At 69.8% G+C, this 56,513-nt stretch carries 56 protein-coding genes (1 of these 56 only partly in view); 8 read left to right on the top strand and 48 right to left on the bottom strand.

All coding sequences use genetic code 11. The features are described 5' to 3' along the window. The 34 genes from hisF to AB4Z18_RS07395 all read right to left on the bottom strand — a co-directional run. On the bottom strand, positions 1-543 hold the 5' portion of the coding sequence (gene hisF, locus AB4Z18_RS07560; protein WP_441782068.1) for an imidazole glycerol phosphate synthase subunit HisF. Its footprint begins 222 nt before the window's first position; only the first 543 of its 765 coding nucleotides appear in the window; the start codon lies at positions 541-543; its stop codon lies off the left edge, out of view. Next, positions 543-1,382: an ATP phosphoribosyltransferase gene (hisG, locus tag AB4Z18_RS07555; RefSeq protein ID WP_441782067.1), complete on the bottom strand. Its 840-nt coding sequence runs from the start codon at positions 1,380-1,382 to the stop codon at positions 543-545. The genes hisF and hisG overlap by 1 nt, the downstream gene beginning before the upstream one ends. Before the next feature lie 48 nt (positions 1,383-1,430). After that, entirely contained in the window at positions 1,431-1,694 is a 264-nt protein-coding gene (locus tag AB4Z18_RS07550) for a phosphoribosyl-ATP diphosphatase (RefSeq protein ID WP_441782066.1), read from the bottom strand. Positions 1,695-1,716: 22 nt separating this feature from the next. After that, complete coding sequence (gene rpe, locus AB4Z18_RS07545) at positions 1,717-2,409, bottom strand: ribulose-phosphate 3-epimerase (RefSeq protein ID WP_441782065.1); 693 nt, start codon at positions 2,407-2,409, stop codon at positions 1,717-1,719. A 9-nt stretch (positions 2,410-2,418) separates the two neighbouring features. Then, positions 2,419-3,777: an RsmB/NOP family class I SAM-dependent RNA methyltransferase gene (locus tag AB4Z18_RS07540; RefSeq protein WP_441782994.1), complete on the bottom strand. Its 1,359-nt coding sequence runs from the start codon at positions 3,775-3,777 to the stop codon at positions 2,419-2,421. 98 nt (positions 3,778-3,875) lie between these two features. Beyond that, the gene (gene fmt, locus AB4Z18_RS07535) at positions 3,876-4,811 is read right to left on the bottom strand and encodes a methionyl-tRNA formyltransferase (protein ID WP_441782064.1); all 936 of its coding nucleotides are present in this window, start codon (positions 4,809-4,811) and stop codon (positions 3,876-3,878) included. Positions 4,812-4,874: 63 nt separating this feature from the next. Then, positions 4,875-7,004: a primosomal protein N' gene (locus AB4Z18_RS07530; RefSeq protein WP_441782063.1), complete on the bottom strand. Its 2,130-nt coding sequence runs from the start codon at positions 7,002-7,004 to the stop codon at positions 4,875-4,877. 2 nt (positions 7,005-7,006) lie between these two features. Continuing rightward, positions 7,007-8,200, bottom strand: a complete 1,194-nt coding sequence (gene metK / locus AB4Z18_RS07525) for a methionine adenosyltransferase (RefSeq protein WP_441782062.1) — start codon at positions 8,198-8,200, stop codon at positions 7,007-7,009. A 91-nt stretch (positions 8,201-8,291) separates the two neighbouring features. Then, positions 8,292-9,596 carry a bifunctional phosphopantothenoylcysteine decarboxylase/phosphopantothenate synthase gene (locus AB4Z18_RS07520; protein ID WP_441782993.1) on the bottom strand — a complete coding sequence of 435 codons (1,305 nt, stop codon included), beginning with the start codon at positions 9,594-9,596 and terminating at the stop codon, positions 8,292-8,294. A 98-nt stretch (positions 9,597-9,694) separates the two neighbouring features. Beyond that, positions 9,695-9,958, bottom strand: a complete 264-nt coding sequence (rpoZ, locus tag AB4Z18_RS07515) for a DNA-directed RNA polymerase subunit omega (protein ID WP_441782061.1) — start codon at positions 9,956-9,958, stop codon at positions 9,695-9,697. A 106-nt stretch (positions 9,959-10,064) separates the two neighbouring features. Next, complete coding sequence (gene gmk, locus AB4Z18_RS07510) at positions 10,065-11,012, bottom strand: guanylate kinase (RefSeq protein ID WP_441782060.1); 948 nt, start codon at positions 11,010-11,012, stop codon at positions 10,065-10,067. Further along, positions 11,005-11,964 carry an orotidine-5'-phosphate decarboxylase gene (gene pyrF, locus AB4Z18_RS07505; protein WP_441782059.1) on the bottom strand — a complete coding sequence of 320 codons (960 nt, stop codon included), beginning with the start codon at positions 11,962-11,964 and terminating at the stop codon, positions 11,005-11,007. The genes gmk and pyrF overlap by 8 nt, the downstream gene beginning before the upstream one ends. After that, positions 11,961-15,248, bottom strand: coding sequence for a carbamoyl-phosphate synthase large subunit (carB, locus tag AB4Z18_RS07500; RefSeq protein WP_441782058.1), 3,288 nt, complete (start codon positions 15,246-15,248; stop codon positions 11,961-11,963). Before carB ends, pyrF begins: the two co-directional genes overlap by 4 nt. Then, positions 15,248-16,462, bottom strand: a complete 1,215-nt coding sequence (gene carA, locus AB4Z18_RS07495) for a glutamine-hydrolyzing carbamoyl-phosphate synthase small subunit (RefSeq protein ID WP_441782057.1) — start codon at positions 16,460-16,462, stop codon at positions 15,248-15,250. The genes carB and carA overlap by 1 nt, the downstream gene beginning before the upstream one ends. After that, positions 16,422-16,964 carry a PH-like domain-containing protein gene (locus tag AB4Z18_RS07490; protein ID WP_441782056.1) on the bottom strand — a complete coding sequence of 181 codons (543 nt, stop codon included), beginning with the start codon at positions 16,962-16,964 and terminating at the stop codon, positions 16,422-16,424. Before AB4Z18_RS07490 ends, carA begins: the two co-directional genes overlap by 41 nt. Further along, complete coding sequence (locus AB4Z18_RS07485) at positions 16,957-18,297, bottom strand: dihydroorotase (protein ID WP_441782992.1); 1,341 nt, start codon at positions 18,295-18,297, stop codon at positions 16,957-16,959. Before AB4Z18_RS07485 ends, AB4Z18_RS07490 begins: the two co-directional genes overlap by 8 nt. Positions 18,298-18,302: 5 nt before the next feature. Further along, complete coding sequence (locus AB4Z18_RS07480; protein WP_441782055.1) at positions 18,303-19,277, bottom strand: aspartate carbamoyltransferase catalytic subunit; 975 nt, start codon at positions 19,275-19,277, stop codon at positions 18,303-18,305. Beyond that, the gene (pyrR, locus tag AB4Z18_RS07475; protein WP_441782054.1) at positions 19,274-19,831 is read right to left on the bottom strand and encodes a bifunctional pyr operon transcriptional regulator/uracil phosphoribosyltransferase PyrR; all 558 of its coding nucleotides are present in this window, start codon (positions 19,829-19,831) and stop codon (positions 19,274-19,276) included. The genes AB4Z18_RS07480 and pyrR overlap by 4 nt, the downstream gene beginning before the upstream one ends. A 248-nt stretch (positions 19,832-20,079) precedes the next feature. After that, on the bottom strand, positions 20,080-20,793 hold the full coding sequence (locus AB4Z18_RS07470; protein ID WP_441782053.1) for a DsbA family protein: 714 nt from the start codon (positions 20,791-20,793) through the stop codon (positions 20,080-20,082). Next, positions 20,790-21,206 (bottom strand): transcription antitermination factor NusB, encoded by a 417-nt coding sequence (nusB, locus tag AB4Z18_RS07465; RefSeq protein WP_441782052.1) that lies wholly within the window; start codon positions 21,204-21,206, stop codon positions 20,790-20,792. Before nusB ends, AB4Z18_RS07470 begins: the two co-directional genes overlap by 4 nt. Next, a complete protein-coding gene (efp, locus tag AB4Z18_RS07460) occupies positions 21,207-21,767 on the bottom strand; it encodes an elongation factor P (protein ID WP_441782051.1) in 561 nt (186 codons plus the stop codon). Positions 21,768-21,870: 103 nt separating this feature from the next. Further along, a complete protein-coding gene (locus tag AB4Z18_RS07455) occupies positions 21,871-22,308 on the bottom strand; it encodes a type II 3-dehydroquinate dehydratase (protein WP_441782050.1) in 438 nt (145 codons plus the stop codon). Between the two features lies 1 nt (position 22,309). Further along, a complete protein-coding gene (locus AB4Z18_RS07450; protein ID WP_441782049.1) occupies positions 22,310-22,693 on the bottom strand; it encodes a hypothetical protein in 384 nt (127 codons plus the stop codon). Further along, complete coding sequence (gene aroB, locus AB4Z18_RS07445) at positions 22,690-23,769, bottom strand: 3-dehydroquinate synthase (RefSeq protein ID WP_441782048.1); 1,080 nt, start codon at positions 23,767-23,769, stop codon at positions 22,690-22,692. The genes AB4Z18_RS07450 and aroB overlap by 4 nt, the downstream gene beginning before the upstream one ends. After that, complete coding sequence (locus tag AB4Z18_RS07440; protein ID WP_441782991.1) at positions 23,766-24,278, bottom strand: shikimate kinase; 513 nt, start codon at positions 24,276-24,278, stop codon at positions 23,766-23,768. The genes aroB and AB4Z18_RS07440 overlap by 4 nt, the downstream gene beginning before the upstream one ends. After that, entirely contained in the window at positions 24,275-25,483 is a 1,209-nt protein-coding gene (gene aroC, locus AB4Z18_RS07435) for a chorismate synthase (RefSeq protein WP_441782047.1), read from the bottom strand. Before aroC ends, AB4Z18_RS07440 begins: the two co-directional genes overlap by 4 nt. A 53-nt stretch (positions 25,484-25,536) precedes the next feature. After that, on the bottom strand, positions 25,537-26,718 hold the full coding sequence (locus tag AB4Z18_RS07430; RefSeq protein WP_441782046.1) for a shikimate dehydrogenase: 1,182 nt from the start codon (positions 26,716-26,718) through the stop codon (positions 25,537-25,539). Continuing rightward, positions 26,711-28,405, bottom strand: a complete 1,695-nt coding sequence (mltG, locus tag AB4Z18_RS07425) for an endolytic transglycosylase MltG (RefSeq protein ID WP_441782045.1) — start codon at positions 28,403-28,405, stop codon at positions 26,711-26,713. Before mltG ends, AB4Z18_RS07430 begins: the two co-directional genes overlap by 8 nt. Before the next feature lies 1 nt (position 28,406). Beyond that, the gene (gene ruvX, locus AB4Z18_RS07420) at positions 28,407-28,874 is read right to left on the bottom strand and encodes a Holliday junction resolvase RuvX (RefSeq protein ID WP_441782044.1); all 468 of its coding nucleotides are present in this window, start codon (positions 28,872-28,874) and stop codon (positions 28,407-28,409) included. A gap of 6 nt (positions 28,875-28,880) precedes the next feature. Further along, on the bottom strand, positions 28,881-31,538 hold the full coding sequence (alaS, locus tag AB4Z18_RS07415; RefSeq protein ID WP_441782043.1) for an alanine--tRNA ligase: 2,658 nt from the start codon (positions 31,536-31,538) through the stop codon (positions 28,881-28,883). 45 nt (positions 31,539-31,583) lie between these two features. Further along, a complete protein-coding gene (locus AB4Z18_RS07410; protein WP_441782042.1) occupies positions 31,584-31,775 on the bottom strand; it encodes a YtxH domain-containing protein in 192 nt (63 codons plus the stop codon). A gap of 78 nt (positions 31,776-31,853) precedes the next feature. Then, positions 31,854-32,246 (bottom strand): DUF948 domain-containing protein, encoded by a 393-nt coding sequence (locus tag AB4Z18_RS07405; RefSeq protein ID WP_441782041.1) that lies wholly within the window; start codon positions 32,244-32,246, stop codon positions 31,854-31,856. A gap of 121 nt (positions 32,247-32,367) precedes the next feature. Continuing rightward, on the bottom strand, positions 32,368-32,991 hold the full coding sequence (rpsD, locus tag AB4Z18_RS07400; RefSeq protein WP_441782040.1) for a 30S ribosomal protein S4: 624 nt from the start codon (positions 32,989-32,991) through the stop codon (positions 32,368-32,370). A 185-nt stretch (positions 32,992-33,176) separates the two neighbouring features. Then, the gene (locus tag AB4Z18_RS07395) at positions 33,177-34,517 is read right to left on the bottom strand and encodes a replication-associated recombination protein A (protein ID WP_441782039.1); all 1,341 of its coding nucleotides are present in this window, start codon (positions 34,515-34,517) and stop codon (positions 33,177-33,179) included. Between the two features lie 141 nt (positions 34,518-34,658). Here AB4Z18_RS07395 and AB4Z18_RS07390 point away from each other — a divergent pair, with 141 nt between their 5' ends. From AB4Z18_RS07390 to AB4Z18_RS07380, 3 genes are all read left to right on the top strand, one after another. Then, complete coding sequence (locus AB4Z18_RS07390) at positions 34,659-35,438, top strand: peptidylprolyl isomerase (RefSeq protein ID WP_441782038.1); 780 nt, start codon at positions 34,659-34,661, stop codon at positions 35,436-35,438. Positions 35,439-35,516: 78 nt separating this feature from the next. After that, positions 35,517-36,746 (top strand): DUF349 domain-containing protein, encoded by a 1,230-nt coding sequence (locus AB4Z18_RS07385; RefSeq protein ID WP_441782037.1) that lies wholly within the window; start codon positions 35,517-35,519, stop codon positions 36,744-36,746. Positions 36,747-36,856: 110 nt separating this feature from the next. After that, positions 36,857-37,432, top strand: coding sequence for a type IV toxin-antitoxin system AbiEi family antitoxin (locus tag AB4Z18_RS07380; protein ID WP_441782036.1), 576 nt, complete (start codon positions 36,857-36,859; stop codon positions 37,430-37,432). Here AB4Z18_RS07380 and AB4Z18_RS07375 read toward each other — a convergent pair. The 12 genes from AB4Z18_RS07375 to pdxS form a co-directional block, all read right to left on the bottom strand. Then, complete coding sequence (locus AB4Z18_RS07375; protein ID WP_441782035.1) at positions 37,419-39,665, bottom strand: RelA/SpoT family protein; 2,247 nt, start codon at positions 39,663-39,665, stop codon at positions 37,419-37,421. The genes AB4Z18_RS07380 and AB4Z18_RS07375 overlap by 14 nt on opposite strands. Before the next feature lie 69 nt (positions 39,666-39,734). Next, a complete protein-coding gene (locus AB4Z18_RS07370) occupies positions 39,735-40,103 on the bottom strand; it encodes a rhodanese-like domain-containing protein (RefSeq protein ID WP_441782034.1) in 369 nt (122 codons plus the stop codon). 9 nt (positions 40,104-40,112) lie between these two features. After that, entirely contained in the window at positions 40,113-41,132 is a 1,020-nt protein-coding gene (gene secF / locus AB4Z18_RS07365) for a protein translocase subunit SecF (protein ID WP_441782033.1), read from the bottom strand. Then, positions 41,132-42,862, bottom strand: coding sequence for a protein translocase subunit SecD (secD, locus tag AB4Z18_RS07360; protein ID WP_441782032.1), 1,731 nt, complete (start codon positions 42,860-42,862; stop codon positions 41,132-41,134). The genes secF and secD overlap by 1 nt, the downstream gene beginning before the upstream one ends. 63 nt (positions 42,863-42,925) lie before the next feature. After that, complete coding sequence (gene yajC, locus AB4Z18_RS07355) at positions 42,926-43,348, bottom strand: preprotein translocase subunit YajC (protein ID WP_441782031.1); 423 nt, start codon at positions 43,346-43,348, stop codon at positions 42,926-42,928. Between the two features lie 57 nt (positions 43,349-43,405). Next, positions 43,406-44,446, bottom strand: a complete 1,041-nt coding sequence (gene ruvB, locus AB4Z18_RS07350) for a Holliday junction branch migration DNA helicase RuvB (protein ID WP_441782030.1) — start codon at positions 44,444-44,446, stop codon at positions 43,406-43,408. Further along, on the bottom strand, positions 44,443-45,078 hold the full coding sequence (ruvA, locus tag AB4Z18_RS07345; protein WP_441782029.1) for a Holliday junction branch migration protein RuvA: 636 nt from the start codon (positions 45,076-45,078) through the stop codon (positions 44,443-44,445). Before ruvA ends, ruvB begins: the two co-directional genes overlap by 4 nt. Further along, positions 45,075-45,662, bottom strand: coding sequence for a crossover junction endodeoxyribonuclease RuvC (gene ruvC, locus AB4Z18_RS07340; protein WP_441782990.1), 588 nt, complete (start codon positions 45,660-45,662; stop codon positions 45,075-45,077). The genes ruvA and ruvC overlap by 4 nt, the downstream gene beginning before the upstream one ends. A gap of 27 nt (positions 45,663-45,689) precedes the next feature. Next, positions 45,690-46,454 carry a YebC/PmpR family DNA-binding transcriptional regulator gene (locus AB4Z18_RS07335; RefSeq protein ID WP_441782028.1) on the bottom strand — a complete coding sequence of 255 codons (765 nt, stop codon included), beginning with the start codon at positions 46,452-46,454 and terminating at the stop codon, positions 45,690-45,692. A gap of 119 nt (positions 46,455-46,573) precedes the next feature. Beyond that, positions 46,574-48,223, bottom strand: a complete 1,650-nt coding sequence (locus tag AB4Z18_RS07330) for an FAD-dependent oxidoreductase (RefSeq protein WP_441782027.1) — start codon at positions 48,221-48,223, stop codon at positions 46,574-46,576. A gap of 88 nt (positions 48,224-48,311) precedes the next feature. Next, entirely contained in the window at positions 48,312-48,947 is a 636-nt protein-coding gene (pdxT, locus tag AB4Z18_RS07325; RefSeq protein ID WP_441782026.1) for a pyridoxal 5'-phosphate synthase glutaminase subunit PdxT, read from the bottom strand. Between the two features lie 15 nt (positions 48,948-48,962). Continuing rightward, the gene (pdxS, locus tag AB4Z18_RS07320; RefSeq protein WP_441782025.1) at positions 48,963-49,865 is read right to left on the bottom strand and encodes a pyridoxal 5'-phosphate synthase lyase subunit PdxS; all 903 of its coding nucleotides are present in this window, start codon (positions 49,863-49,865) and stop codon (positions 48,963-48,965) included. 103 nt (positions 49,866-49,968) lie between these two features. Between pdxS and AB4Z18_RS07315 the strand changes: the two genes are divergently transcribed. Continuing rightward, a complete protein-coding gene (locus AB4Z18_RS07315; protein ID WP_441782024.1) occupies positions 49,969-51,276 on the top strand; it encodes an aminotransferase class I/II-fold pyridoxal phosphate-dependent enzyme in 1,308 nt (435 codons plus the stop codon). A 28-nt stretch (positions 51,277-51,304) separates the two neighbouring features. Continuing rightward, on the top strand, positions 51,305-52,156 hold the full coding sequence (pdxY, locus tag AB4Z18_RS07310) for a pyridoxal kinase PdxY (RefSeq protein ID WP_441782023.1): 852 nt from the start codon (positions 51,305-51,307) through the stop codon (positions 52,154-52,156). A gap of 9 nt (positions 52,157-52,165) precedes the next feature. On the opposite strand, the gene AB4Z18_RS07305 is transcribed toward pdxY, so the two are convergent. Both AB4Z18_RS07305 and thrS read right to left on the bottom strand, forming a co-directional pair. Beyond that, positions 52,166-52,777, bottom strand: coding sequence for an HIT family protein (locus AB4Z18_RS07305; protein WP_441782022.1), 612 nt, complete (start codon positions 52,775-52,777; stop codon positions 52,166-52,168). Then, entirely contained in the window at positions 52,765-54,762 is a 1,998-nt protein-coding gene (thrS, locus tag AB4Z18_RS07300; RefSeq protein ID WP_441782021.1) for a threonine--tRNA ligase, read from the bottom strand. Before thrS ends, AB4Z18_RS07305 begins: the two co-directional genes overlap by 13 nt. Before the next feature lie 128 nt (positions 54,763-54,890). Between thrS and AB4Z18_RS07295 the strand changes: the two genes are divergently transcribed. From AB4Z18_RS07295 to AB4Z18_RS07285, 3 genes are read left to right on the top strand one after another with little or no spacing between them, the layout of a single operon-like run. Continuing rightward, positions 54,891-55,448, top strand: a complete 558-nt coding sequence (locus AB4Z18_RS07295) for a GNAT family N-acetyltransferase (protein ID WP_441782020.1) — start codon at positions 54,891-54,893, stop codon at positions 55,446-55,448. 15 nt (positions 55,449-55,463) lie between these two features. Further along, complete coding sequence (locus tag AB4Z18_RS07290; RefSeq protein WP_441782989.1) at positions 55,464-55,904, top strand: NUDIX domain-containing protein; 441 nt, start codon at positions 55,464-55,466, stop codon at positions 55,902-55,904. Between the two features lie 9 nt (positions 55,905-55,913). After that, the gene (locus AB4Z18_RS07285; RefSeq protein ID WP_441782019.1) at positions 55,914-56,363 is read left to right on the top strand and encodes an HIT family protein; all 450 of its coding nucleotides are present in this window, start codon (positions 55,914-55,916) and stop codon (positions 56,361-56,363) included. Positions 56,364-56,513: the final 150 nt, after the last annotated feature.

Raw genomic sequence — 56,513 nt, 5'->3', positions numbered from 1 at the left:
GCCGTCGGCGTCGATCGAGTTGACCAGCAGCTCCCCCGCGCCCAGCTCGATCGCGCGGGTCACCCACTCCAGAGCGTCGAGGTCGGTCTCGGTGCGGCCGCCGTGCGTGGTGACCACGAACCCCGACGGGGTCGCAGCCGACCGCTTCACGTCCAGCGACAGCACCAGCACCTGTGCGCCGAAACGCGCGGCGATCTCGGCGATCAGCTCGGGCCTGGCGATCGCGGCGGAGTTGACGCCCACCTTGTCGGCGCCGTGGCCGAGCAGCTTCGCCACATCCTCCGGGCTGCGCACGCCGCCGCCGACCGTCAGCGGGATGAACACCTGCTCGGCGGTCGCCCGCACCACGTCGTAGGTGGTGGCGCGGTCGTCGACCGTGGCCGTCACATCCAGGAACGTCAGCTCGTCTGCGCCCTGCTCGAAGTACCGCCGGGCCAGCTCGACCGGGTCGCCCTGGTCGCGCAGGTTCTGGAAGTTCACGCCCTTCACGACGCGGCCCGCGGCCACGTCGAGACAGGGGATGACCCGGACCGCGACGCCCATCAGATCCGCGCCGCGTGAATGGAGGTGACCAGGATGGCGCGGGCGCCCAGCTCGTACAGGTCGTCCATGATGTGGTTGGTCTGCTCGCGCTTGATCATCACGCGGACGGCCACCCAGTCCGGCTCGCCCAGCGGCGACACCGTCGGCGACTCGACGCCCGGCGTAAGCGCGACAGCCTTCTCCAGCAGCGCGACGGGCAGGTTGTAGTCGATCAGCACGTACTGCCGCGCGACCATGACGCCCTGCAGGCGCCGCACCAGCGTGTCCACCCCGGCGGCGGGCGAGGCGGACGAGATGAGCACGGCCTCCGACTCCAGGATCACCGGGCCGAAGATCTCCAGCCCCTGCTTGCGGAGCGTGGAGCCGGTCTCGACGACGTCGGCGACCGCGTCCGCGACACCGAGCCGGACCGCGGACTCGACCGCGCCATCCAGCTTGATCAGGGAGGTGCTCACACCCTTGTCGGCCAGGAAGGCGCCGACCAGCCCGGGGTAGCTCGTCGCGACGCGCTTCCCTTCGAGCTCTGCGAGGTCGGTGAACAGCCCGGCGGGCCCGGCGAACCGGAACGTCGAGGCGGCGAAGTCGAGCGCCGTGATCTCGGCGGCGGGCGATCCCGAGTCGAGGAGCAGGTCGCGGCCGGTGATGCCGACATCGAGCGCGCCAGAGCCGACGTAGGTGGCGATGTCGCGCGGGCGCAAGTAGAAGAACTCGACCCCGTTGCGCTGATCGGTGACGATCAGCTCCTTGGGGTCGCGGCGGCCGACGTAGCCGGCCTCGTGGAGCATCTGCGCCGCGGTCTCGGACAGGGAGCCCTTATTGGGAACGGCGATCTTCAGCATGGTGGAGTCTTTCGTGACGTGATCGGACAAGTGGATGGGGTCGAGCCATCACAGATGTCGGTACACGTCGGCCAGGGTGAGACCCTTCGCGAGCAGCAGCACCTGGAGGTGGTAGAGCAGCTGCGAGACCTCTTCGGCCATCGCCTCGTCGGACTCGTACTCGGCGGCCATCCACACCTCGGCGGCCTCCTCGACGATCTTCTTGCCGATGGCGTGCACGCCGGCGTCGAGCTCGCGGACGGTGCCCGAGCCCTCCGGACGGGACTCCGCCTTCTGCTGGAGTTCGGCGAAGAGGTCGTCGAAGGTTTTCACCGTTCTAGCGTAGCGGTCCGGGTCAGTGGGCGTGGGCGAGGGCGGCGTCGCGCAGCGCGGCGATGCGCTCGGCGGGTTCGCCCCGGAACACGCTCGACCCGGCGACGAAGGTGTCGGCGCCGGCCGCCGCGGCCGTGACGATCGTCTCTTCGGTGACGCCGCCATCCACCTGCAGCCACACGTCGAGGCCGCGCGCCTGCACCGCCTCGCGGAGCAGCTGCAGCTTCGGCATCATCTCGGGCATGAACGACTGGCCGCCGAAGCCGGGTTCGACGGTCATCACGAGCACCTGGTCGAACTCGTCCAGGAGTTCCAGGTAGCGCTTGACACCGGTTCCGGGCTTCAGCGCGATGCCCGCCCGCGCGCCGATCGCCCGCAGGCGCCGCGCGAGCGAGACCGGGTCGTGCGCCGCCTCGGCGTGGAACGTCACCGAGTACGCGCCCAGCTCGGCGTAGCCCAGAGCCCAGCGGTCCGGGTCGTCGATCATCAGGTGCACATCCAGCGGGATGGGGCTCACATCCTGGATGCGGCCCACCATCTGCGGCCCGAAGGTCAGGTTGGGCACGAAGTGGTTGTCCATCACATCCACATGGACCAGGTCGGCGGTCGCGATGCGCTCCAACTCGCTCTGCATATTGACGAAGTCGGCCGCCAGGATGCTCGGGTTGATGCGGGCGCGCGAGTCGATCCGGTCGGCGGAGGGGGTCGATGCCATGGTTCCAGCCTAGGCGGATCGCTTGCGCAGCAGCGCGATGAACATGGCGTCGGTGAGGTGGCGGTGCGGCCACAGCTGGACCGTGTCCGGGTTGCCGGCCAGATCGAGCCGTTCGGAGGTGAACGCCTGAACCGTCTCGGCCGTGGGCTGCGCCTCCAGCACGTCCCCGTGGCGCTCCAGCGCATCCACGACGATCCCCCGGGTCTCGGCCAGGTGGGGCGAGCAGGTCACGTACGCGAGAACGCCGCCGGGCTTCAGCGCTGCGATGGCCGAGTCGAGCAGGTCGGTCTGCAGGCGGGTGAGCTCGGCGACGTCGCGTGGCGTCTTCCGCCAGCGGGCCTCCGGGCGGCGGCGCAGGGCGCCGAGACCGGTGCACGGGGCGTCCAGCAGGATGCGGTCGAACGCTTCGGGATGTTCCTCGCCGATGACTGTGCCGTCCTGCTCCCAGACCGGCACGTCGAGCGGGACGGGCGCGAGCGCACGGCGCACCAGTTCGGCGCGCGCGGGCACGAGCTCGTTGGCGACCAGTGACGCTCCGCCCGCGAGCGCCTCGGCGGCCAGCAGCGCCGCCTTGCCCCCGGGACCTGCGCAGAGGTCGAGCCAGCGCTCGCCCGGGATCACCGGCTGCGCACGAGTGAGCGCGAGAGCGGCCAGCTGCGATCCCTCGTCCTGCACGCGGATGCGCCCGTCGGCCTCCTCCACCATCGCCTGCGGATCGCCGCCCGCTGCCGTGAACCCGGGCGGCGAGAACCTGTCGGGACGCGCGTCGTCCGGCAGGTCGGCGAGACCCGGGAGCGCGATCAGGTTGACGCGCGGGGCCACGTCGTCGGCCTCCAGCAGCGCCTCGAGTTCGTCGGCGCGGCCCTCGGCATCCAGCGACCGGCGGAACGCGCGGACCACCCAGACCGGATGCGAGTACAGCGCGCCGAGGCGGTCGTCCTCGTTCTTCGCACGGGACGCCACCTCCTCCCGCCACTCGTCGGGAGTGTGCCGGCCGATCTCGCGCAGCACGCCGTTCACGAAGCCCGTGCCCGACCGGCTTCCGACCGTCCGGGCGAGCCCCACCGACTCGTTCACGGCGGCGTGCGGCGCGACCCGGGTGTTCAGGAGCTGATGCGCGCCCAGCCGCAGGACATCGAGCAGCGGGGCGTCGATCTGGTCGACCGGTCGCCCGGCGGCGATTGCGATCACCCGGTCGTAGTAGCCCTGCATGCGCAGGGTGCCGTAGGTGAGTTCGGTCGCGAGCGCCGCATCCGCCGGAGACAGTGCGGCGCGCGAGATGCGGGTCGGGAGGAGGAGGTTGGCGTACGCGTCGGACTCGCGAACCGCGAGGAGCACATCCAGCGCCACCTGGCGAGCCGGCTGCACTGCGGTCTCCGGCGGGCGGTTGGAGCGGCCCGCGGGTCGTCCCTGTGAGCGGCCCTGGGCGCGGTTGGCGCCTCCGCGCCCGCCGTTGCGTGCGCCGCTCACGAGAACACCACCGTGGCGTCGGAGGCCGATCCGGCCGCCACTGCTACGCCGCGCAGCCAGTCGGCCGCTGGCATGGCGCGCTTGCCGGCGGGCTGCACGGTCAGCAGCTCCAGCGGTTCCGACCCCGTGCCGACGAGGATGCGGCGATCCCGCACCTCCACCACGCCCGCCGGAAGCGGCGCCTCGCCGGCTGCCGCGCGAGCTTCGTGGATCTTGAACCGCTCCTCCCCCAGCAGCACGAAGGCGCCGGGCTCGGGGGTGACTCCACGCAGGCGGGCGTAGACCGCCTCGACGGGCTGCGTGAGGTCCAGGCGTGCGTCGTCGAGGCTCAGTTTCGGCGCGAGGACGACCTCGCCGGTCTGCGGTGTGGCGACCGCGGTGCCGGCCGCGAGCGCGTCCGTCGTGTCCGCCAGCAGCGTCGCCCCGTCGGCGGCGAGGGCGGCGAGCACGTCGCCCGCCGTCTCATCCGGCCCGATCGGGCGCCGCAGCTCGGCGTACACGTCGCCCGCATCCAGCTCCGGCACCAGGTGGAACACGGCGGCGCCCGTCTCAGCGTCACCCGCGATCACCGCGCGCTGCACGGGAGCGGCCCCGCGCCAGCGCGGCAGCAGCGAGAAGTGGAGGTTGACCCAGCCGAGCCGGGGCAGCGACAGCAGCGGCTCGCGCACCAGGCCGCCGTAGGCGACGACCACGCCGAGCTCCGGCTGCAGGTCAGCGAGCTGCGCGGTGACGTACTCCCCCAGACGATTCGCCTTGATGACCTGCAGACCGAGGCGGTCGGCCGCCTCGGCGACGGGCGAGGGCGTGAGGATGCGCTTGCGGCCGAGCGGCGCATCCTCACGGGTGACGACGGCGACCACCTCGTGGCGCGCGGCGACCGCCTCGAGGGACGGGATGGCCACAGCGGGGGTGCCTGCGAAGACGATGCGCATGGGTGAAGGTTCTTTCGGTCGGGACGGCCATCCAGGATACTCCGCCCAAGTCTGGCCCGTCGGTCAGAGGATCTCGGGGTCGTCGAAGCGGACGCGGAGCGTCGGCGCCGGGCGGTACCCCGCCTTGCCCGCCGGGGCGCGGCGGCGGCGGGTCGCGTTCTTCACCACCGCGGCTCGGACGGCGGACGCGACCTCGGCACCCTGCGCGTACTCGAACCGGAGCACGGCGCGCACCTGGTCCGGTCGGGACGCTGCACTGCGCGACCCGTTCGCCTCCGGCTCCACCGGCGCAGGACCCAGCACGTCGATCAAGGCTTCGGGATCGACCGCCGCCAGCACTTCGGCGACGGTCGCCTCAGCTCCGGTCACGGAGGCGAGCCGCACGGCCGGCGGAAAACGCAGCTGGCGGCGGTCGGCCAGCTCCTCGTGGGCGAAGTCCACCAGCCGCCCGGTCGCGAAGTCACGCGCGAGCGGTCCCCCGACGCCGACGAGCACCGTCGGAGCGCCCGGCGCGGCGAGCCCCGCTGCGCTCTGCCACCAGCGTAGGCAGTCCTCGGCGACGTGCAGACTCTCGCGCGCCAGCATCCGCTCACCGTCGAGCAGCAGCACCGCCTGGTAGCCGCCCTCGGCGATCGGCTCCGCGCCGCGGGTGGCGACGACCAACGCCGGGGCGGCACCGACCCGCTGGACGGGGTGGTCGCCGTCGGCGAGGATGACGCGCGTGCCCGGGAACGCGCGCCCGAGCTCCTCGGCGGTGCGGCCCGAGCCGACGGTGACCAGCCGGATGCGCCGGTGCTCGCAGTGCTCACACTGCCAGTCCGTCGCGAGGCGGCCGCACACCGTGCAGGACGGCGGAGCGCCGGCCCGTGACTGATGCAGCGGACCCTTGCAGGTCGTGCACCGCGCCGCCTGACCGCACTTGGCGCACGCGATGACGGGTGCGTATCCCGGACGGGCGACCTGCACCAGCACCGGGCCGCGCGGCCGGCCGCTCGTGCCGTCGAGCGCCTCCCTCGCGGTCCGCCACGCCGTCGAGGGGATGCGCGCCGCGCGGGCCATCGGTTCGGGCGCCTGCATGTTGGCGGTGAGCACGACCTTCGGCGTCTGCACGCGCTCCGGGCCGATGTCGCGCAGCCAGCCCAGCTCGACGAGGCGCTGCGCCTCCACACTCCGGATGTTGCCGCTCACGACGAGCGCGCAGCCTTCGAGCTCCTGGCGGACGAGCGCGGCATCCCGCGTGTGCACGTACGGGCTCAGCGGCTCGGCGTGCAGCGGGTCGCTGTCCTCCCACACGACCAGGAGGCCGAGGCGCTCGGCGGGCGCGTAGACCGCGGACCGGTTGCCGATGACGATGCGCGGGCCGGACAACGCCTCAAGGAACCCGCGGTAGCGGTCGGGGTTCGTCTGGCCGGCGTCGGCTCGCACCACGGCTTCGGCGGGCGCCACGGTCGCCAGCGCGGCCGCCAGCTGCTCCAGGTCGCGGTGGTCCGGCACGGCGACGATGGCGGTGCGGCCGCCGCGCCAGCAGTCCGCCGCGAGCGTCGCCAGGGTGACCGCCCACTCCCCGACCCAGGTGCCGTCGGGCAGCGGGACGAGCCTCGGGATGGCGCGCAGTGCGATCCGCTCGTCGCGGGCGACCGCGTCTTCGAGCACCCGGTCGCCGTACCCGCGGACCGCGAACGCGCCCGCCGCGCCCGCCGCGCCCGTCGTGTCCGCACGCGCGTCCGGCGCCCCTCCGAGTTGCGACAGCTCATCACCACTCGCCCCAGATTCCGACGACGACTCACCACTCGGCGCGTGCGGCGCGGCCGCCGCGGCCCGCGCCGCCAGCCACGCCTTCTCCACGCGCACCATCCGCCCCGGCACCGCGAGTCGCAGGATGTCGCTGGCCGTCCCGGCGCTGCGGTCCGCGAGCCGCCGCGCGAGCCGCCACACCCCTGGGGTCAGCACCCGTGCGGGCGAGACGACCGCCTCCAGCGGGCTCAGCGTGCCCTCGTACCCGTCGTCCGGTTCGCCCACCTCGACGAGGTAGCCGTCCGCCACGCGGCCCGCCGACCGGAGCGGCACGCGCACGCGCACGCCCGGCACGGCCTCCGCCGCCAGGTTGTCCGGGATGCTGTAGTCGAAGAGGTGGTCGAGCTGCGGGAGCGGTGAGTCCAGGACCACCCGGGCGACCCGAGCGGCCGCCGCCATCCCTAGATCCCCGCGGCCGAGCGCAGGTCGTCGACGCGGTCGAGCCGCTCCCAGGTGAAGTCCGGGAGCTCGCGGCCGAAGTGACCGTAGGTGGCCGTGCTGGCGTAGATCGGGCGCAGCAGGTCGAGGTCGCGGATGATCGCGGCCGGACGCAGGTCGAAGACGTCACGGATGGCGCCGATGATGCGCTCCTCGGGCACCTTGGCGGTGCCGAACGTCTCCACATACAGTCCGACGGGCGCCGCCTTGCCGATCGCGTACGCGATCTGCACTTCGAGACGGTCGGCGAAGCCCGCCGCGACGGCGTTCTTCGCGACCCAGCGCATGGCGTACGCGGCCGAACGGTCGACCTTCGACGGGTCCTTGCCCGAGAACGCGCCGCCGCCGTGCCGGGATGCCCCGCCGTAGGTGTCGACGATGATCTTCCGGCCGGTCAGCCCCGCGTCGCCCTTCGGCCCGCCGATCTCGAATCGGCCGGTGGGGTTGATGAGCGTGCGGATGTGCGAGGTCTCCAGACCCGCGGTGTGGAGCACCGGGTTGATGACCTCCTCCACGATCTCGGCCTGAAGCTGCTCGTTGCTGACGTGCGGCGCATGCTGCGTCGACAACACCACCGTCTGCACCGACTTCGGCACCGCACCCTCGTACCCGATGGTGACCTGGGTCTTGCCGTCGGGACGGAGGTAGTCGAGCGTGCCGTCCTTGCGAACCTCCGCGAGCCGCTCGGCGAGCCGGTGCGCCAGCCAGATCGGCAGCGGCATGTATTGCGGCGTCTCGGTCGTGGCGTAGCCGAACATGATGCCCTGGTCGCCCGCGCCCTGGCGGTCGAGGTCGTCGTGGCTCTGCTCGGCGCGCGTCTCGAGGGCGTTGTCTACGCCCTGTGCGATGTCAGGCGACTGCGCGCCGATCGACACGGAGACGCCGCACTGGGTGCCGTCGAAGCTGACGTCGGACGAGTCGTACCCGATCTCGACCAGCTTGTTGCGCACCAGGGCCGGGATCTCGACGTACCCGTTCGAGGTCACCTCGCCGGCGACATGCACGAGGCCCGTCGTCACCAGCGTCTCCACCGCGGCCCGGCTGTGCGGGTCGACGGTGAGCAGAGCATCCAGGATGCTGTCGGAGATCTGGTCGCAGATCTTGTCCGGGTGGCCCTCGGTGACGGACTCGGACGTGAAGAGACGCAGATCTGCCATTGTTCTCCCTGGGTGATGGATGTGACCTCGGTCGCAGGCTCCCTCGGCGCTGGGGACGCAGAACCGCTTCGCTTCCCCAAGCGCCACCGCGCTATGCGATGACGTCGAGGATACGGTCGGCCACCGACAGCTTGCTGCCCGAGGCCTCCATCACTATATCGCCGCCCTTCCGCAGGACCACGACCTCATTGCTCTCCGTTGCGAAGCCGTGGGTCCAGCCCACCTGGTTGAGCACCAGGAAGTCGCTGCCCTTGGCCGCGAGCTTCGTGCGGCCGAGCTCGATGAGGGCCTGCGGGTCGGGCTCGGTCTCGGCGGCGAAGCCGACGACCACCTGGTCGTCGCGCTTGTGGGCAGCGAGGCCGGCGAGGATGTCGGGGTTGACGACCAGCTCGAGCGTGAGGGTTTCGCCGTGGTCGGACTTCTTGATCTTCGCGTCGCGGGTCTCCGCGGGCCGGTAGTCCGCCACGGCCGCGGTCATCACCACGATGTCCGCGGCGCGCGCGGCCTCCTGCACGGCCTCCTGCAACTCCAGGGCGGTCTGCACCTCGATCAGCTCGACACCCTCAGGCGGCTCCACTTCGAGGTGCGCGGCGATCAGCACCACGTCGGCGCCGCGCGCCTGTGCGGCGCTCGCGATGGCGACGCCCTGACGACCGCTGGAGCGGTTGCCGAGGTATCGAACGGGGTCGAGCGGCTCACGCGTGCCGCCGGCGGTCACCACGACGCGCTTGCCCGCGAGGTCGACGCCCCCGCGCGGCCTGCGCGCGGCCTCGTTGGCGCGACGGCGCTCGGAGAGCACCACGACGTCGTTGAGGGAGGATGCGCCGGCGGGGAGGGCGGCGGGCGCCGGCGGTTCCACGGCGCGTGGGGTCGCGCCGGCCGCCCGAAGCGCGGAACGGACGATGACCTCCGGCTCCTCCATCCGCCCAGGGCCGGAGTCGGCGCCGGTCAACTGCCCGCTCGCGGGACCGATGACGGTCACCCCGCGGCTGCGGAGCGTCGCGATGTTCGCGACCGTGGCGGGGTTACGCCACATCTCGGTGTGCATCGCGGGTGCGATCACCAGCGGCGCGGTGGACGCGAGGACCGTGTTGCCGAGGAGGTCGTCGGCAAGCCCGGCTGCGAGCTTCGCGATGGTGTTCGCTGTGGCAGGCGCGATGACGATGAGGTCGGCGGACTGCCCGATGGCGACGTGCCGCACTTCGGCCACACCCTCGTACAGGTCGGTCGCGACCGGGTTGCGGCTGATCGCCTCCAGCGTCGGCCGGCCGACGAAGCGCAGGGCGTTCTCGGTGGCGACGACGTGGACCGAATGACCCTCGAGGACCAGGGACCGGATGACACCGACGGCCTTATACGCGGCGATGCCGCCGGTCACTCCGACGACGATGGTCAATCGTGGGCTCAACGGCGGCACCTCTCCTCGGCCGGGCGCTCCCGGCTGCGGTCGTCCTGCGGGTGTCCTGCTATGTACAGGCTGCTGCGGCTGCGCTCCTACTCGGAGGCGGCGATCGGCTTCACGACGAGCTTGTCCTCGTTGATCTCGTGCAGCGCGACGGACAGCGGCTTGTCGTCGACGGAGGAGTCGACCAGCGGGCCGACGTTGTCGAACAGGCTGCCCTCGTGGAGGTCGGCGTAGTAGTCGTTGATCTGGCGCGCGCGCTTCGAGGCGAAGATCACGAGCGCGTACTTGGACTCGACGCGCGACAGCAGCTCGTCGATGGGCGGGTCGATGATGCCGTTGTTGCTGGTAGCCATGCGAGGTGCTCCTTGCTCTGTGCGATCGGGCGCGTGACCCGGATCGGACGGTCGCGTCGCGCGACCGGGGACGGTGGGCGCGCCGGCGAGGGCGCGGAGAGAGGTCTCACGGACGCGTCGGCGCCGCGCGGACCTTCATCAAGTCTACGACCTCGCGAGCCGCCTCGGCGACGTCGTGGTTGACGACCTTGTAGTCGAACTCGTCCTGGGCGGCCAGTTCGACCTTCGCGGTCTCCAACCGGCGCTGCTGTTCAGCCGCATCCTCGGTGCCGCGACCGATCAGGCGGCGCACCAGCTCCTCCCAGGTGGGCGGGAGCAGGAAGATCAGGCGCGCCTCCGGCATCGACTCGCGCACCTGGCGCGCGCCCTGGAGGTCGATCTCGAGAAGGACGCTACGGCCGGCGGCCAGCGCCTGCTCGATCGGCGCGCGCGGCGTGCCGTAGCGGTAGGCGTTGTGCACGGTCGCGTGCTCCAGCAGTTCGCCCGCGGCGATCATCCGGTCGAACTCGGCGTCGTCCACGAAGTAGTAGTTGACGCCGTCGACCTCGCCGGGTCGCGGCGCGCGGGTCGTCGCGGACACGGAGAGCAGAACGTCCGGGTAGTTCTCCCGGATATAGGTCGAGACGGTGCCCTTGCCGACCGCGGTCGGGCCGGCGAGGACGAGCAGACGGTTGCGCTGGCGCTCGCTCCGACTCTCCCGCTCGATGAGGAACTGCCGGAGGCGGAGACGCTGGTGGCGGCCCAGCCCACCGAGGCGCTTGGCCGGCGAGATGGACAGGCGCTCCAGCGCATCCTGCATCTTGGTCGTCCCGATGGCGGGAACGCTGAGCAGGAACTCGGTCACCCGCAGCCGGCCCTCGACCCCGTCCGGGTCGGCGGTGGCGCGGTCGAGCACGGTCAGCGGCGAGACCTCGCGGGCGGCGATCGACGCCTTCACCGCGGCGCGCGCGCGGCGAGCGGCGACGGCGGCCTGCGAGGCGGCCTGGCGGTCGACCTCTGGGGGGCCCGGACGGGTGGATGCGGACCCGGTCGATGCGGACGCAGCGTCAGACATGCGCGGCCCGCACCTCCTCCGCACGGCGCTCGACGCCATCCGCGAGACCGCCCGGGCCTGCGACCAGCAGACCACGGGACTCGCTGACGATCACTCCGGTCGCAAGCGACCCGAACAGCCGCGCGGCGTCCTCCACGCGAGCGCCCTGGTGCCCGAATCCGGGCGCGAGCACCGGGAGGGCGGGAGTCCGCTCCCCCGCCGTCGCGACGTCGATGCCGTAGTCGGCGAGGTCGACGGTCGCGCCGAGCACCAGCCCGACCGACCCGAACGGCGCTCGCCCGGCCTGCTCCTGATTGAATGCATGCACGTCTTCGATGATTGCACGAGCGACGGACCGTCCCGCCCACGGGCCGCTCTGCACGGTCGCCTGCTGCACCACCGCGGCCTCCGGATTGGAGGTGGCGGCCAGCACGAACAGGCCCTTCCCATTCCGCTCGCCGAGCGCCATCGCGTCGCTCAGCGACCCGACGCCCTGGTAGGCCGCGACCGTCATCGCGTCCGCCTCCAGCGGCGAGCCGGGAGTCAGCCACGCCTCCGCGTACGCCGTGACACTCGTCCCGATGTCGCCCCGTTTGACGTCCGCAATGATCAGCAGACCGGCAGCCCGCGCGGCGGCGAGCACGTCCTCCAGTGCCGCATAACCGGCCGCGCCGAAGCGCTCGAAGAAGGCCACCTGCGGCTTGACGATCCCGGCCCGGCCGGATGTCGCCTCCACCACGGCCAGTCCGAAGGCGCGGGCGCCGTCCGCCGAGACCGGCAGCTCCCACGCCTCCAGCAGGTGCGCGTGCGGGTCGATGCCCACGCACAGCCGTCCGCGCTCCGCGAACACCCCCGCAAGCCGCTCGCCGAACGCCGTCGCCGCTCCCCCATCCGACAGCTCCTGAGTTTTTCGCCCCGTCACGGGCGTGTCGCGCGGAAAAACTCCGGAGCTGTCGGCTGCGGGCTCGGTCATGCTCGGGCGGCCCTGTCCAGCGCGTACTCCTGCAGCGACTTCACGTTGAAGCCCTCCCGGATGGCGTCCAGCGACGCCACTGCGGCGCTCAGCTCGGCGATGGTCGTGAACAGCGGCTTGTCCGCTGCGACGGCCGCCGCACGGATCTCGTAGCCGTCCGCGCGGGCCGAACGCCCGCTCGGGGTGTTGATCACCACATCCACGTCGGACCGGGTGATCATGTCGACGATCGAGTCGCCGCCGGTCTCCTGTGCCTCACTGTGCTTGCGGACGATCCGCGCCGCGATGCCGTTGCGGTTGAGCACCTCGGCTGTGCCCTCCGTCGCCACGATCTCGAAGCCCAGCTGGTGCAGCCGGAGCACCGGGAGCACCACCGCGCGCTTGTCGCGGTCCGAGACCGAGACGAACACCGTGCCCGTCAGCGGCATGCCGCCGTACGCGGCCGACTGGCTCTTCGCGAACGCGGTCGGGAAGTCCTTGTCGATCCCCATCACCTCGCCGGTGGAGCGCATCTCCGGGCCGAGCACCGAGTCAACCACGGTGCCTTCGGCGGTGCGGAAGCGCTTGAACGGGAGCACGGCCTCCTTCACGGCGACCGGCGAATCCATCGGGATGCGCGAGCCGTCCTCGTCGGGCAGCAGCCCCTCGGCCACGAGCCCCTCGATGGTCTCACCGACCATGATGCGCGACGCGGCCTTCGCGAGCGGGATGCCGAGCGCCTTCGAGACGAACGGCACAGTCCGCGACGCGCGCGGGTTGGCCTCCAGCACGTAGAGCACTCCGGCGCCGATCGCGAACTGCACGTTCAGGAGGCCGCGGACGCCGATCCCTTCGGCGATCTTCAGCGTCGCCTCGCGCACCCGGTCGATCTCGCGACGCCCGAGGGTGATGGGCGGCAGCGTGCAGGAGGAGTCGCCCGAGTGGACGCCCGCCTCCTCGATGTGCTCCATCACGCCGCCGATGTAGAGCCGCTCGCCGTCGTACAACGCGTCGACGTCGATCTCGATCGCGTCGTCGAGGAAGCGGTCGACGAGCAGTGGATGCGATGGTCCGACGATGCCCTGGCCCGCGACCCGCTCGAAGTAGTCGGCGAGGGAGGCGTTGTCGTACACGATCTCCATGCCGCGGCCGCCGAGCACGAAGCTCGGCCGCACCAGCACGGGGTAACCGATCTGCTCGGCGACGTGAGCTGCGGTCGGGTAGTCCGACGCCGTGCCGTTGCGCGGGGCGACGAGCCCCGCGGCGTCGAGGATGCCCGAGAACAGCCCGCGCTCCTCCGCCAGGTCGATCGCCTCCGGCGTCGTACCCAGGATGGGAACGCCCGCAGCCTCCAGACCCTTCGCAAGCCCGAGGGCGGTCTGGCCACCGAGCTGCACGACCACGCCGACCAGCTCGCCGGACTGCGACTCCGCGTGGATGACCTCCAGCACGTCCTCCAGCGTCAGCGGCTCGAAGTAGAGCCGGTCGCTGGTGTCGTAGTCGGTCGAAACCGTCTCCGGGTTGCAGTTGATCATGATCGTCTCGAACCCGGCGTCGTGCAGCGCGAAGGACGCGTGCACGCACGAGTAGTCGAACTCGACGCCCTGGCCGATGCGGTTCGGGCCCGAGCCCAGGATGACGACCTTGCGCTTGTCGCTCGGCTCGACCTCCGTCTCCAGGTCGTAGCTGGAGTAGTGGTAGGGCGTCAGCGCCGGGAACTCGCCTGCGCAGGTGTCCACCGTCTTGTAGACCGGGCGCACGCCCAGGATGTGGCGCACCTCGCGCACGTCCGCCTCGCCGAAGCCGCGCAGCTCGCCGATCTGGGCGTCGGAGAAGCCGTGGTCCTTGGCGTAGCGGAGGGTGTCGGTGTCGAGCGTCGGCGCATCCCGGAGCTGCTCGGCCACCTCGTTGATGAGGACGATCTGGTCGAGGAACCAGGGATCGATCTTGGTCGCCTCGAAGACCTGCTCGGGCGTCGCTCCCAGCCGGAGCGCCTGCTGCACATCGACGATGCGGCCGTCCGTCGGGGTGGCGATGGAGGCGAGCAGCTCATCCACGCTTCGCGTCTCGGTGCCCCAGTGGAACGACGATCCGCGCTTCTCCAGCGACCGCAGTGCCTTCTGCAGCGCGCTCGTAAAGGACCGGCCGATCGCCATCGCCTCGCCGACCGACTTCATGGTCGTGGTGAGCGTCGGGTCGGCGGCCGGGAACTTCTCGAACGCGAACCGCGGCACCTTCACGACGATGTAGTCGAGGGTCGGCTCGAAGCTCGCCGGGGTCACCTTGGTGATGTCGTTCGGGATCTCGTCGAGCCGGTAGCCGATGGCGAGCTTCGCGGCGATCTTCGCGATCGGGAAGCCGGTCGCCTTCGACGCGAGGGCCGAGGAGCGCGACACACGTGGGTTCATCTCGATGACGATGATCCGGCCGTTCTCCGGGTTCACCGCGAACTGGATGTTGCAACCGCCGGTGTCGACGCCCACCGCGCGGATGATGTCGATGCCGATGTCGCGCATCCGCTGGTACTCGCGGTCGGTCAGGGTCAGCGCAGGAGCGACCGTGATCGAGTCGCCGGTGTGCACGCCGACCGGGTCGACGTTCTCGATGGAGCAGACGACGACCGTGTTGTCGGCGGTGTCGCGCATGAGCTCGAGCTCGTACTCCTTCCAGCCGAGGATGGACTCCTCCAGGAGCACCTCGCTGGTCGGGCTCTGGTGGATGCCGTCGCCGGCGATCCGGCGCAGCTGCTCCGGCGTGTAGGCGAAGCCGGACCCGAGTCCGCCCATCGTGAACGACGGACGCACCACGAGCGGGTAGCCGAGGTCTTCGGCGAACTCGAGGGCCTCCTCCACCGTGTGGGCGATGTGCGACCGGGCGACCTCCGCACCGGCCTCGACCACCAGCTCCTTGAAGATCTGGCGGTCCTCGCCCTTCTGGATAGCCTCGAACTTCGCGCCGATCAGCTCGACGTCGTACTTCTCCAGGATGCCGTGCTCGTGCAGCTGCATGGCCGCGTTGAGCGCGGTCTGTCCGCCCAGGGTCGGCAGGATCGCGTCCGGCCGCTCCTTGGCGATGATCGTCTCGATGACCTGCCACGTGATCGGCTCGACGTAGGTCGCGTCGGCGAAGTCCGGGTCGGTCATGATGGTCGCCGGGTTGGAGTTGACCAGGATGACGCGCACGCCCTCGGCCTTCAGCACGCGGCAGGCCTGGGTGCCCGAGTAGTCGAACTCGACCGCCTGGCCGATGACGATCGGGCCGGAGCCGATGACGAGGACGGAGTCGATGTCGTCGCGTTTGGGCATCAGGCGTTCTCCTGCGTTTCGGTGGATGCGGTGGTCTGCTCGCCGTGCTGGGCCCTGACCATGTCCAGGAACCGGTCGAAAAGGTAGTTGGCGTCGTGCGGGCCGGCGGCGGCCTCCGGGTGGTACTGGACGCTGAAGGCGTTGAGGTCGAGGCAGTTCAGGCCCTCCACGACGTCATCGTTGAGGGAGAAGTGGCTCACCTCGACGCGACCGAAGCCGGCGGGCGAGTCGAAGGTCGCATCGATCGGCGCCTTCACCGCGAAGCCGTGGTTCTGCGCCGTGATCTCGACCCGGCCGGTGCGCTTGTCGAGGACCGGCTGGTTGATCCCGCGGTGACCGAACGGCAGCTTGTAGGTGTCGAGGCCGAGCGCGCGGCCGAGCAGCTGATTGCCGAAGCAGATGCCGAAGTACGGCAGGCCCGCCCGGAGCGTCTCCTGCAGCAGCGCGACGTGCTTGTCGGAGGCCTGCGGGTCGCCCGGGCCGTTCGAGAAGAACAGCGCCGAGACGCCGAGGCTCAGCACATCCTGGGCCGACACCTGCTGCGGGAGCACGTGCACATCCAGGCCACGTCCGGCCAGGTTCTCCAGGGTCGACTTCTTCACGCCCAGGTCGAGGACGGCGACCGAGCCGACCTTCTCGCCGACCGCGGGAACCGTGTACGGCTCGACCGTCGAGACCTCGGCCGACAGGTTGCGGCCCTTCATCTGCGCGCCGGCGAGCACCAGCTCCAGCTGCTCGCTGTCGCTGAGCTCGAAGTCGTCGCCGGAGAAGATCCCGGAGCGCATGGCACCAGCCGAGCGGATGTGACGGGTCACCGCACGGGTGTCGATGCCGCTGATTCCCACGACGCCCTGAGCGACGAGGTCGTCGTCGAGGCTGCGCTGGGCTCGGAAGTTCGAGACGACGCGACTGGGCTCGCGGACGACGTACCCGGCGACCCAGATCTGCCGGGACTCCATGTCCTCGTCGTTGGTGCCGGTGTTGCCGATGTGGGGCGCCGTCATGAGGACGATCTGGCCGGCGTACGACGGGTCGGTCAGCGTCTCCTGGTAGCCGGTCATGCCGGTGGCGAACACGGCCTCGCCGAGCGTGCGCCCGCGGGCACCGTAGGCCCGGCCGACGTAGCGTGTTCCGTCTTCGAGGACGAGCACCGCGGTTTCTGCAGCGAGCACGTCACACCTCCTTGTCGTTCGGGCGCGGACCGCCCTGGTCATCCGGGGCCGAGGCCCGCGGGACGATGTCTTCGATGGCCGCGGCGAGCTGCGCGCGGCCGGCCGGGTCGACGACCCGGAAGTAGCTGTCGGCGGCGGTGCCGCCGCTGGTGGTCCAGCCGAGGCGGAGCAGTCCGTCCCGCTCCACGGCGCGGTCGATCGCGACGCTCGCGAGGCCGACGCCGGAGACGACGGCGGACGGCACGAACACCGGCTGTTCGCCCGTCACGGCGAGCTCCACGCCCTCCGGCCGGACGGTGACGGTCGCCGCGCCGCGGAAGGCGAGTCCGGGAAGCGCGAGCCGCTCCAGGTGCTGGCCGGCCTTCGTCGTGGCGACGTACAGCACGTCCGCCTCCGCGGTCGGCGCGCCCAGCGTGCCCGGCGTCGAGTAGCCGCCACCGGATGCCGCATCGCGCCGCACCCGCCGGCGCCAGCCGAACAGCGCGAGCGCCAGCACGATGACGACGACCGCGACGATCAGGATGGTGAGGAGCGCCCTATCCACGTGCGACCCCTCCCGCGACGAGCTCGGCATCGACGACGGCGCCGTCGAGCACCGTCGGGCGCCCCTGGTGGAAGGTCGCGACGACCCGTCCGGGAAGCGCCAGCCCCAGGTACGGCGAGTTCGAGCCTTTGCCGGCGAGGTCGGACGTCGAGAACGTGCGCGACACCGTCGGGTCGTACAGGAAGAGGTTCGCGGCGGCTCCCGCGGCGAGCGGACCGCCGTGGCCCTCCAGCCGGCCGATGCGGGCGGGGGTGGCAGAGAGGACGCGAGCGATGTCGGCCCAGCCGAGCATCCCGTTGTCGATGACGCTCGCCTGGACCACCGACAGCGCGGACTCGAGGCCCACCATCCCGAAGGCGGCGGCATCCCACTCGCAGTCCTTCGCCTCGACGGGATGCGGTGCATGGTCGGTGGCGACGATGTCGATCGTGCTGTCCGCGAGCCCGGCGCGCAGTGCCTCGACGTCGTCGCGGCTGCGCAGCGGCGGGTTGACCTTGTAACGGGCGTCGTAGCCGGTGACGAGTTCCTCGGTGAGCGCCAGGTGGTGCGGCGTCACCTCGGCCGTCACGTCGATTCCCCGGGCCTTGGCCCAGCGGATGACGTCGACGCTGCCCGCGGTCGACACGTGGCAGACGTGCAAGCGGGAGCCGACATGCTCGGCGAGCAGCACATCCCGGGCGATGATCGACTCCTCGGCGACCGCCGGCCAGCCGGTCAGGCCCAGCTCACCGGAGAGGGCGCCCTCGTTCATCTGCGCGCCCTGCGTCAGCCGGGGCTCCTGCGCGTGCTGCGCGATCACACCGTCGAACGCCTTCACGTACTCGAGCGCCCGCCGCATCAACAGCGGGTCGGAGACGCACTTGCCGTCGTCGGAGAAGACCCGGACGCGAGCCCGCGACTGGGCCATCGCTCCGAGCTCCGCCAGCCGCTCGCCCTCGAGGCCCACCGTCACGGCGCCGATCGGTCGGACCGTCGCATAGCCGGCGGCCTCGCCCAGGCTCAGCACCTGCTCGACGACCCCTGCGGTATCGGCGACCGGCGACGTGTTCGCCATAGCGAACACCGCCGTGAAACCGCCCGCCGCAGCGGCGCGAGTGCCCGTCAGGACGGTCTCGCTCTGCTCGTAGCCGGGCTCACGGAGGTGCGTGTGGAGGTCGACGAGACCGGGCAGCGCGAGCAGCCCATCCGCGTCGATCCTGGTGGCGCCCGCAGCGCTCAGCCCGGACCCGGTCTCGACGATGCGGCCGCCCTCGACCAGCAGGTCGCTCCGGCTGCCGTCGGCGAGCGTCGCGCCGGCGATCAGATACGTCTCGCCCGTGTTCACCTGGTTCACCGCGCTCACCTCACACCGCCTGGCCGTACTATCTGCTCGGGACCGGCACCCGACAGGAGCAGGTACAGCGCCGCCATCCGCACGGAGACGCCGTTCGCGACCTGCTCCCGGACCGTCGAGCGCGGGGAGTCCGCGGCCGCGGCCGAGATCTCCAGCCCGCGGTTCATCGGTCCCGGGTGCATCACAATGCTATCGGGCTTCAGCCGGCCCAGCCGTTCCTCGTCCAGCCCCCAGCGCCGTGCGTATTCGCGCGTGGTCGGGAAGAACGCCGCGTTCATCCGCTCGGCCTGGATGCGCAGCATCATCACGACATCCGGCCCTGCGGCGATCGCGGCGTCGAGGTCGTAGCCGACCGTCGCGGGCCAGCCGGACACATCCACGGGCAGCAGGGTCGGCGGTGCGACCAGCGTCACGCGCGCGCCGAGGGTTTGGAGCAGCCAGACGTTCGAGCGGGCGACGCGCGAATGGAGGATGTCGCCGACGATCGCGACGCTGACGCCGTCGAGGTCCTTGCCTCGCGACGCGGATCCGTGCAACCGGCGGCGCATGGTGAACGCATCCAGCAGCGCCTGCGTCGGGTGCTCGTGCGTGCCGTCTCCGGCGTTCAGGATGCCCGCGTCGATCCATCCGCTCGTGGCGAGGGTCTGCGGCGCGCCCGAGGACCCGTGCCGGATGACGACGGCGTCGGCTCCCATTGCCTGCAGAGTCTGCGCGGTGTCTTTCAGACTCTCGCCTTTGGAGACGCTCGACCCCTTCGCGGAGAAGTTGATCACGTCGGCGGATAGCCGCTTCGCGGCCGCTTCGAACGAGATGCGCGTGCGGGTCGAATCCTCGAAGAACAGGTTGACGACCGTTTTGCCGCGCAGGGTCGGGAGCTTCTTGACCTCGCGCTCCTGCACGTCGGCCATGTCCTCGGCGACATCCAGCAGCTGGATGGCGTCCTCGCGCGGGAGGTCGCGGGTCGAGAGCAGGTGCCTCATGCGTCGGCCCCCGGCTCCTCGATGGTCACCGATTCTTCGCCGTCGACCTCGGTCAGCCGCACGAAGATGCGCTCCGAGGCCGCCGACGGGAGGTTCTTGCCGACGAAGTCCGCCCGGATGGGCAGCTCGCGGTGACCGCGGTCGACCAGCACCGCCAGGCGGACCGCCCGCGGACGGCCCAGATCGCTGACCGCGTCGAGTGCGGCGCGGATCGTGCGTCCTGAAAACAGGACGTCGTCGACCAGCACGACGGTCTTGCCGTCGATTGGGCCGGGCACCGACGTGGGCTGCGGGGTGCGGGTGGGGTGTCGCGACAGGTCGTCGCGGTACATGGTCACATCCAGTGCGCCCACGATGTCGGTCGGGGATGCAACCGCCGCCGGTTCGATGCGCTGGATGTTCTCGGCGATCCTCCTCGCGAGCACGACGCCGCGGGTCGGGATCCCGAGGATCACCAGATCGTCTGTTCCCCGGTTGGACTCCAGGATCTCGTGGGAGATCCGAGTCAACGCCCGGGCTATGTCAGCCTGCTGCAGCACTGTGCGCGCTGTCATGCCGACCTCCTTCCCCGCCTCACAGGACGGCTGTTAAAGGATGTCTACCTGCAGCCAGCCTAGCAGGGCGTGCGGCCGCCTTCCGTCGGCCCCGCGCAACGAAGGAGTCGAGCTACCGTCGGAGATTCGGCCCCTTCGGTCGGAGATCTGAACGCTTCGCGGCGAATCTCCATCCACACCGCTTATCGAAGGAGTTTCGAGCCCCGTTCTCCTACGAAAGCCCTCGTCCTGAAAACAGGAGGCCGGGCTCAATGGTCGGCGAGGAACGCCGTGAACGCCTTCTTGTCGGTGACGCCTCCGGGATACATCTCCCCGTTCACGAGGACGGTCGGCGTGCCCTTGATCGTGTCGAGCACCTTCTTGCCGTCGACCTCGATCGGGCCCTTCTGCGAGTTGGCGGTATTCGCCTGGGCCCACGCCTTGTACGGGCCGCTGTCGGCAAGGCACGAGGAGATGTCGCTCGAACCCGCGTCGCTCGCGCGCTTCGTCAGTTCTTTGTCGGTGAGCCCGTCGGAGTTCTCCTTCGGCTGGTCGGTGTACAGCGCCTGGTAGAAGGGCAGCACGGCGTTCCGGTCGGTCACCGCGACGCAGGTCAGCGCTGCCGCGGCGCGCGTGGAGTACCCCGTGCCGTTCGAGGCGGCGTCGAGGAAGGTCAGCGGATGCAGCCGGAGAGTGATCGAGCCATCCTCGACCGCCGAGTCGAACGTGTCGCCGTTGGTCTGCTCGAACGCGCCGCACACCGGGCACATCGCGTCGAACCAGACGTCGACCTTTTTCGCGCCGTCACCGACCGTGATGAACCCGCCGTCGAAGTCGACAGCGCCGTCGGTCCCGGTGGGCGGCGCGTCCGTCGCGACGGGGACATTGGATGCGCCACCCAACAGCGAGCACCCGGCAACGCTCGCGACGACCGCGACGGCCAGCACGGCGGCCGCTGCCGCCCGGCGCATCCGGCTCTTCACACCGACCTCGTCTGTGCGATCTTGGCCAGCAGCCCGTTCACGAACCCGGCCGAGTCGTCCGTCGAAAGCACGGTCGCAGCCTCCACGGCCTCCGAGATCGCGACGCCGTCCGGCACCTCGTCGTTGTACAGGACTTCCCAGACGCCGATGCGCAGGATGGCGCGGTCGACGGCGGGCATCCGCGCGAGCGTCCAGCCCTGCGCGTACGTCTCGATCTGCTCGTCGATCTCGTCCTGGTGGTCGATCACGCCGTCGAGGATCTCGCGGGCGTACATCCACGACGCCTCGCGCGCCGGCTGAGTGGCCGCACGCTCGGCTTCGGTCGCGAGCGCCTGGCGCAGCGGAATCTGCCGCAGGTCGGCCCCGTACAGTACGTCGAGTGCGCGCTTGCGCGCCTTGGTCCGAGCGCTCATCTAGTTGACGCGGCCGAGGTAGTCGCCCGTGCGGGTGTCGACCTTGACCTTGGTGCCCGTCTCGAGGAACAGCGGGACCTGGATCTGATAGCCGGTCTCGACGGTGGCGGGCTTGGTGCCGCCGGTGGAGCGGTCGCCCTGCAGACCAGGCTCCGTGTAGGTGATCTCGAGCACGACGGAGGCCGGGAGCTCGACGTAGAGGGGCGAGCCCTCGTGCAGCGCCACGGTGACGTTCTGGTTCTCGAGCATGAAGTTGGCGGAGTCGCCGACGACCGGGCCCGGGATGGTGATCTGGTCGTAGTCCGAGGTGTCCATGAACACGAAGTCGGCGCCGTCCTGGTACAGGTACTGGTAGTCGCGGCGGTCGACGTTGGTGATGTCGATCTTGGCGCCGGCGTTGTACGTGCGGTCGACCGTCTTGCCCGTGGTGACGTTCTTCAGCTTGGTGCGGACGAACGCGCCGCCCTTGCCCGGCTTGACGTGCTGGAACTCGATCACGGTCCAGAGCTGCCCGTCGATGCTGAGGACGACGCCGTTCTTGATGTCAGCGGTTGAGGCCAAGGGGATGTTCCGTTCGTTCGGTGTGAAGATTCGGGTGGATGCCGCGCCTCGATGAGGCGGCCCACAGCAGGCCGCGCACGGCGACCCCAGAAGATTCTAGACGTCAGCGGGCATTTCGGCGAATGAACGCCAGCGCCAACCGGTACGACTCGAACCCGAATCCGGCGATCACCCCGGTCGCCACCCCGGTGATGACGCTGGTGTGCCGGAACTCCTCCCGGGCGTGCGGATTCGACAGGTGCACCTCGATCACGGTGCCTCCCGCCTTGGTCACGAGCGACACGGCGTCGCGTAGCGCGAAGGAGTAGTGCGTCCACGCTCCTGCATTCAGGATGACGGGCGCGCCCAAGTCCGCCGCCTCATGCAGCCACCGCAGCAGCTGGCCCTCGTCGTCGGTCTGCCGCAGGTCGATCTCGTCGCCGTCGGCGTCCTCCGCGAGCACCGCCCGCAGGTCGTCGAGCGTCCCCGAGCCGTAGACATCCGGCTCGCGGGTGCCGAGGCGGCCCAGGTTCGGTCCGTTCAGGACGAGGATGCTCGCCACGTCACTCCTCCCCGTCCTTCAGCGGGCGCACGCGCACCGCCGACCAGATGTCGTCCACCGCGATGTTGCTCACCCCGCGCCACCCGTGCGTCCGCGCCTCGCCGGCGACCACATCCCGGTTCACGTCGGCCCGGCCGCCCTTCGGGTAGACCACCCACACGGCCCGGGCTCCGGATGCGACCGGCAGCTGCTCGGCGTAACGCGTCAGGAGCTCGTCACGCGTACGGACGACGGTCGCGACGACGGCCGCCTCAGCGACGTCGCCCTCCGTCGCCCCGTCGGGCAGCGGGCCGAACAGCGCACGGTCGTCGTCGGACGCCGCGACCAGCGCGATCCGGTCGCCCGGCTTCGCCTGGAACCTCTGCAGCACGGTCTTCTCGCTCACGAGCCCACTTCCTGGTATGCGGCGAACAGCAGGCTCTGGTCCGGGCCGGCCAGCACGGTCGGCCGGGCCACGTCGTCGAGCACGATGAACCGCAGCATACTGCCCCGCGCCTTCTTGTCACGCTGCATCGTGGCGAGCAGCGTCTGCCAGCGGCCGAGCGGGTACGAGACCGGCAGCGTGAGCGACTCCAGGATGCGGCGGTGCCGATCCACGACCTCGTCGCTCAGGCGGCCGCTCAAGCGTGCCAGCTCCGCTGCGAACACCATCCCGACCGACACCGCGGCGCCGTGCCGCCACTGGTAGCGCTCCGCGTGCTCGATCGCATGCCCGAGCGTGTGGCCGTAGTTGAGGATCTCGCGGAGCCCCTGCTCGGTGAAGTCCTCCCCCACGACCCGCGCCTTGATGCCGATGGACAGCTCCACCAGCCGGCGGAACTCGGGCGTCTCCGGGTCGGTCGCCCGGTGGACGTCGGTCTCGATGATGTCCAGGATCTCGGGCTCGGCGATGAAGCCGTACTTCACGACCTCCGCAAAACCGGCGAGGATTTCGTTCCGCGGCAGTGAAGTGAGTGTGTCGAGATCGCAGACGACCGCGGCGGGCGCATAGAACGCGCCCACCAGGTTCTTGCCCTCCGCGGTGTTGATGCCGGTCTTGCCGCCGACCGCCGCATCCACCATGCCGAGCACCGTCGTCGGCACCTGGATCAGCTTCACACCGCGCAGCCACGTCGCCGCGACGAAGCCTGCGACGTCGGTGACGGCGCCGCCGCCGAAGCCGATCACGGCGTCGGAGCGGGTGAAGTCGGCCTGCCCCATGATCTGCCACAGGAACGACGCCACCTCGACGCGCTTCGCGGCCTCCGCATCCGGAATCTCCGCCAGGAGCACCTCGTAGCGGCCGAGCAGCGACTCACGCAGCTCGGCGGCAGCAGCGCCCAGGGTCGGCGGATGCACGATCAGCACTTTGTTCACCGCGTTGCCGAAGTGCTCAGCGAGCTGGTACCGGATGCCTCGGCCGACGAGCACCGGGTACGGCTCCGCGCCCGAGACGAGGATCTCGGTGGGTGCGTCGGTCATGCGTGTCCTTCCTTCTGCGCCCACTGCGCGATCTCCGCCACGATGGTGTCGATCTGCCGGGACGAGGTGTCGGCGGTGTAGTCCGCAAGCTTCTGGTACAGGTCGCTTCGGGAGGCGACCAGCCGCTTCCACGACTCGAGGTCGGTGATGAGCGGACGTTTGCCGTTGGTGATGCGCTTGGCGATGGCCTCAGCCTGGACCGTGAGGAGCACGACACGGGCGTCCGCGAGGTCCGCCTGCGTCGCGGGGTCGAGGACGGCTCCTCCGCCCAGTGACACAACGCCCGGCTTCCGCAGCGCCTCTGCGACGGCCGTGCGCTCGAGGGCGCGGAAGTGCGGCTCCCCGTGCGCAGTGAAGATCTCGGCGATCGGGCCGTGCTGCGCCACCACCACGGCGTCGGTGTCGACGAACGGCAGGTCCAGGAGCTTCGCGAGGCGCTTCCCGACCCGCGACTTCCCGGCGGCCGGCGGTCCGATCAGCGCGATGGTCTCCCGTGACACGGCGGTCAGGCGTACGGAGCGCTGATGCGCTCGGTGGTGAGGTTCTGCGGGATGCTGTCCAGGTAGGAGTGCAGGTTGCGCGATGTCTCCGCCACGGAGTCGCCGCCGAACTTCTCCAGCACGGCATTCGCGAGCACCAGGGCCACCATCGCCTCGGCGACCACGCCCGCCGCTGGAACGGCACAGACGTCGGAACGCTGGTGGTGCGCCGGCGCGGCCTCGCTGGTGGACACATCCACGGTCCGCAGCGCGCGCGGGACGGTCGCGATGGGCTTCATGCCCGCGCGGACCCGCAGCACGCCGCCCGTGCTCATGCCGCCTTCGGTTCCGCCCGCCTTGTCGCTGGTGCGGACGATCGTGCCGTCCTCCGCCAGCAGCTCGTCGTGCGCCTCGGACCCGCGACGCGTTGTCGTCAGGAAGCCGTCCCCGATCTCGACGCCCTTGATCGCCTGGATGCCCATGAGCGCGGCCGCGAGCTGGGCATCCAGCTTGCGGTCCCAGTGCACATGCGAGCCGAGCCCCGGCGGGAGGCCGTACGCCAGCACCTCGACGACCCCGCCGAGGGTGTCGCCGTCCTTGTGCGCCGCATCCACCTCGGCGACCATCCGCTCGGAGGTCGCCGGATCGAAGCAGCGCAGCGGGTCGGCGTCGAGCGTGTCGACATCCGACGGGCGCGGGAGCGGGGCGTCCTCAGGGACGCGGACCGGACCGATCGAGAGTGTGTGGCTGACCAGGGTGATGCCGAGCTCGTTCAGGAACGACCGCGCGACGGCACCGAGCGACACGCGCGCGGCGGTCTCGCGGGCGCTCGCACGCTCGAGGATGGGGCGGGCCTCGTCGAAGCCGTACTTCTGCATGCCGACGAGGTCTGCATGGCCGGGGCGCGGACGGGTCAGGGCGGCGCCGCGACCTGAATTCAGGACCTCCGGGTCGACCGGCTCGGGGCTCATCACCTCGACCCACTTGGGCCATTCGGTGTTACCGATGCGGAGGGCGATGGGGCTGCCGAGGCTCAGGCCGTGACGGACGCCGCCCGAGACATCCAGCGCATCCTGCTCGAACTTCATGCGCGCCCCGCGGCCGTAGCCCAGCTTGCGGCGCGCCAGATCGGCACGGATCGCGTCGAGCGACACCGGGACCCCGGCGGGAAGACCCTCCAGGACGGCGATGAGTTCGGGACCGTGGGATTCTCCGGCCGTGAGCCAACGAAGCATTCTTCGATTCTGGCACAGCACGGTGGAGCGCCCGGTCACGAACTACCCAGCGGTCACTCCTCCAGCGAAGCGCCCTGCTCGTCGATCCCGACCGCGTCGAGCATCGCGGCGAGCACATCCTGCTCGTCCTGCAGCGGTTGGAGCGGGTCGCCGGAGACGAACACGCGCACCTGCAGCAGAGCCTGGTGCACCAGCATCGGAAGGCCTGAGACGACTCGGCCGCCGACCGCTTCCCACTGACGGGCGAGCGGCGTCGGCCACGGGTCGTAGGCAACGTCGAACAGCAGGGACCGGCGCCGGGTCGAGTCGGTGTACACGGCCTCGGTCACTGTCCCACCCGGGAGGGTGCTCATCACGAGCTCCGGGACGTCGAGCGACCGGTCGGCCTGCGAGAACGGACGGATGCGTACGCGAAGGCCCAGCTCGTTCGCGAGTGGCTCGATCCACTCGCTGCGGGCCAGGTCGCGCACATGCGCGTCGACCCGCTCGGCGCCGAGTTCGGCCGCCGCGACCAGGGCGGACGCCGCCGTCGCTCCCCCGCCCAGGATGTGGACGTAACGCGCCTCGGTCAGGCCCGCCGCTTGCAGGGCCCGCACGATTCCGGCCACGTCGGTGTTGAACCCGCGGAGGTCCTCTCCGTCGATCAGCACAGTGTTCGCGCCGCCGGTCTGCGCCGCATTGCGGTCGGTCTCCGCGAGCAGCGGCAGCACGGCCTTCTTGAGCGGCATGGTGAGCGAGAGCCCGCGCCACTCCGGCCCGAGGCCCGCGACGAAGTCCGGCAGGGCCTCCTCGGTGACCTCGACAGCGTCGTACGACCAGTTCAGGCTGAGAGCCGCGTAGGCGGCGCGGTGCAGTTCCGGCGACCGGGAGTGCCCGATCGGCGATCCGAGCACGGCCAGGCGGCGGCTGGGGGTCTTGCGCTTGCGCGGCTTGGATGCGGGCGCGGCCGGAGCGGGTTCGGGCTCGGGCTCTGCGTCGTCGTCGTGCGGAGACTCGCGGTCGACCGCGTCCTCCGCCTCCTCGACGGCGGCCTCCTCGGCCTCCCGCTCGCGTTCACGCTCTACCAGCTCCGCGATCGAGGCCTCCGCCGACGCCTCAGAGACGCCGTCCTCGACGGCCGCTTCCTCGTCGGCGCTCTCAGCGTCGCCCTGGTCGCTCAGCGCGACGTCGTCGTCCTCCAAGACGGCCGGCTCCGCCAGGTCCTCGTCGCGTCGTGCCTTGCTGGTGTCATCCATAGCTGGGGTTGTCCCTCATCCACTGCTGCCACTTCTCCACCGCAGCCTCGTGCTCGGCCTGCGTGGTCGAGAAGATGGTCTCTCCGGTCTGCAGGTTCCAGGTCACGAAGTACATCCATGAGCCGTCGGCGGGATGCTGCACCGCGTTGATCGCCAGGTCACCCGGGTTCGAGATCGGGCCGACCGGCAGGCCGGGGTGCACGTACGTGTTGTACGGGTTCGCGGCGTCCGCGCGCTCGGCGTCGGTCGTCTCCACGCGGTCCGTGTGGCCCGTGCCGTACGCGACCGTAGCATCGGACTGCAGGTCCCAGCCCTGCGCCAGCCGGTTGAGGAAGACGCGGGCGACCTTCGGGTAGTCGTCCTTGAGGCCCGCTTCGCGCTGCACGATCGATGCGAGCACCACCTGGTTCCAGCGGTCCGCTGGGGCGACACCGGCTTCGTCGAGCGCCTGGAACATCCGGTCGACCATGGTCTTGATCGCCTGCTGGGCCGTCGTGCCCGGGGCGAACGTGTAGGTGGCCGGGAAGAGGAAGCCTTCTAGCGATTTGGCCTCCGGAGGGAGTCCGTAGGCGGCGGGGTTCGCGGCCGCGGCCTGCAGGTCTGCCAACGGGATCTTCGTGGCGTCGGAGACGGTCTGCAGGATGTCCTTCTCGGCCGTCCCCTCCGGGATGACCGCGGTGTTCTCCACGCGCGAGCCTGGATCCTTGAGGGCCGCGAGGGCCGCTGCCGCGCTCATCCGCTTGGCGACCTTGAAGACACCGGGCTGGAACTCCACCTCGGGCTTCTGGCGGAGCAGCAGAGAGTAGAACGCGTCGGAGGTCTTGACCACTCCGGCCTTCGCCAGCTTGTCGGAGATCGTCGAGCCATCGTCGCCCGACGCGATCGTGAACAGAACCTCGCCCGTGCCGCTGCCCTTGTAGTCGTTCTCCGGCGGGAAGAGGGCGGACTGCAGCTTGACGATCTGCGGCTGGAAGATCGCGTAGGCGCCCCCGGCCATCCCACCGAGGACCGCGAGGATCACGATGGTGACGATGAGCCGCTTCACCCAGCGCCGCTTCTTCGGCGGCTCCTCATGAGACAGATAGTTCTGCTGCCGCCAGACGAGCGGATGGCCGTCCTCGTCGGATTCGGTCTCGGTATCCTCCAACACGCTGAAGACAGTACGCGCAGGATGGTCGGAGTGCGAAGAAACGTGCTCCTCGGCTCCGTGCCGCGCGGCGACGCCGACGGGCTGCGGGTCTTCCACCTGGGCGACGGGGCCTGTGATCACGGCGTCGAAGTCGAGGCCCGCGAGGGCGGCGACGTCGGCCGGGGATTCCTGCGTTGGCGTCGGGGACGAGATGGGGCCCTTGTCCGAGAGCGACCACGGCGCGGCCGACGGGGACTGCGCGGCAGAAACGGGCGGGGCGGGCTGGTCCGCGGCCTGCTGGTCCGGCGTGGCGGGCTGCTCCGGTGCGGACCGCTGTTCGGACGCGGGCTGCTGCTCCGGCGCGGCCTGCTCCGGCGCGGCCTGCTCCTTCGCCGCGTTCTCCTGCGCTTCGCGGGCCGCGCGCGCCTCCCGGCGCGTCAGCGGCGGACGTTCGCCGTCCGGCGTCGACAGTGACGCGGGCGGGTTCTGAGGCGCTGCCGGACGGTTCACGGCCGGGAAAGCGGGCGGCTCGGGCCGCTCTGGAGGGTTCTGAGCCAAGCTAGTGTCCAATGCTCGATTCGACGGGGTCACCCGGCGGAAGGCCTGTGGCCCGTTCCGCATCGAGGGCGTGCTGCAAAATTATCGTGGCCGCGACCTGATCCACCACGGGCCGCGCCTTCTTCGTGTTCCTCCCCGAGGCGCGCAGCGCCTGGGTCGCCGACACGGTCGACAGTCGTTCGTCGACCAGCCGTACCGGAACGCCCACCTCGACGGCCAGCGTTTCGGCGAAGCCGACCGCGTCCGCTGTCGAGGCGGTGCGTGCACCGGAAAGCGCCAATGGTAGCCCGACGATGATCTCGAAGGCTCCGAGTTCACCGACGATCTCGCCGATTCGTCGGCGATCCGCAGCATCCACGGAGCGCGGCACCGTCTCGACGGGCGTGGCCAGCATCCCGTGCATGTCGGAGCGGCTCACACCGATCCGGACTTTGCCGACATCGATGCCGATCCGCACCCCGCTGCGCACGCGGAGTTATCCGATCGCCGAGACGACGGCGCTCAGCGCGGCCGGGATCGCGTCCGCGTCCGTTCCGCCGCCCTGCGCCAGATCGGCCTTGCCGCCTCCGCCGCCGCCGAGCACGCCGGCCGCGGTCTTGGCGAGCGCACCCGCGTTGACGCCGGCGTCGCGCGCCGCCTGATTCGTGGCGACGATCACGACCGGCTTGCCGCCCGCACGAGCAGCCAGCGCGACGGTCGCAGGGTCGGAGCCGAGCCGCTCACGCACCGTGGTCGCGAGCAGGCGCAGGTCGTCGGCCGTGTTCAGCGTGCCTGCGTCCTCGGCCACCACCGCGACACTGCCGCGACGTGTGGCCGACTCCAGCAGGGCCGGAACCTTATCGAGCACCGCACGGGCTTCGAACGCCTGGATGCGCTTCTCCGCCGCCTTGAGGCTCGCCATGAGGTCGGCGATCTTCTCGGGCAGCTGTTCGCGCGGCGTCTTGAGGGTGCCGGAGAGCTGCGACACGATGGTCCGCTCGACCGCGAGGTCCTTGAACGCCTCGAGGCCGACCAGCGACTCGACACGGCGGTTGGTCGAGCCGACCGACGACTCGCTGATCAGGTTGATCATCCCGATCTCGGAGCTCGTGGCGACATGCGTCCCCGCGCAGAGCTCGCGCGACCAGGGTCCGCCGATGTCGACGACGCGCACGGTGTCGCCGTACTTCTCGCCGAACAGCGCCATGGCGCCCAGCGACTTCGCCTCGGCGAGCGGCAGCTCGCGCGTGGTGACCTCGAGGTTCTGCCGGATGGCGTTGTTCGAGATCTCCTCGATCTCGCTCCGCGTCTCGGCCGACAAGGCCTGGTTCCACGAGAAGTCGAGGCGCAGATAGCCGGCCTTGTTGTACGAACCGGACTGGTGCGCGTTCGAGCCGAGCACCTGGCGGAGGGCCGCGTGGATGATGTGGGTACCCGAGTGCGCCTGGCGCGCGCCACGGCGGTAGTCCGCATCCACGATGCTCGTCGCCGGCGCGCCGACGCCGACCTCACCACTGCGGACCAGCACCTTATGGCTGATCAGGCCCTTCACGGGCTTCTGCACGTCGAGCACGTCGAGCTCGTAGCCGGGGCCGACGATCGAGCCGGCGTCCGCATCCTGACCACCGGACTCGGCATAGAGCGCCGTGGCGCCGAGGATGATCTCGGCGACCTGGCCCTCGTGCGCCCGGTCGACGGAGCGGCCGTCGACGATCAGGCCGAGCACGCTCGACTCCGTCTGCAGGTCGGTGTAGCCGGTGAAGACGGTCTCGCCCAGCGAGCGGAACGAGCTGTACACGGACAGGTCGGCAAGCGCGGTCTTCTTCGCCTTCGCATCCGCCTTCGCGCGGGCGCGCTGGTCGGCCATGAGCTTGTCGAAAGCCGTGCGGTCGACGCTGAGGCCCGCCTCGTCCGCCATCTCCAGCGTCAGGTCGATCGGGAAGCCGTACGTGTCGTGCAGGAGGAACGCGGTGTCGCCCGCGAGCTGCTTCCGCCCCTCCTTCTGCGTCGACGCCACCGCGGTGTCCAGGATGCTCGTACCCGCCGTGAGCGTGCGGAGGAAAGTCTCCTCCTCCGCGTAGGCGAGCTGAGAGATCCGGGAGAAGTCGGTGTCGACCTCCGGGTACGCCGCCTTCATCGCGTCGCGCGACGCCGGGAACAGCTCGGGGAACGTCGCGGTCTCGACCCCGAGGAGCCGCATCGAGCGCACGGTGCGGCGGAGGAGACGGCGCAGCACGTAGCCGCGGCCCTCGTTCGACGGCGTCACCCCGTCGGCCATGAGCATCAGCGCGCTGCGGACGTGGTCGGCGACGACACGCAGCCGCACGTCGTCCTCGTGCGCCTCGTTGCCGTAGGGCTTGTTCGCCAGCTGCGCCGCGCGGTCGAGCACCGGGCGCACCTGGTCGATCTCGTACATGTTGTCGACGCCCTGCTTGATGAACGCGACGCGCTCGAGCCCGAGGCCCGTGTCGATGTTCTTCTTGGGCAGGTCGCCGAGGATCTCGAAGTCCTTCTTGCCGTCCCCCTCGCCGCGGAGGTACTGCATGAAGACGAGGTTCCAGATCTCGACGTACCGGTCGTCGTCGGTCGCCGGCCCGCCGTCGGCGCCGTACGCGGGGCCACGGTCGAAGAAGATCTCCGAGCATGGACCTGCGGGCCCGGGCTGGCCGGTCGACCAGTAGTTCGTGTCCTTGCCGAGGTCCTGGATGCGCTCACGCGGCAGAGTGGAGACGCGCTCCCAGATCTCACGCGCCTCGTCGTCCTCCTCGTACACGGTGACCCACAGGTCCTTCGGGTCGAAGCCGAGGCCGCCCTCGTCCTCGGAGGTGGTCAGGAGCTCCCACGCGAACGTGATGGCCTGCTCCTTGAAGTAGTCGCCGAAGGAGAAGTTGCCGGCCATCTGGAAGAACGTGCCGTGCCGCGGCGTCTTGCCGACCTCTTCGATGTCGAGGGTGCGGATGCACTTCTGCACACTCGTCGCGCGCGGGAACGGCGCGGGGACGACGCCCGTCAGATACGGGACGAAGGGCACCATCCCGGCCACCGTGAACAGCAGCGACGGGTCGTCGCTGACCAGGGACGCGGAGGGGACGACGGTGTGGCCGCGCTGGGCGAAGAAGTCGAGCCAGCGGCGGTGGATTTCAGCGGTCTGCATGGGTTCCGGTCGATCGAAGTCTGGCGGGATGAGGGATGTCGGGCGTCAATCGCCCTGGATGGCCGAGCGGATCTCGGCCTCGCGCTGGCGGTAGCCGTCGGTGACGGCCTCCCCGAAGTCGCGCGCCCTCCTGTCGATGTTGCTGAAGAATTCGCGACCCTTGGGGGTCTCGTTGACCTTGTGGGCCACGGCGAAGCCGATGGCGGCACCGATGAGCAGCCACAGGAAACTCTTCATGCTGTTCCTCCCTCTCTGGACGACGCCACGCGTGAGCGCCGGCGCACCCGGACAAGTCTAGTGGGGGCCGCTGGGCCCTTACCGGGATGCGGTCTTCCGGCCCGACGACCCTCGGGAGCCGAAGCCGCCGGCCGCGCGGAATGCCGCACGTGCGGCGGCGCTGAATCCGGCCAGCTTGATCAGCGGACCGCCGACGGTCGCGGCGAACAGCGCGACCAAGGACGACACGTTGCCGGTGACATCCGCCACGTTCTTGGTGATGACGTCGACGCGCGCGAGCTGCTTGTTCGTCTCCTGGAGCGTCGTCGCCGTCTCGTCGAGGATCGGCGTGATGCCGTCGCTCGCCTCCTTGATCGCGGCGCGGGTCTGATCGAGCACCCGCCCCAGCTTGATCAGCGGGATGGCGATGAAGCCCACGAGGACCGCGAACACGACGGCCGCGATCAACCCTGCGATGTCTCCTCCGGACACGTCGGCTCCTTCCATTCCGCCACGGGCATACCGCACCAGCGTAGCCGTATGCGGCGCCGGCGGGAACGCGAAACGGGGCCGCGGCAAGAAGCCGCGACCCCGTTCCGGGTGTTGCTGGGTCTTAGCGAGCCGCGTAGTACTCGACGACCAGCTGGACCTCACAGGTCACGGGGACCTCGGCACGCTTCGGGCGGCGCACGAGGCGGGCCTGCAGCTTGTCGATCTCGACCTCGAGGTAGCCCGGCGTCTTCGGCAGCACATCGAGGTGACCGCCGGCGGCCGCGACCTGGAAGGGCTCGGTGCCCTCGGAGCGGGCCTTGACGTGGATGAGCTGGCCCGGCTTCACGCGGAAGGACGGGCGGTCGACGAGCTGGCCGTCGACGAGGATGTGGCGGTGCACGACGAACTGGCGGGCCTGCGTGATGGTGCGGGCGAAGCCGGCGCGGAGCACGAGCGCGTCCAGACGCATCTCGAGGAGCTCGACCAGGTTCTCACCGGTCAGACCCTGGGTGCGGCGGGCCTCCTCGAAGGCGATGCGGAGCTGCTTCTCGCGGATGCCGTACTGGGCGCGCAGACGCTGCTTCTCGCGCAGACGCACGGCGTAGTCCGAGTCGGCCTTGCGCTTGGTGCGGCCGTGCTCACCCGGAGCGTAGGGGCGCTTCTCCATGTAGCGCGCCGCCTTCGGGGTGAGCGGGATGCCCAGGGCCCGCGACTCGCGGGTCTTGCTGCGGGAACGTGAAGACACGGTTTCCTTTCGAAATTTCTCTCTGACAAATGGGATGCGGGCATACACGCCTGTATTAGGCACTGCCCGCAGAGAGAGGGATTGTCGCCGGGACGCCCGGCTACAGGGCCAGTCCTTTCGAAACGTGGACGCGGCAGCCGCACCCCGAACACGCTTCTAGGCCCAGAAAGTCTAACAGATCGCGGTCAGCGTCCACGCACGATGCGGCGCAGCTTCGCCAGCCGCGCGGACACATCCCGTTCGTTGCCGTGCTCGGTGGGCGTGTAGTACGTCGTCCCGGTCAGTTCGTCGGGCAGATACTGCTGTTCGAGCACCCCGAGGGCGTCGTCGTGCGGGTACTTGTAGCCCTTGCCGTGCCCGAGCCGCTTGGCCCCGGAATAGTGCGCGTCGCGCAGGTGTTTCGGCACGCGCCCGATCTTGCCGGCGCGCACGTCGGCGATGGCCGCATCCAGCGCCATGTAGGACGCGTTCGACTTCGGCGCCGTGGCCAGGTGCACGACGGCCTGGGCGAGTGGGATGCGGCCCTCCGGCATCCCGATGTATTGGACGGCGTCGGCGGCGGCGATCGCGACGCCGAGCGCCTGCGGGTCGGCCATCCCGATATCCTCCGACGCCAGCACGATGATGCGGCGGGCGATGAAGCGCGGGTCCTCCCCCGCTTCGATCATCCGGGCGAGGTAGTGGAGGGACGCGTCGACATCGGAGCCCCTCACCGACTTGATGAACGCGCTGATGACGTCGTAGTGCTCGTCACCATTGCGGTCGTAGCGCAGCAGAGCTCGGTCGACCGCCTGGGCGACGAGCTCAGCCGTGATCACCGGCTTCTTCTTCGAGGTCGCCGGAGTGGCCGAGGCCGCGGTCACGGACGCCGCCTCCAGCGCTGTGAGAGCGCGGCGGGCGTCACCCGAGGCGAGCCGGATGAGGACGGCACGCGCCTCCGGCTCGACCGTGTAGTGCCCGCCGAGTCCGCGGTCGTCCTCGACCGCGCGGTCGATGACCAGGCCGAGGTCGTCGTCGCTCAGCGTCTCGAGCGTGAGGAGCAGGCTGCGCGAGAGCAACGGCGAGATGACCGAGAACGACGGGTTCTCGGTGGTCGCCGCGACGAGGATGACCCAGCCGTTCTCGACGCCCGGAAGCAGCGCATCCTGCTGTGCCTTGGTGAAACGGTGGATCTCGTCCAGGAACAGGACGGTCGAAACGCCGTACAGGTCGCGCGTCGACAGTGCTTCGTCCATCACCAGCCGGACATCCTTCACCCCCGCCGTCACCGCGGAGAGCTCGACGAACCGGCGGCCGGACGAGTGCGCGATGGCCTGCGCGAGCGTGGTCTTGCCCGTGCCGGGCGGGCCCCACAGGATGACGGAGACGGAACCCGTCTGGCCCTCCTTGTCGGAGGCAAGGGCGACCAGCGGGGACCCGGGCTTCAGCAGGTGACGCTGGCCGGCCACCTCGTCGAGCGACTTCGGGCGCATGCGCACCGCGAGAGGAGTCGCTCCGGTGCGGAGCCCAGGTTGCACGTCGACCACCTGACAAGGCTAGTCGTGACCGCTGACACTCCGCCTGGGAACGGCGGGTTTGTCCTCCATAGGGCCGCCGGATAGGGTTCTCCATGATCCAGCGGGCGAGGCCTCGCGGACATCCCCCGTACGGACCGCCGGAGGACACACGTGGCACCGAAGCAGAACGACCGCGAAGCGCGACAGGCGCGGGAGCGCCTGCGCGCCTACCAGGCGCGACAGACCGTCCACGAGCACAAGGTCAAGCGCCGCAAGCGTGACAACTGGGTGGCCGGAATCGCGGCGTTCGTGATCGTCGCGCTGGCGGTCGGCACGCAGCTGCTGTACTTCTCCGCGGGCCCGGGCGTCGCGAAGGCGTCCTCATCGGCATCCCCGTCGCCGTCGGCCGCACCGTCAGCGGGCGCCGTTCCGTCCAAGACTCTGGCGGAGAATCGCACCTGGACCGGCACGATGACGATCAACGGCATCCCACTCGGCGTCTCCCTCGACGGCGCCGCAGCCCCCCAGGCGGTCTCCTCCACCGTCTCCCTGGTGCAGAAGAAGTTCTATGACGGCCTCACCTGCCACCGGCTCACCAACGGCGGCTTCTACGTGCTGCAGTGCGGCGACCCCGAGGGCACCGGCCAGGGCGGACCGGGCTACGAGTACGGGCCCATCGAGAACGCGCCTGCGGACAACGTGTACAAGGCCGGCACCATCGCGATGGCGCGTCAGGGCAACAATGCGGACAGCCAGGGCAGCCAGTTCTTCATCGTCTACGACGACACGAAGATCTCGGCGGATCAGGCCGGCGGCTACACGGTCATCGGCAGCGTGACAAGCGGCCTGGACCAGCTGAAGAGCCAGGTCACCGACAAGGGTGTCGAGGGTGGAAAGACGGATGGCGCACCCGCCGTCAAGACCACCATCGACAGCTTCACCCTGCAGTGACCGCGGCACGTGCAATAGGCTGATTCCCAAACGTGGGGCGGCATCCCGCCCGTATCGCGCAGCAGCAAGGTGAGGCTCTTGGCTACTTCTGAACAGCACCCCTGGGGACGTGTCGACGACACCGGGACCGTGTACGTCCGTGAGGGCGACGGCGAACGCGTCGTCGGCGAATACCCCGACGGTACGGCCGAGGAGGCGATTGCCTACTTCGAGCGCAAGTACACCGATCTCGCGGGCCAGGTCAGCCTGCTGGAGCAGCGCGCGCGCCGCGGAGCCCCCGCCAACGACATCGCCAAGTCGGTGGCGAACCTCCGCTCGTCCGTGGAGGGCGCCAACGCGGTCGGCGACCTCGCGTCGCTGCTGACGCGACTGGATGCGCTGGGCGGCACGGTCGAGGAGCTCACGGAGCAGCAGAGCGCCGAGGCGAAGGCCGCGCTCGAGGCCGCACTCGCCGAGCGCACCTCCATCGTGGAGCAGGCCGAAGCCCTCGCCGCCCAAGATCCCGCGCGGACGCAGTGGAAGACGACGAGCGCCGATCTCGACGCCCTCTTCGCCCGCTGGCAGGCGCACCAGCACGACGGCCCGCGCCTCCCGAAGAACGAGGCCAACGAGCTCTGGAAGCGCTTCCGTGCCGCACGCTCGACCATCGAGCACAACCGCAAGGCGTTCTTCGCCGAGCTCGACACCCAGCACCGCGATGTGCGCAATCGCAAGAACGCTCTCATCGAGGAGGCCGAGCGCCTCATCCCCCAGGGCGCCGACGGTGTTCCCGAGTACCGGCGCCTGCTCGACCAGTGGAAGGCGGCCGGGCGCGCGGGCAAGAAGAACGACGACGCTCTGTGGGCCCGTTTCAAGGCCGCGGGCGACGCGATCTACTCTGCGAAGGCCGAGGTGGATGCGCGCGACAGCGTCGAGTACGAGGGCAACCTCCAGGCGAAGCTCGCCCTCGTCGAGGAGGCTGAGCCGCTGCTGAAGGCGACCGACCGCGAGTCCGCGCGTACCCAGCTGCTGTCGATCCAGGAGCGCTGGGACCAGATCGGCCGCGTGCCGCGCGAGCAGGTGCGCCCCATCGAGGACCGCCTGCGCCGGGTCGAGGCTGCGGTCCGTCGCCTCGACGAGGAGCACTGGGAGAAGAACAACCCCGAGAAGAAAGCCCGCTCCGAGGGGCTTGCGAGCCAGCTCAACGCAGCGATCGCCAAGCTCGAGCAGGAGCTGGCCGACGCTCAGGCCACCGGCGACGCCGGCAAGGTGAAGGCTGCCCAGGAAGCGCTGGACGCGCGCAAGATCTGGCTCGACGCGCTGGGGTGATGCGGGGGCGGTGATCGAGGGGCGCTGTCCACAGCGTCAGTGACCGGCAGGTTCTCCACCGTTCCGTCCTGCACCGCCAGACCGGACAGCCGACCGGCGAGGCTGGGTTCATGACCTCGATCTCGCCCCCTCTACTCGACACCGGCGTGCTGCCGGTCGTCGAATTGCTCGCTCTCTGCCTCGACGGCCACCTCTTTCAGGTCGGTGACGAGTTCGCCCCGGTCGGCACGCCCGACGGTCCGGACCTCCGGGCGCAGGCCTTCGCCCGGTCAGTGCCGCTCTGGGCGGTCGCAGACCGGGGGTCCGCCGCCTGGATCCACGGCACGCGCGCCCTGCCTCCGCCGATCCCGCAGGTGTGCGTTCCATTGCATCGCCGGGGCGGCATGACCGCACCGTCCGTCGACGTGAGCCATCGGGCGCTCGGCACCGACGACACGCAGTCGTTCGCTGCCGTGCGGGTGACGACTCCCCTGCGCACTGCCTGCGACCTGCTCAGCGTGTCAACGACCTTCGGCGATGCAGAGGCTTTGGAGGTGCGCCACCTGCTGGCACTCGCCGCGGTGACCCCCGCCGAACTGGACGAGCTGCTCCGGGCCAGTCGACGCAAGGGAAGCGGCCTCGCACGGAGCCGGATGCCGGCCGTCGCGCGTGCGGTACTTCCGCTCAGCCCGGTCAGCCCGCGCTGACGCGGTACACGTCGTAGACGCCGTCGATGCGCCGCACTGCGTTGAGCACACGGTCGAGGTGGGTGGTGTCACCCATCTCGAAGACGAACCTACTGAGAGCCAGACGATCGCTGGAGGTCGTCACCGTGGCCGAAAGGATGTTCACATGATGCTCGGAGAGCACGCGGGTCACGTCGCTGAGAAGCCCGGAACGGTCGAGCGCCTCCACCTGGATCTGCACCAGGAAGACGCTCTTCGAGCTCGGCGCCCATTCGACGTCGATCATGCGGTCGGGCTCCTGCAGCAGCGACTGCACGTTGTGGCAGCTCGCCTGGTGTACCGAGACGCCCTGGCCGCGCGTGACGAAGCCGACGATCGGGTCGCCGGGAACCGGGGTGCAGCACTTGGCGAGCTTGACCAGGATGTCGGGCGCTCCGCGCACCAGCACGCCCGAGTCGCTGTTGCGCAGCTGGCGGCGCCCCTTGGCGGGGATCTCCAGCTCGCCGTCCGACTCAGCCTCGGTCTGCAGCGACGCGACGATCTTCTCGATCACCGACTGGGTGGAGACGTGTCCCTCACCGACGGCCGCGTACAGCGCCGACACGTCGGGATACTTGAGCGACGAGGCGACCTCGACCAGAGCATCCTGCGTCATCAGCTTCTGCAGCGGCAGGTTCTGCTTACGCATGGCACGCGCGATCGCGTCCTTGCCCTGCTCAATGGCCTCGTCGCGGCGCTCCTTGGTGAACCACTGCCGGATCTTGTTGCGCGCCCGAGGGCTCTGGACGAAATTGAGCCAGTCCTGGCTGGGTCCGGAATCCGGATTCTTAGAGGTGAAGATCTCCACCACGTCGCCGGTGTTCAGGCTGCTCTCCAGGGGCACCAGACGGCCGTTCACCTTCGCACCCATGGTGCGGTGGCCGACCTCGGTGTGCACCGCGTAGGCGAAGTCGACGGGCGTCGCGCCGGCCGGCAAGCCGATCACCCGACCCTTCGGCGTGAAGACGTAGACCTCTTTCGCACCGATCTCGAAACGGAGCGAGTCGAGGAACTCGCTGGGGTCGGCGGTCTCGGCCTGCCAATCGGAGAGGTGGGCGAGCCAGGCCAGGTCGTTGTCGACCTTCGCCGGCCCACCGCTGCTCTTACCGGTGGTCTGCTCCTTGTACTTCCAGTGCGCCGCGACACCGAACTCCGCCCGCTGATGCATCTCCTCGGTGCGGATCTGGATCTCGACCGGGCGCCCCTGCGGGCCGATGACCGTGGTGTGCAGCGACTGGTACAGGTTGAACTTCGGCGTCGCGATGTAGTCCTTGAACCGGCCGGGCATCGGAGTCCAGCGCGCGTGGATCTGCCCGAGCACGGCGTAACAGTCACGGACGGTGTTGACCAGGACGCGAATGCCCACGAGGTCGTAGATGTCGTCGAACTCGCGACCGCGGACCACCATCTTCTGGTAGATCGAGTAGTACTGCTTGGGTCGTCCGACGACCTTGCCGCGGATCTTGGCGGACTTCAGGTCGTCGTTGATCGCATCGATGACCGCCTGAACCAGCCGCTCGCGCTCGGGCGTGCGCTGCTTCACGAGGCTCTCGATCTCGGCGTACAGCTTCGGGTACAGGACCGCGAAAGAAAGGTCTTCGAGCTCCCACTTGATCGCCTGGATGCCGAGGCGGTGCGCCAGCGGGGCATAGATCTCGAGAGTCTCGGTTGCCTTGCGCGTGGCGGAGGCGGCAGGCACGAAGCCCCACGTACGCGCGTTGTGGAGCCGGTCGGCGAGCTTGATGATCAGGACGCGGATGTCCTTCGACATCGCGACGATCATCTTGCGGACGGTCTCGGCCTGCGCGCTGTCGCCGTACTTGACCTTGTCGAGCTTCGTGACGCCATCGACCAGCATCGCGATCTCGTCGCCGAACTGGTCACGCAGCTCATCGAGCGTGTACTCGGTGTCCTCCACCGTGTCATGCAGCAGCGCGGCCGCGATCGTCTTCGCGCCGATGCCCAGGTCGGCGATGATCTGCGCGACGGCCACGGGGTGGGTGATGTACGGCTCGCCGGATCGCCGCTTCTGACCGCGGTGGGCACGCTCGGCGACGGAATACGCGCGCTCGATCAGCGACAGGTCGGCCTTCGGGTGGTGCGTCCGCACCGTGCGGATCAGAGTGTCGACGGCGCCGGAGGGCTGGGCGCGAGAGAAGATGCGCGGCACCAGACGGCGCAGAGAAGCGCTCTGCGATGTCGTCGTGTCAACCATTCGCGCGCCTCCTGTCGTCTATTATGGCCGCTCCCGCTGACCGTTCTGTCATGGTCAACGTCGCGGAACCTAGACGATCGCTCCTGGCGTACCGTCGTCGCGTTGGACGGGGCCGCCGGCCGCCTGCCAGGCGCCCATCCCGCCCACGACGTTCGCTGCCGGGTAGTTCGCCTCGTTGAGCGCGTCGGTCACCATCCGCGATCGCGCCCCGCTCCGGCAGATCACGAGCAGCTGGCGGTCCTCGGGCAGCTCGTGCTGCCGGTCCCCCAGCTCAGCGAGTGGGATGTGGTGGGCGGCTGGGGCGTGACCGGCCTCCCACTCGTATGGCTCGCGCACGTCGAGCAACCACGCCGCTCCCGCCTCCGTCAGCTCCTGCGCACGCGCGGCGGAGACCTCGTCTTCGGGGAGGAAGCCGGACTGCGCGGCGGTGTCGCTCATTCGGTGCGACTACTCCGCGGCCGTCACGACGGCGTCGGCCTTGACCGAGGCCTTGGGCCGGATGGAGAGCACCTTCTGGTCGTGCTTCCTGATCGCCGGCTCCTTCTCGCGGAACTGCGAGTACATCGGCGCCGCCAGGAAGATCGTGGAGTAGGTACCGACGATGATGCCGATGAGCAGTGCGAGCGAGATGTCGCGCAGCGTCGCCGCGCCGAACGCGTAAGCACCGATGAACAGAATCGACGCGACCGGCAGCACGGCCACCACGGCCGTGTTGATGGACCGCACCAGCGTCTGGTTGACCGCCAGGTTGACCGACTCGGCGAAGGTCCGCCGGGTGAGTTCCAGCTCCTCCTTGGTGTTCTCGCGGATCTTGTCGAACACCACGACGGTGTCGTACAGCGAGTAGCCGAGAATGGTGAGGAAGCCGATCATCGTCGCCGGGGAGACCTCGAAGCCGACCAGCGCGTAGACGCCCGCGGTGATGATCAGGTCGTGGAAGAGCGAGATGATGGCGGCCGCCGACATCTTCCAGGTGCGGAAGTACAGCGCCATGGCGATGAACGCCAGCAGGAGGAAGACGACGAGGCCCTGGATCGACTGCTGCGTCACATCCGCGCCCCACGACGGACCGATGAAGGTGGCGGACACCTCTTCGCCGTCGACGTTGTAGGCCTTCGCGAGCGCCTCGGACACGTCGCGCGTCTGCGCTTCGGAGAGCTGGTCGGTCTGCACCCGCACCGCGTTGTCGCCGACGACGCTCACATGCGAGACGGCGTTCGGCACCACGCTGGTAACCGCTGCCTGCGCCTTCGTCGTGTCGGTGCTCGACACATCGCTGATCTGGAACTGCGATCCGCCGCGGAACTCAATGGAGAAGTTGAAGCCGCCCTTGATCACGGGGATCAGGATGGCGACCACGACCATGACGGCGGCGATCGCGTACCAGATCTTCCGTTTGCCGACGAAGTCGATCGAACGCGCCCCGGTGTAGAGGTCGTTACCGAATTTCACAAGACGGCTGGCCATCAGGAGTCCTTCCCTTCGGTCGAACGATCCGAGGACGTCGAGGCGCCGGTGAGCTCTGCTGCTTTGCGCTCGGCGATTGTCTGGCGGCGAGCCGCCTCCTTACCGGCGCGGACGGCGGTGCCGGCTTTGACGGTCGCGGTCGGTGCGCGGAACTGCGCCGCACCCCGGTACACGGCACCCAACGCCTGCGGGTCGAGGCCGGACAGCGGGTGCCCGGAGCTGAAGAACCGCGTGCGCGCCAGCAGCTGGAGAGTCGGATGAGTGAACAGCAGCACCACGATGACGTCGATGATGGTCGTCAATCCCAGCGTGAACGCGAAGCCGCGAACGTTCGCCGCGGCGAGGATGTACAGCACGATCGCGGCGAGGAGGTTGGTCGCCTTCGACGCGTAGATCGTGCGCCGGGCGCGGCCCCACCCCGCCTCGACGGCAGACTCCAACCCTCGGCCGTCACGCAATTCGTCTCGGATGCGTTCGAAGTAGACGATGAACGAGTCGGCCGTGAAGCCGATCGCGACGATCAGACCTGCGACGCCGGCGAGGGACAGGCGGTAGTCGTAGTGCCACGACAGCAGCGAGATCGTCAACCAGGTGAGCACACCCGCGACGACCAGCGAGAAGATCGTGACGAGGCCGAGCAAGCGGTACTGGATGAACGTGTAGATCGCGACCAGGATCAGGCCGATCAGACCGGCGATGAGCCCGCTCAAGAGCTGGGACGTTCCGAGCGTCGCGGAGATCGTGTCCTGGCTCTGCACCTTGAAGCTGAACGGCAGCGCGCCGAACTTCAGCTGGTCCGCCAGGGCCTTCGAGGTGGTCTCGGTGAAGTTACCCGTGATCTGCGGCTTGCCGTCGGTGATCGCCGCCTGTGTGGTGGGGGCCGAGATGACCTTGCCGTCGAGCACGATCGCGAACTGGTTCTGCGAACCCTGCAGCGCGACGAGCCGCGTGGTGACGTCGGAGAAGGCCTTCGTCCCTGCGTCGTTGAAGACGATGTTGACGGCCCACTGGCCCGTCGTCACACCCTGCGAGCTCTGCACGAGGCCGGCGCTGGCGTCCTTGATGTCCTGGCCCTTGACCTCTACGGGACCGAGCAGGTACTTGACCGTGTTCTGGTCGTCGCAAGTGATGAGCGGCTCATCGGTCGGCGCCGAACTCGACGTCTTCTTCGCGTTCGCCTTGCAGTCGTAGGCGTCGAACTCCGCCTGGAGCTTCGGCGTCACCCACGCGAGGTCACTGCCGTTGGTCGGCTTCGTCGACGGGGTGGCCTGGAGGCCGGGCGCGGGAGTCGGGGCCGGCGTCGACTTGCCGTCGGCGCCCACCACCTCGTTCGTCGGTCCGCCGGCGACGAGCACCGGTCGGAAGTCGAGGCGGGCGCTCGACTTGACGCGGTCGAGGGTTGCCTGGTCCGGCTTGCCCGGGAGGGAGACGACGATGTTGCGCGAGCCCTCGGTCGAGATCTGCGCCTCGGAGACACCGGACGCGTCGATGCGCTGGCGGATGATCGAGACCGCCTGGTCCAGCTGCTCCTGCTGCACGGACTGACCGTTCTCGACCTGCGGCGCGAGGATGATCTGCGTGCCGCCCTCAAGGTCGAGGGCGAGCTTCGGCAGCCAGGTTGCGTTGCTGAACAGGACGCCCGCCGTGAGGGTGCCGAGCAGCACCACCACGAGGACGCCGAGCCATGTCAGCGAACGCCAGGCTTTCTTGACCGGGGTCGACTTTGCCACCAGGAACTCAGCTTTCTACGAGCACTCCGACGCCGCTACGGCGCCGGAGCACAGGAAAATGTTTTAGTCGTCGCTCTTCGAGCCGGGCTTCTTGGAGGGCTCGTCCAGACGCTCGCCGTACTCCGGCGCAGCGGTGTCCGCGGTGTCGGCCGTGATGGCGTGGTCTTCGTTGAGCTCGACTCCAGGAGCCTCAGCGTCGTCAGCGACGGGCTCGGGGGTGGTGGGCTCGACGACGCGGGCGAGCACCTGGCGGTGCACCTTCACGACGTGGCCGGGGCTCGTCTCGATGACGGCCGTGTTGTCGCTCTCGTCGACGGAGACCAGCGTGCCGTAGAGGCCGAAGTTGGTCATGACCTCGGCTCCGGGCACCATCTTCGAGCGCGTGTCCTCCTGCTCCTTGCGGCGCTTCCGGCTGTTCCGGAACATGAAGAAGACGAGGGCCGCCAGAATGACGACCATCAGGATGGTCAACGGGTCAAAGACCATGGAGCTGCCGAGCCTTTCAATGGGGGGCAAGGGGGTTGGCCGAACGGCCAGCTTGGATTATATGTCATCGATCAGCGTCGGTGGCTGGGAGGAATCCAGCCGCGGGCTGGGGATCCCGAGATGACGCCATGCCGCGGCGGTCGCCATGCGCCCCCGAGGGGTCCGGGAGAGCAGTCCGATGCGGACGAGGAACGGCTCCACGACGGACTCGATGGTCTCGGCCTCCTCCCCCACCGAGACGGCGAGGGTGTTGAGGCCGACGGGACCGCCGTCGAAGCGCTCGAGAAGGATGTGCAGCACGGCACGGTCGAGCCGGTCGAGCCCGAGCGGGTCGACGTCGTAGAGCTCGAGGGCGGCCCGCACGGCATCCAGGTCGCCGCGTCCGCCGTGCACGAGCGCATAATCGCGCACCCGGCGGAGGAGTCTGTTCGCGATGCGCGGCGTTCCGCGGCAGCGCCCGGCGATCTCGGCGAGGGCCTCACGGTCGATGTCGAACTCCAGCATCGTCGCCGCGCGCGACAGCACCTGCGTCAGCTCCGCGTCGTCGTAGAACTCGAGGTGGGCAGTGAAGCCGAAGCGGTCGCGCAGTGGGTTCGGGAGGAGACCAGAGCGCGTCGTCGCCCCGACGAGGGTGAACGGAGCGAGGTCGAGCGGGATGGAGGTCGCCCCCGCCCCTTTGCCGACCATGATGTCGATGCGGAAGTCCTCCATCGCGAGGTACAGCATCTCTTCGGCGGACCGCGCCATGCGGTGGATCTCGTCGATGAACAGCACCTCGCCGGGCGTGAGAGACGACAGCAGCGCCGCCAGGTCGCCGGCGTGCTGGATGGCCGGGCCGCTCGAGAGCCGGAGCGGACGGCCGCTCTCATGGGCCACGATCATCGCCAGCGTCGTCTTGCCGAGCCCGGGAGGACCGGCGAGCAGGATGTGATCGGCCGTGCGCTCCTGCATCCGGGCCGCCGTCAGGAGGAGCTGCAGCTGACCGCGCACCTTGGCCTGTCCCACGAACTCGGCGAGGCTGCGCGGCCGGAGGGCGCCCTCGAAGGCGAGCTCCGACTCCGACTCGAGTTCGGGCGTGGTCAGATCCTCGTCGCTCATCGGGACGCCTTCGCTGCGCCCGAGGTCTGGCCTGGGCCGAGGCGAGCGAGCGTCAGCCGCAGGAGGGTCTGGACACTGTCGCGCTGCTTCTCGTCGGTGTCCGCGACCACCTCGGCGACCGCCTCGGCGGCCACCTTCTCAGGCCAGCCGAGCCCGACGAGGGCGATCAGCACGCTGTCGGAGACGGACGACGGGGCGCCGCCGCTCGCGGCCGCACGCACCGGGCGGCGCGTGGCCACTAGCTTGCCGGTCAGTGAGACGACGATGAGTTTGGCCGTCTTGGGTCCAATTCCGGACACCTTGCGGAACGGCGCGTCGTCATCGGCGGCTACGGCCGCGGCGATGTCGTCCGGAGTCAGCACCGACAGCACGCCGATTGCGGACTTGGGGCCGACGCCCGAGACGCTCGTCAGCAGCTCGAAGACCTCCAGCTGCTCGCGGTCGGCGAAGCCGAACAGCTGCAGTGCGTCTTCACGCACGATGAGAGAGGTGTGGAGGAACGCCTCCTCGCCAATGCGCAGCGACAGCACGTGGTCGGGCGTGAGCTGCAGCGCGAAGCCGACGCCGCCCACCTCGATGACGGCGGTGCCGCCGCTCGCTGAGAGCACGGTACCGCGGAGGGAGGAGATCACCGTGCAAGCCTACGGGCGGCCGCCGACGTCCGGCCGGAGCGCTCCGCGGCGCGCCACGCCTGCTGAGCGGGAGTCAGGGCGCCCGTCGCTCCCCCGGCGTCCGGAGCCACCGGCCCGCCGCGCCACGCGTGGCAGATGGCGATCGCGAGCGCATCCGCCGCATCCGCCGGCTTCGGGGGTTCGGCGAGGCCCAGGATGCGGGCGACCATCGTCTGCACCTGCTTCTTGTCGGCGGAGCCGTAGCCGGTCACCGCCGCCTTGACCTCGCTCGGCGTGTGCAGGGCGACCGGCAGACCGCGCTTCGCCGCCGAATGGAGTGCGACGCCGCTGACCTGCGCCGTGCCCATGACGGTGCGGAGGTTGTGCTGGGCGAACACGCGCTCGATCGCCACGACGGCGGGGCCGAACTCGTCGAGCAAGCCCTCGATGCCGGTGCCCACGGCGAGGAGCCGCTCCTCCAGCGCCATGGTCGGCGGCGTCCGGATGACGGTCACGTGGACGAGAGTCGCCCGGCGGTCGGGACGCACGTCGACGATCCCGACGCCGCAGCGCGTCAGCCCCGGGTCGATGCCGAGCACCCTGATCGTCATGGTCTCGGCCCGCCCCCGCCCCTACTCGTCGTCTTCGTCGAGCTGGGCCTGCACCTCGGAGCTGATGTCGAGGTTCGTGTACACGTTCTGCACGTCGTCCGAGTCTTCGAGAGCGTCGATCAGGCGGAAGACCTTGCGGGCGACCTCGGCGTCGGCCTCGACGTTGACGGTCGCCACGAACTCCGCGTCAGCGGAGTCGTAGTCGATGCCGGCGTCCTGCAGCGCGGTTCGGGCGGCGACCAGGTCGGACGCCTCCGTCACCACCTCGAAGCTCTCACCGCGGTCGGTGACGTCTTCTGCACCCGCGTCGAGCACTGCGGCGAGGACGGTGTCCTCATCCACACCGTCGGCGTGCGGCACAACGATGACGCCCTTGCGGTGGAAGTTGTAGGCGACGCTGCCCGGGTCGGCCATGGTGCCGCCGTTGCGGGTCATCGCCGTGCGCACCTCAGCGGCTGCGCGGTTCTTGTTCTCGGTAAGGCACTCGATCAGCAGGGCGACGCCGCCCGGACCGTAGCCCTCGTACATGATCGTCGCGTAGTCGATCGACTCGCCGGTCAGGCCGGCGCCGCGCTTGATCGCGCGGTCGATGTTGTCGTTCGGGACGGAGGTCTTCTTGGCCTTCTGCACCGCGTCGACGAGCGTCGGGTTGCCGGACATGTCGGCGCCGCCGGTCTTCGCCGCGACCTCGATGTTCTTGATCAGCTTGGCGAAGGACTTCGCGCGGCGGGCGTCGATCACCGCCTTCTTGTGCTTGGTCGTTGCCCACTTGGAATGCCCGGACACTGGTGCTCCCTCGGATTACGTTCTGAACCCGTCCATAATAGTGCCTCGTCCGTGCCGGCCCCTGGACGACGCGGCGCCAGGAACGATGCCCGAAAGGGATGCGCAAAAGGGTGCCCGGCTCAGCGCACCGCCAGCGCCCGGTGCACCGACGCCACGGCGCTCGCACCCTCGCCCACCGCGGCGGCAATCCGCTTCATCGAGCCGTGCCGCACATCCCCTGCGGCGAAGACCCGCGGCAGGCTCGTCTCGAACGGCAGCGGGCCGCGACTCCCCTCCTCCGGCGCGGGCAGGTCGACGTCGGTGAGGAGGAACCCGCTCCCGTCCACCTCCGCCCCGGATAGCCACGACGCCCCCGGCTCTGCGCCGACGAAGCAGAACAAGGCGGCGGCGGTCACCCGCTCGTCTTCACCAGTCGCGGAGCAGGTGATGGTGACCTCCTCCAACTGCTCCCCGCCGTGCAGCCCGGTGACATCGGAGGAGGCGTGGATGCGGATGCGCTCGTGCGCGACGACCCGGTCGACGAGGTAGGCCGACATCTTCGCCTCGATGGAGGGGCCGCGCACGACCAGCGACACGTCACCGCCGAGTCCGGCGAGGTACAGGGCCGCCTGCCCGGCCGAGTTCGCTCCTCCGACGACGACGGAGGGACGCTGTGCAACCGTCCGCGCCTCCAGCTCCGTCGTGGCGAAGAAGATGCTCCCACCCTCGAACTCCGCCCAGTTCTCCAAGGGCAGCCGGCGGTACCGGGCGCCGGTCGCGACGACGACGGAGCGGGCGGTGAGACGGTCGCCGTCCCCCAGTTCGAGCACGATGCCGTCCCCTTCGTGCTGAAGCCGGACGACGTCGGCCGGTGCAGACAGGCGGACACCGAACTTGAGCGCCTGGACGAGCCCGAGCTCGGTCAGCTCCGCCCCGGAGAGGCCCGACGGGAAGCCCAGGTAGTTCTCGATGCGCGAGCTCGCCGCGGCCTGGCCGCCCGGGGCGAGGGCGTCGAGCACCAGAGTGCTCAGCCCTTCGGACGCGCCGTAGATGCCCGCGGCGAGACCGGCAGGTCCGGCACCGACGACGACCAGATCGAACGAGTCGCCGTCTCGGTAGCGGAAGGCGAGCCCGACGGTTTCGGCGAGCTGACGCGGAGTCGCCTTCGGCAGGGCTGTGCCCCTGGTCAGGACGAGCGGGAGGTCGGCCTCGTTGAGGCCCGTCGCTGCCAGAGCCTTGCGGCCCTCGTCGGTCGCGACGTCGATCCAGCGGTGCGGAAGCTCCATGCGGGCGGCGTAGCGGCGCAGAGCAAGCGCGCCGGCACTGCCCTCGCGACCGAAGAGCTCGACGGTGCGGTCCGCCGCGGCCATGAGCAGCCGCCGGCGGGCCCGGAACGCTTCGAGCAGAGTCTCGGAGAGTCCCGCGTCCGTCGCCATGATCTGCTTGAACACCGCGTTCGGGATGCGCAGCACGCGCCCCGGCTCGATCATGAGCGCGGTGAGGATGGACGCCTGGCCGGTCAGCATGCTCAACTCACCGAGGAACTCTCCGGCCTGCCACAGGGCGACTGTCCGCGCCCGCGACCCGCCCGTCGCCTCCCGGACGATGTTCACCCGCCCGGCCTCCATCACGAAGAAGTCGAGGTTCTCGTCTCCAGCCCTGAAGAGGGTGTCCCCCGCCGAGACGTCCTCCACCGTTCCCAGCGACCTCAGCCGGTCGAGGGATCCGCGGTCGAGCACCGGATTCGCGGCGCTGCCGACGGGGACGCGGAAGGTCGGACGCTGGGTCATGGCGGTCCTCGCAGCTCGGGTGGCAGGGGCGGGAAGGGCTCCGCGGCGATCCTAGAGGCGCCGCGGCCCGCGGTGCCACGCCCCCGAGCTACGCCGCCTGCCGGACCTTCTGCAGGAAGTACTCGTGGAAGCGCGTGTCTCCCGTGATCTCGGGGTGGAACGACGTCCCGAGGAGGCTGCCCTGCTCCACCGCCACCACCCGGCCGTCGCCGACACGGGCGAGCGGCGTCGCCTTCTCTCCGACGCTCTCCACGATCGGCGCGCGGATGAAGACCGCGTGCATCGGCTCCTCGCCGACCGCCGGGATGTCGAGGTCGGTCTCGAACGAGTCCAGCTGCGAGCCGAACGCGTTGCGGCGCACCGCCACATCCAGGCCGCCGAGGCTCTGCTGTCCCGCGATCCCGTCGAGGATGCGGTCGGCCAGCATGATCAAGCCGGCGCACGTGCCGTACACCGGCATCCCGTCGGCGATCGCCTCACGCAGCGGCTCGGCGAGCCCGAAGGCGCGGGACAGCTTGTCCATCACGCTCGACTCGCCGCCCGGGATGACCAGGCCGCCGATCTCCTCCAGCTCGGCCGGGCGCCGCACCGGGACGGCGTCGGCACCCAGGCCCCGCAGGACCGCGATGTGCTCGCGGAAGTCGCCCTGCAGCGCGAGGACGCCGACCTTCGTGCGGACGTTTCCTGTCCGCACGTTCCCGGTCAGCACGTCTTCTGTCAGCACGTTATCCGGCAGCACTTACCAGCCGCGCTCGGCGAGGCGGTGCGGCGCGGCCAGGTCGGACACGTTGATGCCCACCATCGCCTCGCCGAGTCCGCGCGAGACCTCCGCGATGACCTTAGCGTCGTCGTAGAACGTGGTCGCCTTGACGATCGCGGCCGCGCGCTGCTCGGGGTTGCCCGACTTGAAGATGCCCGAGCCGACGAACACGCCGTCGGCGCCCAGCTGCATCATCATCGCGGCGTCCGCGGGGGTCGCCACGCCACCGGCCGTGAACAGCACGACGGGCAGCTTGCCGGTCTCGGCGATCTCGGCGACCAGCTCGTACGGCGCCTGCAGCTCCTTGGCCGCGACGTACAGCTCGTCCTTCGTCATCGACTTCAGGCCGTTGATCTCCGAGGTGATCTTGCGGATGTGCTTGGTCGCCTCCGACACGTCGCCGGTACCGGCCTCGCCCTTGGAGCGGATCATCGCCGCGCCCTCGTTGATGCGCCGCAGCGCCTCGCCGAGGTTGGTGGCGCCGCAGACGAACGGGACGGTGAACCTCCACTTGTCGATGTGGTTCACGTAGTCGGCGGGCGAGAGCACCTCCGACTCGTCGATGTAGTCCACGTCCAGCGCCTGCAGCACCTGCGCCTCGACGAAGTGGCCGATGCGGGCCTTCGCCATGACGGGGATGGACACCTCGCTGATGATCGCCTCGATCAGGTCCGGGTCGCTCATGCGCGCGACGCCGCCCTGGGCACGGATGTCGGCCGGGACGCGCTCCAGCGCCATGACGGCGACGGCTCCCGCGTCCTCGGCGATGCGCGCCTGCTCGGGGGTGACGACGTCCATGATGACGCCGCCCTTCAGCATCTCGGCGAGTCCACGCTTGACGCGGCTCGAGCCGGTTGCGCCCTGGTTGTTGTCTGTCATCATCGCCCTCTCGTGCGGAACAAAGAATCTTTTGGCCTATGCCGAACGATAGCATCCCCGCTGCGGTGGATAGACTCGCTCGCGGGACACTCGTGCGGGGAGCGACATGGACGGAAACATCACGGGCACGACGGCGTCGGAGATCGCCGCAAGCGTGCGCGCGCTGCACGAGCGAGGAGCGCTGCGGCGCGGTGACGCCCTGCCGCCGGTGCGCGAACTCGCGGCGCAGCTGCGCGTCAACCGCAACACCGCCGTCGCCGCGTATCGGCTGCTTGCGCAGGCGGGCCTCGTCACCGCCCGCGGCCGGGCCGGAACGGTGATCGCGGGAATCGAAGCCGTCGCCCAAGAGGGCTACGCGCAGGACAGCATCCTGCGCGATATCGGCCCCGGCAACCCGGACGCCGGGCGCATCCCCGACCTCACCGCCGCTCTCGCCGGTGCGATCGGGCGACCCGTGCTCTACGGCGAGCCGGTCATCGACCCCGCGCTCGAGGAGCGCGCGCTCGCCTGGGTCAGCGGCGACCTCCCCGGCCGGCCGGTGCGCATCACGGTCACGAACGGAGCGGTGGATGCGGTCGAGCGGCTGCTCGCGCAGGCGCTCCTCCGCGACGACGCCGTCGCCCTCGAGGACCCGTGCTTCCTGGCGAGCATCCACACGGTCCGCCATGGCGGCTACCGGGCCGTGCCCGTCCCTGTCGACGCCGAGGGGATGACGGTCGAGGGACTCCGCGCGGCACTCGATGCCGGTGTCCGCGCCATCATCTGCACGCCGCGCGCGCAGAACCCGACCGGAGCGACCCTCTCCCCCGGACGTGCCGCACAACTGCGCGGGCTGCTGGCCGAGCATCCCTACGTGCTCATCATCGAGGACGACCACTTCTCGATGCTCTCCCAGCGCCAGTACGAGTCGCTGATCGGGCCGGAGCACCGGCGGTTCGCGCTGGTGCGGTCCGTGTCCAAGTTCCTCGGGCCGGACATGTGCCTGGCCGTCGCCGCGACCGATCCGGACACGGCCGAACGCCTCGCCTTCCGGCTGAGCCCCGGTACGACCTGGGTGAGCCACATCCTGCAGCGGCTCGTGCTGGCGCAGCTCACCGACGAGGCGGCGCTCGAGGAGATCGCCGCAGCCGGACGCCACTACGCGGAGCGGAACACCGCTTTCGCGGCCGGGCTCACCGAACGGGGACTGCCGACGGAGGCGCTCGACGGGCTCAACCTGTGGGTCGACCTGCCGGTCGAGGCGCGGCTCGTCGCCGAACGACTGATGCGGCGGGGCTGGCTGGCGCGGACCGGCGACGAGTTCCAGCTCGCCGAGCATCCCGCGCCGTCGCACCACCTCCGGCTGACCGTCCACGATCTCACCGACGAGGAGAGCGCACGCCTGCTCGACGATCTGGCGGATGCCGCGAAGTGACGGCCGCGGGAGGTGAGAGGATCGAGGGATGAAGATCCTCTCGATCCAGTCCGCGGTCGCCTACGGTCATGTCGGAAATTCGGCCGCCGTCTTCCCGCTGCAGCGCATCGGCGTCGAGGTCCTGCCCGTCTATACGGTGAACTTCTCCAACCACACCGGCTACGGCGCGTGGCGCGGACCACTGATCTCCCCCGATGACGTCCGTGACGTGATCACCGGCATCGAGGAGCGCGGCGTGCTCGGGCAGATCGACGCGGTGCTCTCCGGGTACCAGGGCAGCGAGGGCATCGGGGATGTCATCATCGATGCCGTCGCCCGGGTCAAGGCTGCGAACCCGAACGCCGTGTACGCATGCGACCCGGTGATGGGCAACGCGAAGTCGGGCTGCTTCGTGGCGCCGGCCATCCCTGTCCTCCTGCGCGAACGCGTCGTTCCGGTCGCCGACATCATCACCCCCAACCAGTTCGAGCTCGGCTTTCTCACCGAGACCTCCCCCGACACGCTCGAGTCGACGCTGGAGTCGGTGGATGCGGCGCGCGCGATGGGCCCGAGCACGGTACTCGTCACGAGCGTCGAGCGACCGGATGCTCCGGCGGACACGATCGAGATGCTGGCCGTGGATGACGCCGGCGCTTGGATCGTGCAGACCCCGCGACTGCCGATGAAGGCGAACGGATCGGGCGACGTGACGGCGGCGCTGTTCACGGCGCACTACGTCCGCACGGGCGATGCCGAACTGGCCCTCCGCAAGACGGTGTCGAGCGTGTTCGACCTGCTCACGCGCACGCTGGAGTCGGGCGACCGCGAATTGCAGCTCGTCGAGTCGCAGGAGTCGTACGCGCACCCGCGCGAGCAGTTCGCGGTCACCCGCGTGCGCTAGCGCGGGGCGCTACGCCGCCGGCCAGGCGCCGGCGATCGCCGCGCGCACCTCGCCGAGCAACTGCGGCAGCGCCTTCGTCTTGGCGATGATGGGCAGGAAGTTCGCATCCTGAGCCCACCGCGGCACGACGTGCTGGTGCAGGTGCGCGGCGATGCCCGCCCCCGCGATGGCGCCCTGGTTCATGCCGATGTTGAAGCCGTCGTTCTTCGACACCTCGCGGATGACACGCATCGCCGTCTGGGTGAGGCTGCCGATCTCGGCGACCTCCTCCGTCGTCGCCTCGTCGTAGGTGGCGATGTGACGGTACGGGCAGACCAGCAGGTGGCCGCTGTTGTACGGGAAGAGGTTGAGCAGGGCGTACGCGTGCGTCCCTCGGGCGACGATGAGCGCATCCTCGTCGCTCAGGGTGGGCGCGACGCAGAACGGGCAGTCGTCTTTGCCCGGCTGGCCCTGCTGGATGTACACCATCCGGTGCGGAGTCCACAGGCGCTGGAACTCGTCGGGCACCCCCACGAGGTACGACGGGTCGTCGACGCGGACGTAGTCCCCGGGAACGGGTGCGGACGAGTCCGCCCCGCCTCCGGGGGCACCGTCGTACGAGCCGAGGTTCAGTCGTGCCATGCCGTGTCGACCAGCTCGTGGCTGCTGATGCTCGCAACGATCCGCTCGATCGCTTCGTCGACCGTCACGCCGTTGCGCTGCGTGCCGTCGCGGAAGCGGAAGCTGACCGTGCCGGCCGACGCGTCCTCCTCGCCCACGATGAGCTGGAACGGGACCTTGGCCTTGGTGTGGGTGCGGATCTTCTTCTGCATGCGGTCGTCCGAGTGGTCGACCTCGGCACGCACGCCGCGAGCGCGGAGCCGCGAGATGACGTCGTCGAGGAAGGGCGCGTACTGGTCCGCGACCGGGATGCCGACCACCTGCACCGGCGACAGCCACACGGGGAACGCGCCCGCGTAGTGCTCCAGCAGAATGGCGAAGAACCGCTCGATGGATCCGAGCAGCGCACGGTGGATCATCGCCGGCTGCTTGCGCGTGCCGTCGGCCGCGTTGTACTCCAGTTCGAACAGCTCCGGCTGGTTGAAGTCGAGCTGGACGGTGGAGAGCTGCCAGGTGCGGCCGATCGCATCCCGTGCCTGGACCGAGATCTTCGGACCGTAGAACGCGGCCCCGCCCGGGTCGTCCACGAGCTCGAGGCCTGACTCGACGGCGACCTGACGGAGGGTCTCGGTCGCGGTCTCCCAGCTCTCGTCGCTTCCGACGTACTTGTCCGGATCCTTTGTGGAGAGCTCCAGGTAGAAGTCGGTGAGGCCGTAGCCGCGCAGGGTCTCCAGCACGAATTCGAGCTGGCGGGCCACCTCGTCCTTGATCTGCTCCTCGGCCACGTAGATGTGAGCGTCGTCCTGAGTCAGGCCGCGCACGCGGGTGAGACCGGCGAGCGTTCCCGACTTCTCGTAGCGGTACACCGTGCCGAACTCGGACAGGCGGAGCGGGAGCTCGCGGTAGCTGCGGCCGCGCGCCCGGAAGATCAGGTTGTGCATCGGGCAGTTCATCGGCTTCAGGTAGTAGTCCTGGCCCTGCCGGGTGATGTTGCCCTCGGCGTCGCGCTCCTCGTCGAGGTGCATGGGCGGGAACATGCCGTCCTTGTACCAGTTGAGATGCTGACTGGTCTCGAACAGGTGCGCCTTGGTGATGTGTGGCGTGTTCACCATCTCGTAGCCGTTCGCGATCAGCCGATCGCGCATGTAGTCCTCGATCTCCTTGCGGATGATGCCACCCTTCGGGTGGAACACCGCGAGGCCCGAGCCGATCTCGTCGGGGAAGCTGAAGAGGTCCATCTCGGCGCCGAGCTTGCGGTGGTCGCGCTTGGCGGCCTCCTCCATGCGCGTCTGGTAGGCGCGCAGCTCCTCCTTGCTCGCCCAGGCGGTGCCGTAGATGCGCTGCAGCTGCTTGTTCTTCTCGTTGCCGCGCCAATAGGCGGCGGCGACGCGGGTCAGCGCCCAGCCGTTGCCGATCATCCGGGTGTTCGGGAGGTGCGGGCCGCGGCAGAGGTCCTTCCAGACCGTCTCGCCCGACCCATCCTGACCGCCACGGGGATCGACGTTGTCGTAGATCGTCAGTTCTCCCGCGCCGACCTCGACGGACTCGCTCTCGTCGAAGGCGGCGGTGTCGCCGTGCTGCACGCCGCCCTTGAGGCCGATCAGCTCCAGCTTGTACGGCTCGTCGGCAAGCTCCGCGCGGGCCTCCTCGTCGGTGACGACGCGGCGGACGAACCGCTGGCCCGCCCGCACGATGCGCGACATCTCCTTCTCGAGCGCCTTCAGATCCTCCGGGGTGAACGCCTCGGCGACATCGAAGTCGTAGTAGAAGCCGTCGGTGATGGGCGGCCCGATCCCGAGCTTCGCCTCCGGGTTCACGGCCTGCACGGCCTGCGCGAGCACGTGCGCGGTGGAGTGTCGCAGGATGCTGAGGCCGTCGGGCGAGTCGATGGTGACCGGCTCGACCTCGTCGGTCGTCGTGACGGTGGTCGCGAGGTCCTTCAGCTCACCGTTGACGCGCATTGCGACAACGGAACGGTCGGTGAAGAGCTCGAAGCCGTCGGCCACCTGTCCACTCCTTAGTCGTGGGTTGAAAGAGAACCCTCCAACTCTAGCCGGACGCCGGTGCCGCCCGGGTTCGGGGCCACCCTGCGGACACCGCGGCTAGACGCGGCGGCCTCCGCTACGCTCACGCCATGGCGCATCTCGACGAAGTGACCTGGCCCCCTGCTCCGATCGCGACGGACCGTCTCATTCTTCGCGCGGCCGAGTCACGCGACCGGGAAGCACTGCTCGACCTGTTCAGCGACCCGCGGGTGAACGAATTCGTGGGCGGCGCGGAACCCCGTGAGCACCTCGACGAGCTGATGCCCGCCATCCCCGGGCAGCGCGTCGGCTTCTTCGCCGTCGAGCTGGACGGCGACACGATCGGCCTGGTGACGTTCGATCCCCGGGACGCCGAGCGGCAGGGCCACGTGCGCAGTAAGGGTGGCGAAGCCGAACTCGGCTACCTGTTTCTGCCGGAGGCGTGGGGCCATGGTTATGCGACGGAAGCCTGCGCGGCGGCGATGGCATGGTTCCGGGCGGCCGCTCCGCAGGAGCCCCTCGTCGTCTCGACGCAGCTCGCCAACGAAGCCTCACTCCGCGTCATCGAGAAACTCGGGTTCGTAGAGCTCGAACGAAACGAGGAATGGGGCGCGGCCCAGTGGTTCGGAGCCTGGCTCCCGCCGGCTGCCGAACAGCGCGCTTCGTAGGCTGCCGTCGTGGCGATGTCCGAGTACGTCCAGTCCATCCGCGATCGGATCGGCAACGACTTCTTGCTCTTGCCGGGCGTCACGGCCGTCGTCCGCGACGGTGAACGGTTCCTGTTGGCGCGGCACGCGCATTCCGGCCTTTGGAGCCTGATCGGTGGCGGCGTTGAGCCCGGTGAGGAGCTGGCTGCCGCCCTCGCCCGCGAGGTGCTCGAGGAGACCGGTGCCGAGGTCCGGGTCGGAGGCATCATCGGCGCTTACGGCGGTGAGCCGATGATGGTCGAATACCCGAACGGCGACCGCGTCGGCTACGTCAGCATCGCGTACGAGTGCGACCTCCTGACTCCGGCCGCACCGGATATGGATGAGCTGCTCGAACTCGGTTGGTTCGAGCGCGACGCCATCGCCGGCCTGCCGAGGCGGCATTGGATCGACCGGGTGATCGGGGACGCGGGATAGGTTGTGCCCATGAACGAGGACACGTCGTCAGCAGAATCGCGATGCGTCTTCTGCGCCATCGCGGCGGGCGACGTCGACGCCAGCGTGGTCTACGAAGACGAGACGGTTGTCGCCTTCATGGACATCAACCCCGTCACCCACGGCCACCTCCTCGTCGTGCCACGCGAGCACGCCGTCGGGTTCGAGGACCTCGATGCCGCAACCGCTGTGCATGTCTGGTCCGTCGGTCACGAAATCGCCCGGGCGCTACGCCGTTCGAGCATCCCGTGCGAGGGCATCAACATGTTCGTCGCCGACGGCGAGGCTGCATTCCAGACCGTCTTCCACTTCCACCTTCACGTCATTCCCCGCTCGCCGGGCGACGGCTGGACCCTCAACGCCGTCTCCCATGAACGTGAGTGGTCACTCCTCGAGAGCGACGCGGAAGCTATCCGAGACGCGATGCCTGCGGTGCGCTGAGGACCGCGTGTCCTCGGGGCCTCCGAGCCGAAGGGTGGAGGAACAAGGCTAGGGTGCCCGTCAGCTCAGTGTTATCTCCACCGGCTCATACGACCACGGCCCCGGCACTGGCTCTGCTCCGGCGTCGCCGCATGCCCGTAGGCTAACGCG

This window comes from Leifsonia sp. 2TAF2, assembly GCF_052115085.1.
GTDB lineage: Bacteria > Actinomycetota > Actinomycetes > Actinomycetales > Microbacteriaceae > Leifsonia.
Note: the sequence above shows the minus strand (reverse complement) of the source record. Positions and strands in the feature narration are given on the sequence as shown.

What these genes read in the sequence shown, in the direction of transcription:
- secF (WP_441782033.1), bottom strand. Translation starts at nt 41,132, where the DNA reads ATGGCCAGCCGTCTTGTGAAATTCGGTAACGACCTCTACACCGGGGCG.
- alaS (WP_441782043.1), bottom strand. Translation starts at nt 31,538, where the DNA reads ATGCAGACCGCTGAAATCCACCGCCGCTGGCTCGACTTCTTCGCCCAG.
- pyrF (WP_441782059.1), bottom strand. Translation starts at nt 11,964, where the DNA reads ATGACCGAGCCCGCAGCCGACAGCTCCGGAGTTTTTCCGCGCGACACG.
- aroB (WP_441782048.1), bottom strand. Translation starts at nt 23,769, where the DNA reads ATGACCGACGCACCCACCGAGATCCTCGTCTCGGGCGCGGAGCCGTAC.
- AB4Z18_RS07315 (WP_441782024.1), top strand. Translation starts at nt 49,969, where the DNA reads ATGGACGGAAACATCACGGGCACGACGGCGTCGGAGATCGCCGCAAGC.
- hisG (WP_441782067.1), bottom strand. Translation starts at nt 1,382, where the DNA reads ATGCTGAAGATCGCCGTTCCCAATAAGGGCTCCCTGTCCGAGACCGCG.
- pyrR (WP_441782054.1), bottom strand. Translation starts at nt 19,831, where the DNA reads ATGACAGCGCGCACAGTGCTGCAGCAGGCTGACATAGCCCGGGCGTTG.
- rpe (WP_441782065.1), bottom strand. Translation starts at nt 2,409, where the DNA reads ATGGCATCGACCCCCTCCGCCGACCGGATCGACTCGCGCGCCCGCATC.
- AB4Z18_RS07305 (WP_441782022.1), bottom strand. Translation starts at nt 52,777, where the DNA reads ATGGCACGACTGAACCTCGGCTCGTACGACGGTGCCCCCGGAGGCGGG.
- pdxY (WP_441782023.1), top strand. Translation starts at nt 51,305, where the DNA reads ATGAAGATCCTCTCGATCCAGTCCGCGGTCGCCTACGGTCATGTCGGA.
- AB4Z18_RS07530 (WP_441782063.1), bottom strand. Translation starts at nt 7,004, where the DNA reads ATGGCGGCGGCCGCTCGGGTCGCCCGGGTGGTCCTGGACTCACCGCTC.
- AB4Z18_RS07290 (WP_441782989.1), top strand. Translation starts at nt 55,464, where the DNA reads ATGTCCGAGTACGTCCAGTCCATCCGCGATCGGATCGGCAACGACTTC.
- AB4Z18_RS07295 (WP_441782020.1), top strand. Translation starts at nt 54,891, where the DNA reads ATGGCGCATCTCGACGAAGTGACCTGGCCCCCTGCTCCGATCGCGACG.
- nusB (WP_441782052.1), bottom strand. Translation starts at nt 21,206, where the DNA reads ATGAGCGCTCGGACCAAGGCGCGCAAGCGCGCACTCGACGTACTGTAC.
- AB4Z18_RS07375 (WP_441782035.1), bottom strand. Translation starts at nt 39,665, where the DNA reads ATGGTTGACACGACGACATCGCAGAGCGCTTCTCTGCGCCGTCTGGTG.
- rpoZ (WP_441782061.1), bottom strand. Translation starts at nt 9,958, where the DNA reads ATGGCTACCAGCAACAACGGCATCATCGACCCGCCCATCGACGAGCTG.
- carB (WP_441782058.1), bottom strand. Translation starts at nt 15,248, where the DNA reads ATGCCCAAACGCGACGACATCGACTCCGTCCTCGTCATCGGCTCCGGC.
- aroC (WP_441782047.1), bottom strand. Translation starts at nt 25,483, where the DNA reads ATGCTTCGTTGGCTCACGGCCGGAGAATCCCACGGTCCCGAACTCATC.
- AB4Z18_RS07370 (WP_441782034.1), bottom strand. Translation starts at nt 40,103, where the DNA reads ATGAGCGACACCGCCGCGCAGTCCGGCTTCCTCCCCGAAGACGAGGTC.
- gmk (WP_441782060.1), bottom strand. Translation starts at nt 11,012, where the DNA reads ATGTCTGACGCTGCGTCCGCATCGACCGGGTCCGCATCCACCCGTCCG.
- ruvB (WP_441782030.1), bottom strand. Translation starts at nt 44,446, where the DNA reads ATGAGCGACGAGGATCTGACCACGCCCGAACTCGAGTCGGAGTCGGAG.
- AB4Z18_RS07285 (WP_441782019.1), top strand. Translation starts at nt 55,914, where the DNA reads ATGAACGAGGACACGTCGTCAGCAGAATCGCGATGCGTCTTCTGCGCC.
- AB4Z18_RS07330 (WP_441782027.1), bottom strand. Translation starts at nt 48,223, where the DNA reads ATGACCCAGCGTCCGACCTTCCGCGTCCCCGTCGGCAGCGCCGCGAAT.
- AB4Z18_RS07380 (WP_441782036.1), top strand. Translation starts at nt 36,857, where the DNA reads ATGACCTCGATCTCGCCCCCTCTACTCGACACCGGCGTGCTGCCGGTC.
- pdxS (WP_441782025.1), bottom strand. Translation starts at nt 49,865, where the DNA reads ATGATGACAGACAACAACCAGGGCGCAACCGGCTCGAGCCGCGTCAAG.
- AB4Z18_RS07410 (WP_441782042.1), bottom strand. Translation starts at nt 31,775, where the DNA reads ATGAAGAGTTTCCTGTGGCTGCTCATCGGTGCCGCCATCGGCTTCGCC.
- yajC (WP_441782031.1), bottom strand. Translation starts at nt 43,348, where the DNA reads ATGGTCTTTGACCCGTTGACCATCCTGATGGTCGTCATTCTGGCGGCC.
- carA (WP_441782057.1), bottom strand. Translation starts at nt 16,462, where the DNA reads ATGACCAGGGCGGTCCGCGCCCGAACGACAAGGAGGTGTGACGTGCTC.
- AB4Z18_RS07480 (WP_441782055.1), bottom strand. Translation starts at nt 19,277, where the DNA reads ATGAGGCACCTGCTCTCGACCCGCGACCTCCCGCGCGAGGACGCCATC.
- fmt (WP_441782064.1), bottom strand. Translation starts at nt 4,811, where the DNA reads ATGCGCATCGTCTTCGCAGGCACCCCCGCTGTGGCCATCCCGTCCCTC.
- AB4Z18_RS07430 (WP_441782046.1), bottom strand. Translation starts at nt 26,718, where the DNA reads ATGGATGACACCAGCAAGGCACGACGCGACGAGGACCTGGCGGAGCCG.
- metK (WP_441782062.1), bottom strand. Translation starts at nt 8,200, where the DNA reads ATGGCAGATCTGCGTCTCTTCACGTCCGAGTCCGTCACCGAGGGCCAC.